The sequence below is a fragment of the Arsenophonus sp. PmNCSU2021_1 genome, from assembly GCF_036919435.1.
GTDB classification, from domain to species: domain Bacteria; phylum Pseudomonadota; class Gammaproteobacteria; order Enterobacterales; family Enterobacteriaceae; genus Arsenophonus; species Arsenophonus nilaparvatae.
Genome location: NZ_JAZHPL010000011.1, coordinates 1 through 57,671 on the forward strand (window position 1 = coordinate 1; position 57,671 = coordinate 57,671).

Consider the following 57,671-nt stretch of genomic DNA (forward strand, 5'->3'; position numbering starts at 1 on the left):
AATGAATTTGTATTGAACCCCAGTCAGGTTGGTTAGTAATTAAGCAATTAGATTTTAGCAGATGGCTAACTAATGTTTCCTCTGCCTTTATATTCGTGGTTGCGTTGTTAAGATAATCACGATTAAATTCATAATCAGTAATTTCTATCTCTTGCTCATCAATACATTCACCAGACAGATTATGAATAGTTTGATTAGCGAACATGGTGAGTGGCTGTAATTTTTACTGTCACTTCTCCTGCAGCGCATGCAGTCAAATCTTGGGTTAGTTGTTTTTCAACTTCTTGCCAGCTAATAAATTGGGTTTGATTGAAACTATTTAGATAGAGTTTAAAACTTTTAGATTCAATCAGATTTATGCTATTAGCATTAATGGTAACATGGCCGATAGCAACTTGAGGAACTCCTCGATTGTTTAGCCACGAAAGCTCATAGAGTGTCCAAATATCTGCGCCATGGAAAGGCAATCTGTCTGATGATAACCCTAAAGGTTGTCGATTTAGGCGACGAGAAACCGCTTGTAGTAGATGAGGTGCATAGTTATCATGATATTCGGTTTTTTTCCGAGCGTTAGGTGTTGTAGCTCACCATTATCTTGATCAAGTGGCATGGAGTTCCTTCCTAAAATAGAAAATCGGTAAGATAGTTGCTAGCATAATCAATATATTAGAGTAAGTTTGTTGTTTAATGTATAGCTTAACAACAAATTGAGCAGATAGATAATAATACCTAATGATACTTTTATATATTAGAATGATTTATTCCTATAATTAGTCACCAATAAGAATAATTTACCATGGAAGTAACGATTTCTCAGATATTAATGGAACTCACACAGCGTTATATTGCTTATTGGCAACAGCAGACGGGTGATTTACCGGCGAGTGATGCTTTTTACAGTATTCCTTCACCTTGCATTGAATATAGCAAAGATGATGTCGTTTATTGGTTACCTAAACCGTTTCCGCTGCCAAATGAAAAGTTAGAATCTGTTGAAAAAGCGTTAGAAATCCATTTTTATCCTAATATTCACCAATTTTATACAACACAATTAGCCGCTGATATGCGAGTAAAATTTCAAGATCAACAACTTGATTTAATTCAAGTATGGAATATGACCGATTTTACTCGTTTACAAGAAAACTTAATTGGGCATTTAATTACGCAAAAAAGACGTAGACTGACCCCCAACTCTCTTTATTGCAAGTTTAGATTCTGAATTTGAAATTATTTCCGTAGATAATATTAATGGCCATTATATTAGAAACATTTGGTCAAACAACACGTCGCGTCTTAGCTGGTAGTCTGATTGAATTTTTACAACAACTTACTCTGTAATTAAAAAGCAATGTGATTAAGATATTTACTTATTTTTTTGTGAGATATAACTTACAAATTATGTAAGTTATATCTGCGTTTATTGCTTTTTAAACCATGAAACGAGATGAAATATTTTTTTATTTCAGTAGGATAAAAAAAATATTCTGTTATTATCGGAAAAAAATGATTAAAAACTATTTTTTCTATCTTGTGTTCCTCAGATAAATCCGACATTCTTATGCCCGCCGATAAGTTAGCATTTATCAAATGTGCCCATAAATCGAAATAAGAAATGGAAATGATTTAACGGGCGTTTATTGCGCGAAATAAATTTAGTCATTGTTACTAATAATAAATGGTGAATGTTAGTTTATTTTTTAACTTTGAAATTATTAAATGTTTAATAATATAGAGGAATAAGAAAGGTAGTGTTAGGGATAACGAATGATAAGTATTAGTGCTTACAAATTACTACCTCGTAAATAGTAGGAAGATACATTCAGCAGGAAGCTGATAATGCAGGATGCATAAATATTCTATTTAATAGCGTTACATATTATATAACCAGTCGATTTTATAGACTGGTTTTTTTATGGTTCTATGGCTTTGCAAAAAAATTCACGAGTTTCGCACAAAACTAATTTGGGTACGCTAATAAAACAGGGATTTGCTCAGTAATAGCACTTTTGATTACGTCCCAATTTTGTTGATAAAGGGTTATTTTTTCAGATATACGACGTTTATGTTGTTCAAAACCACGCAGAAATAGCGAGAAAAATATGATTTCTTTGCGCTCGGCTCGTGCGAGCCTGACAGCGTTCAATACCACAGTTTTGTTTAACTTCTCGATGATAAACTTCAACAGACCAACGGGCATCCATGATAGATTTGAGGTATTGACGGGTGGGATTCTCTTTGTTTGTTACTATGTAATCAATACGGCCGTTTTTGGCTGTAAATTTGAAAACGGTTACCCAACCATATCCTCGCAAGTGTATTGACGTTCCTTCTTCTGAGATGTCTAACTTGTTCAGTTTGTTTGTTATGGTTAACAATCCTATTTTTCCTCAGCGTGGTTACCCAGATCCAACATGAGAGCGAATTGATTTCAGGTTATCCAGGCTAGAATACCAAGCATCCATCACTACGGCTTCTGGCATGATCCCTCTTTTTTTAGCAAGAGTGAGCATTTCGGAAAAGTGCGTGTTTTTTGTTTTTCCATCAGAATCTTTATCATAAATAAGATAATTGATAGGAATTGATTCAACCTTTGTCAGATCATGCCAAAGCAAATTAACTAAACCTATGCCAGCAATAACATCATGTTCATTACCTGAATATTGATAATGGACCATCTCTATTTTTTTACTACGTGTTTTGGCAATCAATGTATCATCGGCAATTAGTACGCAAGGGGCTTTTTTTGTCTATAGAAGGTTCAACTAATCGCCATAGGTCTTTAGGTCTAAAACATCTACTTTTTAGCCATCGGCTAACAGTGTCATGAGATAAAGGCGATGGGCTTACTTCTGATAACGCTAAACCAGAGTATCTTAAACTGCTTACTTGTAAGAATGTTTTTATAGATATCTTTAATACACGAGTTTCGCACAGGCATATAAAGTTCTAGAAATGGCTTAAAAGCAATGGTTAATCTGCAAGTTACTAAAACACATAAATTTTATTAAATTACAATAATTTGTATTTAATTTGTAAGGTTTTGTCTATTTATATATCATGCTGAATTAAACTTAAAAATAGCGCGTTTTTTTATTGGTGCGAAATTCGTGTAATACATGGATAACCCGACAAAATATGAACACCCTGATTTTTTCTTGTTTTTAAATTTATACTTCTTTTTTGGAGATTGCGAAACTCGTGAAATTGTTTTTAGCTGCAGTCGCGGATAGTAATATAACCCTATAAGTCAGTGATGTTGTGTATAATTAGTAAGTTTATTTAAATGATTATAATTTAGATAGATTGAATATTTTATATAGATTTACTAATGAGTAATAAAATTAATATCACGCGCTGCTTTTTTGTTTGATAACTAATAATGTTATGATTCATTTGTTTTTACTTATGATACTAGTGTAGGAAATGAATATTAATCTTATCGTTGCTGAAAAACTTCGTCTCATTGAAGTTGAAATGAAAAACCTTAATCTTTGGAGTAATACCCCACCGCCAGAGGAAGCTTTTGCTAGTGATTTGCCTTTTGCTGTAGACACCATGGCGGCACACGAATGGTTGCAATGGGTACTATTGCCAAAACTATATAAGCTTATTGAACAACATATTGATTTGCCAAAGGCATTCGCTATTACTCCCTATTTTGAAGAAATCTATCAAGAAGAACGAGAAAGTCGCTATTACCAATTATTGGAATATTTACGTGCGTTAGATGAAGTTTTTTCACAAGGTAACTCAACAAATGCTTGAAGTGATTTATCAGGATCAACATTTGATTGCAATAAATAAGCCTGCTGGATGGCTTGTACATCGTAGTTGGCTTGATCGTCATGAAACGCGTTTTGTTATGCAAACAGTGCGTGACCAAATTGGTCAGCATGTATTTCCTGTTCATCGTTTAGATAAACCGACTTCAGGGGCGTTATTGATGGCGCTTTCGAGTGAAGTTGCTTGTCTTTTAGCGTAGCAATTTGAACACCATACAATCGAAAAAAAGTATCATGCGATTGTGCGAGGTTATGTTAATCAAGCTGATATTATTAATTATGCACTGACGGAGGAAAAAGATAAGATTGCTGATAAATACGCCAGCAAAATAAGTCAACCTCAACCGAGCATTACTCATTATTCACCGTTGGCTAAGGTTGAATGTCCGATCGAGATAGGTCGTTATCCTACTTCACGTTTCTCTGCTAGCTCTAAGACCAATAACCGGCCGCAAGCATCAATTAAGACGTCATATGGCACATATCCGTCATCCCATAATTGGTGATACTACCCATGGTGATCTGCGCCAGAATCGCGGTGTTTCACACCATTTTGCCAGCAGCCGGTTGATGTTACATGCGAGTTATTTATCTTTTAAGCACCCAATGACAGGCGATAAATTGCAGCTAATTGCAAAGTGGGATGATGCTTGGATGCATTTGCTATCACAGTTTGGTTGGTTAGGTATAGTGCCTGAACTCGAGCGTCAACATTTATCGATGGTATGAATTATATTGTTAAACGGTTATGCGAGTTTATCTGCTTTAAAATACAAATTTGGCCTACCGGCCAGTTGGTATTAGCATAAATACGCAGCAGTGAGTTATTCAGGAAAGTTTTTTTAAATCTGATTTAATTTCCGCAATTTTGCTGATTACGACAGATTCTAAATGGCACAAATCATTTAATATTTTACTTTTTAAATCATGGTTGGTTTGGTCATGTTGACAAATTTGATTTAATTCTTCGATCACATCCCGTAGGTGGAGATTAATTTCATTGATCTCTTTGAGATTGTTATCTAGATTAACCAGCTTTCGTTGCAGCGGATATTTGAATTTTACACTTTTAGCATAGTGTTCATCTTTATCTTTGCGAAAATAAATCTTTAAAATGTCATGATTTGCTTCTTGGCGAAGGGTGTAGTGATCGATATCTTCAGGTTGAGTGATCCCTAAGCTTTTTAAGTTATCATACATATTAATACCTAACGGAATAAGGTTATCTAACAATTGTTACAGATTAGCATAATAATAAGGCTAAGCGGATATTCAATTGATAATCCGCTATGATAAATTTTAGTCTATTGTTCTTAGTAACTCATTAATGCCAACTTTCTTTCTAGTCTTGTCATCGACTTTTTTGACAATCACTGCGCAATATAGGCTGTAGTTGCCATTTTTGGCCGGTAAATTACCCGCGACGACGACCGAGCCGGCTGGAATTCGGCCATAGAGAATTTCACCGCTTTCCCTATCATAAATTTTGGTGCTCTGGCCAATATAGACGCCCATTGAGATAACCGCGCCTTCTTCAACAATGACCCCTTCAACAATTTCAGAGCGAGCACCAATAAAACAGTTATCTTCGATAATAGTTGGATTAGCTTGCAAGGGTTCTAGCACACCACCAATACCAACACCACCCGATAAGTGAACATTTTTACCAATTTGCGCACAAGAGCCAACTGTTGCCCAGGTATCTATCATCGATCCTTCGTCAATATAGGCACCAATATTAACGTAAGATGGCATTAAGACGGTATTTCGGGCGATAAACGCACCTTTTCGAGCCGTTGCTGGTGGAACAACTCTAAATCCTTCTTGTTGAAAACGAGCATGATCATACTCAGCAAATTTCATGGCTACTTTGTCAAAATAGCGGCTTTCTGCACCTTCGATTAATCGATTATCATTGATACGAAAAGAGAGTAGCACGGCTTTTTTAAGCCATTGATGTGTTGTCCATTGCCCATCTATCTTTTCAGCGACTCTTAACTGGCCTTTGTCAAGTTGAGTGATCACCTGATTGATTGCATCACTTAGTTGAACATTGGTCGTCGCGGGTGTGATTTCTGCGCGATGTTCAAAAGCATTTTCAATAATGGTTTTAAGTTGCTCCATAAAATTACTCATCCTCTGGGTTGTAATTATTTAACATGTTTACTATTTTCTTTATCTATTGCAGTCAGGGCTTGGGTCAATTTTTCTGCCAGGTTATGTTGTCTATTTTGATCGAGTGCCTGGTTGTTTTGATCAGTAAGTACAAACAAATCCTCAACTCTTTCTCCAATCGTTGTGATCCTAGCTCCGTGTAAGAGCACGGCCATTTCAGTAAATATATTACCGATCTGTGCCAATAATCCGGGTTGATCGAGGGCGACAAGCTCCATATAAGTCCGCCTGCCATTAAAATTGGGCAAAAAGTGTACTTTAGTTGGTACGTTAAAATGGCGAAATCTATGACGGGCGTTACGTGTTTTCAAGGTTTTGCTATTTGGGGTCTTAATAACTTTTAATAAGGCTTGGCGAATATTTTCATAGCGATCATGAGCCAACGGTTGTCCTTTAGGATCTAATACCACAAAAGTATCCATCGTCATATTATCTTTGTTAGTAAAGATTTGGGCGCTATGGATATTAAGATTTCGTCTATCAAGTTCTCCAGCAACCGCGGCAAATAGAGATGGTCGATCTGGACACCAGATAAAAATTTCAGTACCACCATGCACAGATACGGTACTGATCAGTATTAATGGTTCATTTAAATTGTGTTTTAATAAAGCGCTAGCGTGCCAGGCAAGTTGCTGGGGAGTATGTCGTAAAAAATAATCAGCATGGCAGCGTGACCATAATTTTTTTAGCTCACCTTGATCAATATTTTTTTCGCCTAGCTGGGTTAACGCTTGCAAGCGATTGGATTGGATCCGTTGACGTAAAGTGGGTATTGCTTGCGTATCTTGATTTAATTGATTTTTAGTTAATAGATACAGCTCTTTTAATAGACTCTGTTTCCAGCTATTCCATAAGCTATTATTGGTTGCACATATATCGGCAACAGTCAGACACAAAAGATAATCCAGCCGGTTTATTGATTTCACTTCACTGGCAAATTGTTTAATAACAATCGGATCTTGAATATCACGCCGTTGGGCGGTCACTGACATCAAAAGATGTTGACGTACAAGCCAGGCAATTAAGGATGAATCATGTTCAGATAGGCCGTGTGCTAGGGCAAATTGTTTTGCATCTTCCGCGCCCAGTTCAGAGTGATCACCTTTTCTGCCTTTAGCGATATCATGAAACATAGCCGCCAGACGTAAAATTTCAGGCTGAGCAAGCTTGGTATAAATGGCAACGCACAAAGGATGTTGGTGACTATTATTTTGGTCAGCAAATTGATCAAGTTTTTGTAATACGCGAATAGTATGTTCATCGACGGTGTAAGTATGAAAAAGATCAAATTGCATTTGGCCAACAATATTTTGCCAAACTGGCGTATAAGCACTAAGTACATCGTGTGAGTGCATGGGTATAATGGCACCTTTTACCGCTCTGGGGTGGCGCAAAATAGTAATAAAAATTTCACGAGCAATTGGGATTTCACACAGAGGTTTAGTCAGTTTTTGACAAGCAAAACGCAATTGACGCAGTGTAGCTGAGTATATTCCATGAATATTTTCCTGTTCGGCCATTTGATAAAATAGCTGCAATATGGCTGCGGGTTGACGATCGAAAAGAGTGCTATCAATCAGATCGATGAGATCTCCTCTAAGTTGAAATTGATTATCAAGTTTATGTGGCGCGGCTAGGTTTTTTTCGCTAAGGATGGCTTCATCAAACAGTTGTAGCAGCATGCTATTGAGTTCTCGCACACGTTGTGTGACACGATAATAGTCTTTCATCATTTGCTCAACAGGCTGATTGTCTTTACCTTTATAACCAAGTAAGCGGGCAACATTTAATTGATGTTCAAATAGTAGGCGATTGTCATAACGTTTTATCATTAAATGCAGCGCAAATCGAATACGAAGCAAAAAATTTAAACATATTTTTAATTCTCGATATTCTGCTTGACTTAGAAAGTCGAAATGAACTGTCTGCTCAATGGTGGTTGCACCAAAATGTCGGCGTGCTACCCATAACAGTATGTGAATATCACGTAAACCGCCGGGACTACTTTTGATATTTGGCTCAAGGTTGTAACTGGTACTATGATAACGTTGGTGACGCAACTGTTGTTCACTACGTTTGGCAGCAAAAAATTTATCAGACGGCCAAAAATTATCGCTATATATTGCTTGCTGTAATGATAGAAACAGAGTTTGATCGCCACAAATTAACCTTGATTCAAATAGATTAGTTGCGATAGACAGATCTGTTTGTCCTGCCTGTAAACATTCTTCTAATGTGCGCACACTATGGCCAACTTGAAAACCCAAGTCCCATAGTAGAGTAATAAATTGACCAATCTTAGTGGTGATAGCGGTAGCTAAAGGATGTTGACTTAAAATTAATAAATCTATATCTGACAGTGGATGTAATTCTTGTCGGCCATAACCACCCACGGCAATTAATGATAATTGGGGAATTAGCTCGAAACGATTAATTTGCCAAACACGCTGGAGCAACTTATCAAGATAATTGCTACGGACGGCAATAAGTTCAGCGGCGGTAACTCCCTCCTTAAAAGATTGTTCTAACCATTTTTGCAAGCGCTCTACCTGTTGTTTTAGTAAAGGTAAAGTAAAATCCTCTTGAGATAATTTATCAAGCGCAAGGAGGAGGGGGACAGGCTGATTACTTTTCATCATGGTATTATAACCGCGAAATTGCTGGAGGAGATCTGATTATGCGATCACTAGTAAATGGTATGAATAGACAATAAAAAGCAGTAAAACAATATCATTAAGGTAAAAGCCTCCAAAATTATGGAGGCCAATCTGAAAATTATCTATTCACTAATATAGCCGAAATAAATGGCTCTTCTTCTTTCCGTAAGGTAAAAATTTCACACCCATCGTCGGTGACAGCTAAAGTATGTTCATATTGCGCCGACCAACCTCGAGCTTTTGTTTTTACTGTCCAGCCATCTTTCATTGTTCTAATACGATGATCGCCGGTATTTACCATTGGTTCGATAGTAAAAGTCATGCCTTTTTGCAGTATCACACCACCGTCATCAGCATCGTAATGTAATACTTGAGGTTCTTCATGAAAGACTCGACCAATACCATGGCCACAATATTCGCGCACGACAGAAAAATGATGCTGTTGAACAAATTGCTGAATTGCCTGACCTATCGTCCGTAAACGAATACCAGGTTTGACCATTTTTAAAGCAAGATAAAGGCTTTCTTGTGTTACCTTACACAACCGTTCGCCTTGAATGGTTGGTTTGCCCACAATAAACATTTTGGAGGTGTCGCCGTGGAAGCCATTTTTAATAACGGTGACATCAATATTAATGATATCACCTTCTTTTAAGATTTTTTCATCACTCGGAATACCATGACAAATAACATCATTAAGGGATGTACAGATAGATTTAGGAAAGCCATGATAATTTAAACAGGCTGGGATAGCTTGCTGTTTTTCGACGATATGTGAGTGACAGATGCGATCAAGTTCACCGGTGGAAATGCCCGGTTTTATGTAAGGTTCAATAATTTCTAACACTTCCGCCGCCAAATGTCCGGCGATACGCATTTTCTGAATATCTTCTTCCGTTTTAATTGAGATAGCCATGAATTCTGCCTATTTATGCTGATTTAAATGAGTAAAAATGCACTTATCAGACAATTATGTTGATTAAATATAAATACTGTATGTTGACGGTTATGTTAGCAGCGAAGCGCAGTTATGCCAACTAACGACTTAACATATCAATTTTTTTTAAAATATGAAAATAACCAAAAAGTAATGTTTGGTTATTTTAAATTGAATTATTACTAGTAAACTGTAAAAAAATCATAAAAATTAAGATATTAGCAATAGAACACAATAAAATATTTTTAAAGTAAATTTTATTCAGAAATGAATATTATTTATTTCTGAATAAGCAATACTAATTGTCGGTGTTATTTTTTTAACACGAGTTTCGCACAAAACTAATTTGGGTACGCTAATAAAACACGGATTTGCTCAGTAATAGCACTTTTGATTACGTCCCAATTTTGTTGATAAAGGGTTATTTTTTCAGATATACGACGTTTATGTTGTTCAAACCACGCAGAAATAGCGAGAAAAATATGATTTCTTTGCGCTCGGCTCGTGCGAGCCTGACAGCGTTCAATACCACAGTTTTGTTTAACTTCTCGATGATAAACTTCAACAGACCAATGGGCATCCATGATAGATTTGAGGTATTGACGGGTGTGATTCTCTTTGTTTGTTACTATGTAATCAATACGGCCGTTTTTGGCTGTAAATTTGAAAACGGTTACCCAACCATATCCTCGCAAGTGTATTGACGTTCCTTCTTCTGAGATGTCTAACTTGTTCAGTTGTTTGTTATGGTTAACAATCCTATTTTTCCTCAGCGTGGTTACCCAGATCCAACCATGAGAGCGAATTGATTTCAGGTTATCCAGGCTAGAATACCAAGCATCCATCACTACGGCTTCTGGCATGATCCCTCTTTTTTTAGCAAGAGTGAGCATTTCGGAAAAGTGCGTGTTTTTTGTTTTTCCATCAGAATCTTTATCATAAATAAGATAATTGATAGGAATTGATTCAACCTTCGTCAGATCATGCCAAAGCAAATTAACTAAACCTATGCCAGCAATAACCTCATGTTCATTACCTGAATATTGATAATGGACCATCTCTATTTTTTTACTACGTGTTTTGGCAATCAATGTATCATCGGCAATTAGTACGCAAGGGCTTTTTTTGTCTATAGAAGGTTCAACTAATTGCCATAGGTCTTTAGGTCTAAAACATCTACTTTTTAGCCATCGGCTAACAGTGTCATGAGATAAAGGCGATGGGCTTACTTCTGATAACGCTAAACCAGAGTATCTTAAACTGCTTACTTGTAAGAATGTTTTATATAGATATCTTTAATACATGGATAACCCGACAAAATATGAACACCCTGATTTTTTCTTGTTTTTAAATTTATACTTCTTTTTTGGAGATTGCGAAACTCGTGTTTAATTAAGCTAAATCACGAGTTTCGCACAGGCCTATAAAATTCTAGAAATGGCTTAAAAGTAATGATTAATCTGCAAGTTACTGAAATGCATAAATTTACTTAATTTACAATAAGTTATATTTAATTTATAAGGTTTTATCTATTTACATATTATGCTGAATTAAACTTAAAAATAGAGCGTTTTTTTATTGGTGCGAAACTCGTGAGATATCTTTAATACATGGATAACCCGACAAAATATGAACACCCTGATTTTTTCTTGTTTTTAAATTTATACTTCTTTTTTGGAGATTGCGAAACTCGTGTAAATGACTTAAGCGTAGAAAAATATAACTATAGCTGGTGTTTTTGGTTATTTTATGATATAAAGCGCCCCGGCATTCTATGTATTGTTATAATAGAAAAACATAGATTAGCTCTAACATAAACTTAACTGTGTTATAACACACACAGATCGGCACATTTTCCGGGGTGCTCTTATATAGAAAATCTACAGCTAATGAGTCGGGGAATGGGATCTGTGGAGGCATAACCCCAATTTACTAAATTATAGAGGTTTAAATGGCAACTGTTTCCATGCGCGATATGCTTCAGGCGGGCGTTCACTTTGGTCACCAAACTCGTTACTGGAATCCAAAGATGAAAACTTACATCTTTGGTGCGCGCAACAAAGTGCATATCATTAATTTGGAAAAAACTGTTCCAATGTTCAATGAAGCATTAGCTGAATTGACTAAAATTGCTTCACGAAAAGGCAAAATTCTGTTTGTTGGCACTAAGCGCGCAGCAAGCGAATCGATAAAAGAAGCGGCTAATAGTTGTGATCAGTATTTTGTTAACCACCGCTGGTTAGGTGGTATGCTGACTAACTGGAAAACCGTTCGTCAGTCTATTAAGCGCCTGAAAGATTTAGAAGCACAATCTCAGGATGGTACTTTTGATAAGTTGACCAAAAAAGAAGCGTTGATGCGTACCCGTGAGCTTAGCAAGTTAGAAAATAGTTTGGGTGGTATTAAAGAGATGGGCGGTTTGCCTGACGCTTTATTTGTTGTTGATGCGGAACATGAGCATATTGCTATAAAAGAAGCAAACAACTTAGGTATCCCTGTATTTGCGGTTGTTGATACTAACTCTGATCCAGATGGTGTTGATTATATCATCCCTGGTAATGATGATGCGATCCGTGCAGTTAAACTGTATCTGGATGCAGTTGCGAAAGCTGTCCATGAAGGTCGTTCTAAAGATCAGGCGATTAAACCAGAAGAAAACTTGATAGAGACTGAATAATAAGGCCAGCTATTCGTTAGTATAGAAGAGCCCTTATGGACCAGGTATTACAATATATTGGTTATAGGGGCCTAACTGGCTCCTTTTTACTTATCAGAATGAGAATTGTCTGCATGGGATGATTTCCCATCAGATAGATTGAGGAATAAATCACATGTCTGGAATTACCGCTGCTTTGGTAAAAGAACTGCGCGAACGTACTGGTGCAGGTATGATGGAATGTAAAAAAGCATTGGTTGAAGCTGATGGAAATATTGAATTAGCTATCGATAATATGCGTAAATCAGGTCAAGCAAAAGCGGCTAAGAAAGCCGGTCGAGTGGCTGCCGAAGGTGTAGTAATGGCGGAAATTTCTGCCGATGGCAAATTTGGTGCATTGCTTGAGTTGAATTGTGAAACGGATTTTGTGGCTAAGGATGCGAATTTTGTAGCATTTGGTAATGAAGTACTAAAATTCGTTGTGGCAAATAAATTGTCAAATATTGAAGAATTAAAGGCAAAATTTGAAGAACAACGTACAGCAATCGTTGCCAAGATTGGTGAAAATATTAATATTCGCCGAGTCGAGATCCTAGAAGGTGAAAAAATCGGCTGTTATTTACATGGTGCTCGTATTGGCGTTCTTGTGTCTGCAAACGGTGCGGATGATGAGCTTATTAAACATATTGCTATGCATATTGCGGCGAGCAAACCCGAATATGTTACACCAGCAGATGTACCAGCCGATGTTGTCGCTCATGAGCATCAAATTCAATTAGATATAGCAATGCAATCTGGTAAACCTCGTGAAATTGCGGAAAAAATGGTAACTGGCCGCATGAACAAATTTACCGGTGAGATCTCTTTAACTGGCCAACAATTTGTTATGGATCCAAGTAAAGCAGTTGGTACGTTGCTAAAAGAGAAAAATGCAACAGTGACTAACTTTATCCGTTTTGAAGTTGGTGAAGGTATCGAAAAAGTAGAAACTGATTTTGCTGCTGAAGTCGCGGCAATGAGTAAATAATGATACCAATTGTTAAATAGAGCCGCCAGTAGGCGGTTCTGTTTTATCTAATATCGATAATTTATTTTTATCTGTCTGATAATACATTATCAATGATAATTTATATGTAAATATGCCACTAAATTATTTAATTCAGCATATGCTTAATTCAACGGATTAGGGTTAGTATTTAGACTAAATTATCTTTTTCTAAAGTAATGAAGAAAAGTAATTAATCAAGTATTTTACATTCAGACTTTGAACTAAGAATTTTAAACCTTCAATAATTTATCTGGTCAGGACGAAACACCATGGCAACTAATGCAAAACCAGTATATCAACGTATCTTGCTTAAGCTTAGTGGCGAAGCTCTACAAGGTTCAGAAGGTTTTGGTATTGATGCGAGCGTTTTAGATCGTATGGCACAAGAAATTAAGGAACTGGTAGAGTTAGCTATACAAGTTGGTGTCGTTATTGGTGGTGGCAACTTATTTCGTGGTGCAGGGCTAGCCGATGCTGGGATGAATCGTGTAGTTGGTGATCATATGGGAATGCTAGCGACAGTAATGAATGGATTAGCCATGCGTGATGCTTTACATCGTGCATATGTTAATGCCAGACTGATGTCTGCAATACCATTAAATGGTGTGTGTGACAATTATAGTTGGGCTGAGGCGATTAGTTTGCTTCGTAATGGCAAAGTTGTTATTTTCTCGGCCGGAACGGGCAACCCTTTCTTTACAACAGATTCAGCGGCTTGTTTACGAGGGATAGAAATTGAGGCGGATGTTGTTTTAAAAGCAACCAAAGTTGATGGCGTCTATTCTGCTGATCCATCGAAGAGTTCAGATGCGGTTTTTTATAATAAATTAACGTATCAGGACGTATTAGAACGCGAATTAAAAGTGATGGATTTGGCAGCATTTACGCTGGCTCGTGATCATAATTTACCTATTCGCGTTTTTAACATGAATAAACCCGGTGCGTTACGTCGAATTGTGATGGGTGAAAATGAAGGCACGTTAATCTCGTGTGATTAATCTCCTGAGAGACATGGATGATTTTTGGCGGTATGATATTATCAGCATCGTTAAAATAATTGAATTGGGTTATCGGTTATAGCCTAATATTTATAACCAGTTGCTAAGGGTTTAAATGTGATTAATGAAATCAAAAAAGATGCTCAAGAGCGTATGGAAAAAAGTGTCGAAGCATTGAAAAGTCAAATTAATAAAGTTCGTACCGGCCGTGCATCGCCAAGTTTATTGGATGGTATCATGGTTGAATATTATGGTGCTGCAACGCCGTTACGTCAGTTAGCGAATATTACCGCTGAGGATTCACGTACACTCGCCATTACTGTGTTTGATCGTACGTTAGCACCAGCAGTGGAAAAGGCCATTATGGCATCAGATCTAGGTCTTAATCCTTCTTCAGCAGGAACCATAATACGGGTGCCTTTACCACCGTTGACGGAAGAACGACGTAAGGATTTGATTAAAGTTGTCCGTAATGATGCTGAGCAGGGACGTGTATCTGTTCGTAATGCACGACGTGATGCGAATGATAAAATCAAGGCATTACTAAAAGATAAAGAAATTAGTGAGGATGATGAACGTCGAGCAGAAGATGAAATCCAGAAGTTGACCGATAATTTTATCAAAAAAGTTGATGAAGCTCTGGAACAAAAAGAAAAAGAATTGATGGAATTTTAAACATTCTTATAATAAAGCCATAAGCTATATAAAAGTAAGTATGGCTTTATTATATCTTTAAATTTATTGCTCCATTTTATGTTATGCTATATGGCTGAGTTAAGAATAATTCTTTTTAATTAAATAGTAGAGCATATATATCACAATGATACGTCTGACAATTTTAGGCTCGACGGGTTCAATTGGTAAAACGACACTATCAGTAGTCAAAAAAAATCCAGCGAAATTTGAAATTATCGCATTAGTTGCACATAAAAATGTGGCTACTATGGTTCAGCAATGCTTAGAATTCCAGCCACAATATGCTGCTATGTCAGACGAAAAATTAGCCAATAATCTAAGAAGCATACTAAATAAACACGGATGTAAAACTGAAGTCTTAGCAGGCCAAAAGGGAGTTTGTGAACTAGCGGCGCTTGATAATGTTGATCAAGTGATGTCCGCAATTACCGGAATTGCTGGATTAATGCCAACATTAGCTGCGATTCGTCAAGGTAAGCGTATTTTATTAGCCAATAAAGAGTCATTAATTACTAGTGGGCACCTGTTTTTCGACGCAATTAAAAAATATGGTGCTCAGGTCCTGCCTATTGATAGTGAACATAATGCGATATTTCAAAGTTTACCGACTGAAATTCAGCGTAATTTAGGTTTTGCTAATCTTGAACAACATGGAATAACGCGCATAGTATTAACTGGCTCGGGTGGCCCTTTTCGTGAAATTCCGCTCGCTTCTCTTAAGAATATGACGGCTAATGAGGCTTGCAATCACCCTAATTGGTCTATGGGGCGTAAGATCTCGGTTGATTCTGCAACGATGATGAATAAAGGGCTTGAGTATATTGAAGCTCGGTATTTTTTTAATGCTTCAGCCGAACAAATTGAAGTTATTATTCATCCACAATCTGTTATTCATTCCATGGTACGCTATCAGGATGGAAGTGTGATCGCTCAATTAGGTACGCCTGATATGAGAACACCGATTTCCTATAGTATGGCTTATCCAGATCGTATCCCTTCAGGTGCAGCGGCACTTGATTTTAAACAATTATCTTCATTAACTTTTATTGCTCCAGATTACCAACGTTACCCCTGTTTGAAATTAGCGATTTATGCTTGTCATCATGGGCAAGCAGCAACCACAATTTTAAATGCTGCGAATGAAGTTTCTGTTGCTGCATTTTTGGCCGGAAAGCTTCGATTTACTGATATTGCGCAAGTTAATTTGGATACAGTAGAAAGGTTAAGTTTGGCCGAACCTGATAGCATTGATGCAGTGTTAGCGATTGATAGCGAAGCGCGTCAAATGGCAATTAATTATATTGAAACATTAGCAATATCCTATTAATAAAGAATTTAAGTTGCTCAAATGTTTTTATATTTATCTCAGATTAAACTTTTATAAAATTATAATGGGTTAAGGATATCAAAAATGAATAAAGAGCTAACTATTAACTTATTAGTAAATATGGAAATTTTTTGATTCATCTTAAGTAATTTTATTTTTATTATCCAAAATAATTAAGCGCAATAGTTATGTAAGCTTATAGTAAAGGAACTTTTTTGGCATGAAACTTATGTATGATAATGATAGCTCACAGCAACGAATTCCGAGGCATGTTGCTATTATTATGGATGGTAATGGACGCTGGGCGAAGCAACATGGAAAGTTAAGAATTAAAGGGCATCTAGCAGGAACAGAAGCGGTACAAAAAGCGGTTAAATTTGCTGTTAAAAATGAGATTCAGTCTTTAACGCTCTATGCTTTTAGTAGTGAAAATTGGAATCGACCAGAAACTGAGGTTAGTGCTCTGATGGAACTTTTTACTTGGTTCCTGGATGATGAAGTTAAAAATTTAAATATTCATAATGTTAAATTAACGATTATTGGCGATATCATCCGATTTAAAACTAAATTACAAAATCGTATCAAACACGCGGTTGACTTAACCGCAAATAATACCGGATTACAACTCAATATTGCCGCTAATTATGGTGGTCGTTGGGATATTACCCATGCAATGGGACTTATTGCAGAGAAAATTAAAGCGGGTTCATTATTACCAGAAAATATTAACGAAGATACGGTAAATGAATTTATTAGTCTACATGATCAACCAACCGTTGATTTAGTTATTAGAACTGGGAGAGAATATCGCATCAGCAATTTTCTTTTATGGCAGATTGCTTATGCTGAATTTTATTTTACCGATGTGCTCTGGCCGGATTTTGATGAGGAAGCTTTCAAAAGTGCAATTGTGGCTTTTAATCAGCGTGAACGACGTTTTGGTAACACTGAGCCTGATGATATTAATGAAGAATAGGGGACTCTTTTGCTAAACTTAAATGCTCGTATCATAACAGCTATCATACTTATTCCATTAGTTATCGCGGCACTTTTTTTCTTACCTCCTAACTTGTTTGGTTATGTTATCATTGTTATTTGCTCGTTAGCTGCTTGGGAATGGAGCCAATTTATTGGCTGGACAGTACAGATTAAACGAATTATATCTGTTGTTTTATTTGGTATTTGTTTATTGGGTTTACAATTGTCATTTCAGGATCTCAGTCAATTAACAACAGAGCCTTTGATTTTTTATATTTTATCGGCTGGGTTAGTTTGGTGGTTAGTTGCGATAATATTGGTTGTCACTTTTCCTACTTCTGCTCGATTCTGGTCTCAGTCAGTAATATTAAAAATTTTGTTTGGTGTTTTAACCATTTTACCTTTTTATTGTGGCATGTTGGTGTTAAAAAGCGTCGATTATCATATTGACAATTTTATCGGTGCTTGGTGGGTGCTTTATGTCATGCTATTAGTTTGGAGTGCAGATAGTGGCGCTTATTTTTTTGGACATTTATTTGGTAAACATAAATTGGCGGCGAAGGTTTCTCCTGGTAAAACCTTGGAAGGTATGCTTGGTGGAATGCTGACAGCAGGTATTATAGCCTGGCTATTTAGTTTATTTGTTCCTGTTTTATTAATATCCAAGAATTTACTATTTTGTTCTGTTATTGTTGTAATTATTTCTGTTTTTGGTGATTTAACGGAAAGTATGTTTAAACGTCAGGCTGGCATCAAAGATAGTAGTCATTTAATTCCAGGACATGGTGGCGTATTAGATAGAATCGATAGTTTGACCTCGGCTATACCTGTTTTTGCAGGATTGACATTGTTATTTTTTTAGTTTTTAAGGTATATCATGGGATTTGTTTGGAGTTTAGCGGCATTTATTATTGCATTAGGTGTGCTAATTATCGTACATGAATTTGGCCATTTCTGTGTGGCTAGGCGCTGTGGTATTTATGTTGAGCGTTTCTCCATTGGTTTTGGAAAAGCCTTATGGCGTAAAGTCGATCGTCATGGTACAGAATTTGTTATCGCCCTGATCCCGTTAGGTGGCTATGTTAAAATGCTAGATGAGCGAGTAGCTGCTGTAGCACCAGAGCGTCGCCACTTTGCTTTTAATAATAAAACAGTAGGACAACGTGCTGCAGTGATTAGTGCGGGGCCAATAGCCAATTTTTTATTGGCAATATTTGTTTATTGGTTAGTTTTCATTATTGGTATCCCTTCCGTGCGCCCAGTCATTGAAGATATTCAGTCAAACTCGATTGCTGAGCAAGCAAATATTTCACCAGGTATGGAACTAAAATCAATAGATGGTATCGAAACCCCTGACTGGAACGCAGTTCGTCTCGCCTTAATTAGTAAAATTGGTGATGAAGAATTAAGCATGAAGGTTTTACCTATTGGAAATTCAACGCCGATAAAAAAAGTGATTGATTTGCGGGAATGGCATTTTGATCCAGAAACTCAGGATCCGGTTTTATCTTTAGGAATTATGCCAGTTAGTGCCAGGCAAGATCCCATTGTGCGTAATATTCAACCTGGCTCAGCGGCGGCATTATCAGGCTTACAAGTAGGAGACAGAATTGTAAAAGTGGGTGATCAGATAATAGATGTTTGGCATCCATTCACCTATTTTGTTCGGCAAAGTCCTAATATTCCATTGTTATTGACGATCGAAAGACAAGGTGAACAGCAGCAATTAACGTTAACACCAGAAGTAAAAACGATAGCTAAAGGGCGGCAAATTGGATTTGCCGGGCTTGAATTATCAGTAATACCACTTGCAGATGAGTATAAAATCACTCAGCAATATGGTCCGTTTTATGCGTTGTACCAGGCAACGGATAAAACTTGGCAGTTGATGAAGTTGACAGTTAGCATGATAGGTAAATTGGTCACTGGTGATATTAAACTCAATAATCTTAGTGGGCCTGTTTCTATTGCAAAAGGAGCCGGCATTTCCGCTGAGTCTGGGTTAGTGTATTATCTGATCTTTATTGCATTAATTAGTGTCAATTTAGGGCTCATTAACCTGTTTCCTTTGCCTGTATTAGATGGTGGGCACTTACTTTTCTTGTTAATCGAAAAGATTAAAGGAAAACCAGTGTCTGAGCGTGTACAAGACTTCAGCTATCGTATTGGTGCTATTGCATTGATATTATTAATGGGGCTTGTACTTTTCAATGATTTCTCTCGTCTTTAAGAGAGAGACTAGTTAGGAATACTCATAACAACAATGGCGATGAAAAAGTTGCTCATAGCATCGCTGCTATTTGGCAGCGCCACTGCATACGGTTCAGACGGGTTTGTAGTTCAAGATATTCATTTTGAAGGTCTTCAACGCGTCGCCGTTGGTGCAGCACTATTGAATATGCCTGTTCGGGTAGGAGATACGATTAATAATGACGATATAGGTCGTACTATTCGAGCGCTATTTTCAACGGGTAATTTCGAAGATGTTAGAGTTTTGCGTGATGGAAATACGCTTATAGTTCAAGTAAAAGAGCGGCCAACTATTGCAAGCATTACATTCTCTGGTAATAAGTCGGTTAAAGACGATTTATTAAAGCAAAATCTTGAGGCTTCCAATATTCGCGTTGGTGAAGCCCTCGATCGCACAAAACTGGCGAATATCGAAAAGGGTCTGGAAGATTTTTATTACAGTGTTGGTAAGTATAATGCGACAGTTAAAGCAGTAGTCACACCGCTACCGCGTAATCGTGTTGACTTAAAATTAATCTTTTCTGAAGGCGTTTCAGCTAAGATCCAACAGATTAATATCGTCGGTAATAAAGCATTTACCACGGGTGAATTGGTAAATCGTTTTCAATTACGTGATGATGTACCCTGGTGGAATTTTATTGCTGATCAAAAATATCAGAAACAAAAACTGGCAGGTGATTTAGAAACCCTACGCAGTTTTTATCTCGACCGAGGTTATGCCAAATTTAATATCGACTCAACTAATGTCAGTCTGACACCTGATAAGAAAGGTATTTATGTCACTATCAATGTGACAGAAGGCGATAAATATACCATATCCGGCGTTGAATTAAATGGCGAAACTGCTGGCCATTATGATGAAATCAACCAATTAATCACCATCAAACCTTCTTCGCTTTATAATGGTACTGAAGTTACTAACATGGAGAACAAAATTAAGGATCTCCTGGGTCGTTATGGTTATGCTTATCCTCGTGTTATTACCCAACCTGAAATCAATGATGAAGATAAAACCGTTAAACTGCATGTGAATGTTGATGCAGGTAGCCGTTTCTATGTTCGCCAAATCCGTTTTGTCGGCAATGATGTTAGTAAAGATTCTGTTTTACGTCGTGAGATGCGTCAGATGGAAGGCGCTTGGTTAGGCAATGATTTGGTTAACCTAGGCAAAGAACGATTAAATCGGACCGGTTTTTTCGAAATCGTTGATGTTGAAACGCAACGTGTACCTGGTACACCTGATCAAGTTGATGTGGTCTATAAAGTTAAAGAACGTAATACTGGCTCGATGAACTTCGGCATTGGTTTTGGTACTGAAAGTGGTATCAGTTTCCAAGTCGGTGTTCAACAAGAAAACTGGCTTGGTACTGGTAATGCTGTTGGTATTAGTGCAAGCAAGAATGATTATTCGACTTATGCGGAATTATCATTAACCGATCCTTATTTTACCGTTAATGGTGTCAGCTTGGGTGGCCGATTATTCTATAATGATTTTAGTGCCAAGGATGCTGATCTTTCACGCTATAATAATAAAACTTATGGTGTTGATAGTACCTTGAGTTTTCCTTTTAATGAAAATAATGCGTTTCGAATTGGGGCAGGTTTTGTTCATAACTCCCTGTCTGATATGAAAGCTCAAGTTGGAATGTGGCGTTATTTACAAAGTATGGGCGAAAATCCTAATTTTGATGATAAAGCGCGCTATAATGCTAATGATTTTACCCTTAATTTAGGTTGGACTTATAATAACCTAGATCGTGGTTTCTTCCCGACAGCGGGCAATAAAACTTCATTAAATAGTAAAATCACCATTCCTGGTTCTAATAATCAATACTATAAGATTCGGTTTGATACATCGCAATATTATCCCATTGATGAGGATAACAAATGGGTATTATTAGGCCGGGCACAGTTAGGTTATGGTAATGGTTTTGGTGGAAAAGAATTACCATTTTATGAAAACTTTTATGCTGGTGGTGCTGGTACGGTAGGTGGTTTTCGTTCCAATAATATCGGCCCTAAAGCAATTTATCTTGAAGAAAAAAATGGTGTAGTAAGTCCAAAATCCGGTAGTCCCTCAACGGATGCTGTTGGCGGCAATGCAATGGTAACAGCGTCATTAGAGTTAATTACGCCAACCCCGTTTATTGATGAAAAGTATGCTAATTCGATCAGAACTTCTTTCTTTATTGATGCGGGTACTGTTTGGGATTCGAATTGGAGTAACACCCCCGCAAGCTGGAGAGCAGGAATGCCTGACTATGGTAAGGCATCCAATATTCGAGTTTCGACAGGGATTGCATTACAATGGATGTCACCACTTGGTCCGCTGGTCTTTTCTTATGCCAAGCCAATAAAAGATTATGAAGGTGACAAATCTGAAGAGTTTCAGTTTAATATTGGTAGGACGTGGTAAAACGTCAATTCAATTCATCGATTCGCTTGTGGTCAGATCATAAGAGATAAGGAGTTTAGTGTGAAAAAATTGTTGTGTGCAGCAGGTTTAGGTTTGATTTTATCTGTATCTGCCAGTGCTTATGCAGAGAAAGTTGCCGTTATTAACGTCGGTGAAGTTTTTAAGAACATAGCAACCAGTAAAGCGGTAACTAAGCAACTTGAAAAAGAGTTCAAAGGACGCGCTAATGAGTTGCAAAATATGGAAAAAGATTTACAGGCTCGGGCAGAAAAATTGCAAAAAAGCGCCGCTAAGCCTAATGAAAAAGATCTTCAAGCGTTTGAGGCTAAGCGGAAAGATTTTCTTCAAAAAGCACAGCAATTTGAAAAAGATAACCAACGTCGTCAGCAAGAAGAGCGCAATAAAATATTGCAAACGATAAAGACCGCAACTAAAGCGGTTGCAGAAAAAGAGCGTTACGACGTGGTTGTTGACGTAAATGCGGTTCTCTATCCGGAAAACAGTTCTAGCCTGAAAAATATTACCGATCTGGTTATTAAAAAGGTTAAATAATAGATGGTTTCTATTCGATTAGCTGATTTAGCCCAGCAATTGGACGCGCAGCTACATGGTGATGGTAATATTACCATTACCGCTATTGCGCCTATGCATTTAGCGAAGGAAGGGCAAATTACTTTTTTATCGGATAGCCGTTACCTAACGCAATTGGCAAAATGCAAAGCTGCTGCTGTGGTATTAAAGCAAGAGGATCTAGCCGAGAGTAAAATAGCCGCATTAGTGGTTAAAGATCCTTATCTTGCCTATGCTCGATTAGCTCAAATTTTGGATACCACGCCAAAACCTGCACAAAATATCCATCCTTCAGCGGTTATTGCGGAAGATGTTAAGCTCGGCGAAGATGTTGCCATTGGTGCTAATGCCGTTATTGAGTCAGGGGCGACATTAGGTAATCAGGTTATTATTGGTGCAGGTTGCTTTATTGGTAAAAATGTCAAGATCGGTCAGTCTACGCGTTTATGGGCAAATGTTTCTGTCTATCATAGTGTCGAGATAGGTGAACAGTGTCTTATCCAATCTGGAACAGTTATTGGTTCAGATGGTTTTGGCTATGCAAATGAAAAAGGCCAATGGATAAAAATACCTCAATTAGGTACAGTTATTATTGGAAATAATGTTGAAATTGGTGCTTGTACCACCATTGACCGCGGTGCACTAGAGAATACAATAATTGGTAATGGGGTTATCATTGATAACCAATGTCAGATTGCTCACAATGTGATTATCGGTGATTATAGTGCTATTGCCGGTGGTGTTATTATGGCCGGTAGCCTGAAAATAGGCCAATATTGTATGATTGGTGGTGCCAGCGTGATCAATGGACATATGGAAATTTGTGATAAAGTTACTATAACCGGAATGGGAATGGTAATGCGTCCAATTAGTGAGCCGGGAATTTACTCTTCTGGCATTCCATTACTGCCAAATAAGGTTTGGCGAAAAACAGCCGCTTTAGTCATGAATATTAATGAAATGGCCAAGCGTATGAAGGCACTAGAACGTAAGGTATTTAGTAAAGATAACTAAATACTGCTGTGTAGATTTGTTAATTGCGGCCTGCAGATTACCTTATTGAGGGTTAAAGCAGGCCGCATTATTAATATATAATTTTTTAAATTTAAACAAGAAGAGTCTTTTCTATGAGTGATAAACATACTCTGGATATAGAAGAAATTTTAGGTTTGTTACCCCATCGCTATCCTTTTTTGTTAGTTGATCGTGTATTGGATTTTGAAGAAGGTAAATTTTTACGAGCAGTAAAAAATGTCTCTTTCAATGAACCTTTCTTTCAAGGTCATTTTCCGGGTAAACCAATATTTCCGGGGGTATTAATTCTTGAGGCAATGGCTCAGGCGGCTGGTATTTTAGCTTTCAAGAGTGTGGGAAAATTAGAGCCTGGCGAACTTTATTATTTTGCTGGTATTGACGAAGCAAGATTTAAACATCCGGTGCAACCTGGTGATCAGATGATTTTTGAGGTAACGTTTGTTAAAACTAAGCGTGGCTTGACGCGTTTTAAAGGTATTGCAAAAGTGGATGAAAAAGTTGTTTGTGAAGCGACAATGATGTGTGCTCGCAGCCAAGAAGCGTAAAAATGAGGGCTGATATGATTAATAAAACAGCGATTATTCATCCCTCTTCTATTATTGAAGGCGCGATTATCGGTGCAAATGTCCACATAGGCCCGTTTTGCTATATTGGTTCTCAGGTTGAAATTGGTGCAGATACCACACTGAAATCTCATGTGGTTGTCAATGGCAATACCAAAATTGGTTGTAATAACCAGATATTTCAGTTTGTCACGATAGGTGAAATTAATCAGGATCTAAAATACCAAGGAGAACCAACTCGAGTTGAGATTGGTGATCGCAATCGTATTAGGGAGAGTTGTACCATTCACCGTGGAACCCTACAAGGCGGAGGTTTAACCAAAATAGGTCATGATAATCTATTGATGGTAAATACCCATATAGCCCATGATTGTTTGCTAGGCAATTATTGTATAATTGCTAATAACGGTACGCTTGGTGGACATGTTAAACTAGATGATTATGCCATCATTGGTGGTATGAGTGCGGTGCATCAATTTTGCCAAATTGGTGCTCATGTTATGGTTGGTGGCTGCTCTGGTGTTGCCCAAGATGTTCCGCCTTATGTTATTGCGCAAGGTAATCATGCGACTCCTTATGGTGTGAATATTGAAGGTTTAAAACGTCGTGGCTTTGATAAAGAATCACTACATGCGATTAGGAATGCGTATAAAATCCTTTACCGATGTGGTAAAACGCTAGATGAAGCCAGACAAGAATTGGTCGTTCTAGGTGAAAAGAATCAACAGGTAAAAATACTGAGTGATTTTTTAGAAAATTCAGCGCAATCTAACCGCGGGATTATTCGTTAACAAGCAACCTGAATAGGAGAAATCTTTGGCGAATAGTCATCAAGTTGCAATTCAACAACGACCTTTGACTATTGGTCTCGTTGCAGGAGAAACATCAGGCGACATACTTGGTGCAGGTCTTATTCGTGCGCTAAAACAGCAAGTCCCTAATGCGCGTTTTGTTGGTGTCGCAGGCCCATTAATGCAAGCTGAGGGCTGTGAAGCCTGGTATGAAATGGAAGAGCTTGCTGTGATGGGGATTGTTGAAGTTTTGGGTCGACTAGCGCGATTATTAAAAATTCGAGCTGACCTAACTAAACGTTTCACTAAATTGCGACCTGATGTATTTGTTGGCATAGATGCGCCTGACTTTAATATTACCCTTGAGCGAAAATTAAAGCAAACAGGGGTCAAAACCATTCATTACGTCAGTCCTTCTGTTTGGGCGTGGAGACAAGATCGTGTTTTCAAGATAGGGGAGGCGACCGACCTGGTGCTTGCTTTGTTATCCTTCGAAAAAAGGTTTTATGACCGTTACAACATTCCCTGCCGTTTTATCGGCCATACGATGGCTGATATCATACCGCTACAGCCTGATAAACAGGCTGCCAGAGCACAACTAAATATAGCCCATGATGCTAAGTGTTTGGCCATTTTGCCGGGTAGCCGTCGGGCCGAAGTTGAAATGTTAAGTGCAGACTTTTTGCACGCAGCCCAAATTTTGCTAAAAGACTTTCCTCATTTGCAAATCTTAGTTCCTATCGTCAATCAACAGCGCCGGCAGCAGTTTGAGGCGATTTATCGTGAGATTTCTCCAACCTTACCACTGAAAATTTTAGATGGCCAAGCGCGGATAGCTATGATCGCAGCCGATGTAACTTTATTAGCTTCGGGAACAGCTTCATTAGAATGTATGTTAGCAAAATGTCCGATGGTAGTTGGATATCGAATGAAATCAGTGACTTATTGGCTAGCTAAACGTTTGGTTAAAACCCCTTTTATTTCATTGCCTAATTTATTGGCGGGCGAAGAATTGGTTAAAGAATATATTCAGCAAGATTGTCAACCAGAACAATTAGCTGGCTCACTTAAGTCTTTACTAATCGACGAAAAAAAGGTTGAGCAGCTAAAACAAACCTTCTTGCAACTACATGAAAGTATCCGTTGTCATGCTGATCAACAAGCGGCAGAGGCTGTCTTGGAGCTAAGTATAAAATGAATAATTTTATTTATCCTAAAGCAAAATTTATTGCGGGTGTTGATGAGGTTGGTCGAGGACCTTTAGTTGGAGCAGTAGTGACAGCCGCCGTGATTTTAGATCCCAAACAGCCAATAATAGGATTGGCGGATTCAAAAAAATTAACCGAAAAGCGGCGTAATGCACTTTATATTGAAATTCAAAACAAAGCATTGTGTTGGAGCATTGGGCGTGCAGAGCCTGAAGAGATTGATAAAATCAACATATTGCAGGCAACTTTTTTAGCCATGCGTAGGGCAGTGGCGGCACTTACCACTATGCCTGATTTTGTTTTGGTCGATGGCAATAAGAGCCCAGGCTTTGCTGTACCTTCTCAGGCGATTATTAAAGGTGATAGTTTGGTGCAGGAAATTAGTGCCGCGTCAATATTAGCGAAAGTGACCCGAGATAGGGAAATGCGCGAGTTAGATATCCTTTATCCAGAATATGGTTTTGCTCAACATAAAGGCTACCCAACAGCATTTCATTTAGAAAAACTGGCTCAGCATGGTGCAACACAGTTTCATCGCAAAAGTTTTGCGCCTGTTGGCCGAGTACTGAGTTGCAAAGAGTATAGCTAAGAAAATGGCCGAACCACGTTTTATACACTTACGCGTACATAGTGACTATTCCATTATTGATGGATTAGCAAAAATTAATCCACTCGTTAATCGAGTGGCAGAATTAGGTATGCCTGCAATGGCAATAACCGATTTTACCAATCTTTATGGTTTAATAAAATTTTATGGTGCGGCACATTCTGCCGGAGTGAAGCCAATTATTGGTGCAGATTTTTATCTAGAGAGTGAATTACTCGGCGATGAAGTTGCCCATTTGACTATCCTGGCCAGGGATAATAAAGGTTACCATAATCTAACCCTGCTTATTTCCGCAGCCTATCAAAAAGGCTATGGCGCGATCGGACCAACTATCAAACGAGACTGGCTAGTAACCCATAAAGAGGGACTATTATTACTCTCTGGTGGCTGCATGGGAGATGTGGGTAAATTTTTGTTGCGCGGAAATCAGCAACTAGTTGAACAATGTTTGGATTTTTATCAAACCCATTTCCCAGATAACTATTATCTAGAAATTGCCAGAACTGGACGGCCTGATGAAGAGAGTTATTTACATGCCGCTGTCCAATTGGCTGCACAAAAAGGTGTGCCAGTCGTTGCCACGAATAATGTACGCTTTATTAATAGCGATGATTTTGCTGCCCATGAAATACGGGTCGCGATCCATGATGGTTTTACACTCGCTGATCCGAAAAAACCAAAAAATTATAGTCCTCAGCAATATCTACGCAGTGAACAGGAAATGGTTGAGTTATTTGCCGACATTCCTGAGGCGTTGGAAAATAGTGTCGAAATTGCTAAGCGCTGTAATGTCATGATGCGTTTAGGCGAATATTTTTTGCCGCAATTCCCGACCGGCGATATGGTAACGGAAGATTTCCTGATCAAATGTGCAAAAGCCGGGTTAGAAGAGCGTTTACAATTTCTTTATCCCGACGAGAAGGAGAGAGCTGAGCGACGGGTTGAATATGATCAACGTTTAGATATCGAGTTACGAGTGATTAATCAGATGGGATTTCCTGGTTATTTTCTGATCGTAATGGAATTTATTCAATGGTCAAAAGATAACGCTATTCCGGTAGGCCCGGGACGAGGATCAGGCGCAGGCTCATTAGTCGCTTATGCATTAAAAATTACGGACTTGGATCCGCTTCAATTTGATCTGCTATTTGAGCGTTTTCTTAATCCTGAGCGTGTTTCCATGCCTGACTTTGATGTTGATTTTTGTATGGAAAAACGCGATCAGGTCATTGAACATGTGGCGCAAATGTATGGTCGTGATGCTGTCTCACAAATTATTACTTTTGGTACCATGGCCGCAAAAGCGGTTATTCGAGATGTTGGTCGGGTACTGGGGCATCCGTATGGATTTGTTGATCGTATCGCCAAATTAGTTCCGCCGGATCCCGGTATGACGCTTGAAAAAGCATTCGTTGTAGAACCACAATTGCAAGAAATTTATGATGCTGATGAAGAAGTTAAAGCATTAATAGACATGGCGCGCAAACTTGAAGGGGTGACACGTAATGCAGGTAAACATGCGGGTGGCGTAGTTATTGCGCCGACCAAAATAACAGATTTTGCCCCCCTTTATTGTGATCCTGAAGGACAAAATCCGCTTACCCAATTTGATAAAAATGATGTTGAATACGCCGGGCTGGTAAAATTTGATTTTCTTGGTCTAAGGACTTTGACAATTATTAGTTGGGCGTTAAATATGATTAATCAACGTCGGGCAAAACAAAATTTAGCGCCCATTGATATCGCGACCATCCCTCTCGATGATCAAAAATGTTTTGAACTATTACAACGGGCCGAAACGACAGCGGTATTCCAACTAGAATCTCGGGGTATGAAAGACTTGATTAAGCGATTACGCCCTGATTGCTTTGAAGATATGATTGCTCTGGTTGCACTTTTTCGTCCCGGCCCATTACAGTCAGGGATGGTGGATAATTTTATTGATCGTAAGCATGGACGAGAAGCCATCTCTTATCCTGATGTTGAATGGCAGCATGAATCATTACAACCGGTTTTAGAGCCTACCTACGGTATCATTCTTTATCAAGAACAAGTTATGCAGATTGCTCAGGTGCTTGCTGGTTATACGCTAGGGGGAGCAGATATGCTCCGTCGGGCGATGGGTAAGAAAAAGCCTGAAGAAATGGCACAACAGCGCTCAGTTTTTGAGGCAGGGGCGGTTAAAAATGGTATTGACGGTGAGTTAGGCATGAAAATCTTTGACCTGGTAGAAAAATTTGCCGGTTACGGATTTAATAAATCACATTCTGCTGCTTATGCCTTAGTTTCATACCAGACCCTTTGGTTAAAAACACATTATCCGGCTGAGTTTATGGCAGCAGTGATGACAGCGGATATGGATAATACCGAGAAAGTGGTTGGTTTAGTTGATGAATGTTGGCGTATGGAGTTGAAAGTATTGCCACCGGATATCAACAGTGGATTATATCATTTTCATGTCAATGATAGCGGTGAAATTGTTTATGGCATTGGCGCCATAAAAGGTGTTGGTGAAGGCCCAATAGAAGCTATTATTGAATCACGTCAAAAAGGTGGTTATTTTAAAGAAATTTTTGATCTTTGTGCACGGGTTGATACTAAAAAGCTTAATCGTCGCGTAATGGAAAAATTGATTATGTCCGGTGCTTTTGATCATTTAGGTCCGCACCGTGCTGCATTAATGTCTTCATTAGAAGATGCCTTAAAAGCGGCAGATCAACACGCTAAAGCTGAAGCAATTGGACAAACTGATATGTTTGGCGTATTAGCTGAAGCGACTGAGCAGGTTGAACAATCTTATGCTAGTGTAGCTAAATGGCCTGAACAGCTTATATTAGAAGGTGAACGCGAAACATTGGGTCTCTATTTAACGGGACATCCTATTACCGCTTATTTGTCTGAAATTGAACGTTATACTAGTGGATTAAGATTAAAGGATGTGAATCCAACGCCTCGAGGACAGATGTCAACGGTGGTTGGTTTAGCGCTGACCGCTAAAGTAGTAACCACTAAACGTGGCAACAGAATAGGTATATGTACTTTGGATGATCGCTCTGGACGCTTGGATATAATGTTATTTTCAGATGCGTTAGAAAAGTATCAGCATCTACTTGAGAAAGATAAAATATTAATTGCCACAGGTCAGGTCAGCTTTGATGATTTCAATGGTGGTAATAAAATGTCTGTTCGTGAACTGATGGATCTTAGTGAAGCTCGTGAGAAATATGCTAGAGGTATTGCTATTTCATTGACAGATAGACAAATTGATGACCAATTATTAAACCGTCTTCGTAGCACATTGGAACCTTATCGTTCAGGAACAATACCGGTTCATCTTTATTATCAGAAGAAAGACGCTCGCGCTAAATTAAAATTAGGCGTCACTTGGCGGGTTACTCCGACCGATAATCTTTTGACTGAGCTGCGAACTCTGCTAGGTAATCAGCAGGTAGAATTAGAATTTGACTAAATAGGAATATTATGAGCCTTAATTTTCTGGATTTTGAACAGCCGATTGCGCAGTTGGAAGCAAAAATAGACTCGTTAACGGCAGTAAATCGTCAGGATACCAAGCTAGATATTGACCTAGATGAAGAGGTCGCTAGACTTCGCGAAAAGAGTTTAGAGTTAACACGCAAAATTTTTTCTGACTTAGGTGCTTGGCAAATAGCACAACTTGCTCGTCACCCGATGCGACCTTACACTCTGGATTATGCTGGACGTATATTCACGCATTTCCAAGAGCTAGCGGGTGATCGTGCTTATGCTGATGATAAAGCCATTGTTGGTGGATTGGCTCGATTGGATGGGCGTCCAGTAATGATTATTGGTCATCAGAAAGGACGTGAAACTAAAGAAAAAATTCGGCGTAATTTTGGCATGCCAGCACCGGAAGGATACCGTAAGGCTTTACGATTAATGGAAATTGCTGAGCGTTTTAAGTTACCGATTATTACCTTTATCGATACACCGGGAGCTTATCCAGGAGTTGGAGCGGAAGAGCGCGGTCAGTCCGAATCGATTGCCCGTAATTTACGTGAAATGTCCCGACTCTCTGTTCCTATTATCTGTACTGTAATTGGTGAGGGCGGCTCTGGAGGGGCATTAGCGATTGGCGTTGGTGATAAAGTTAATATGCTGCAGTACAGTACTTATTCTGTCATTTCACCTGAGGGTTGTGCTTCTATTCTTTGGAAAAGTGCGGATAAAGCCCCATTAGCTGCAGAAGCGATGGGGATCACTGCTTCACGTTTAAAATCACTTAATCTGATTGACAACATTGTTGAAGAGCCGTTGGGTGGCGCGCATCGTAATTATGAACAAATTGCGCATAATCTTAAACAGCGTATTTTAAATGATTTGAGTGATATCGATGTATTTAGTCCTGAAGAGTTGAGAAACCGCCGTTATCAACGTTTAATGGAATTTGGTTATTGCTAATTTTACGCTAGCTAAGGTATAAAAATGGAAATAACTATCAATGGTTATTTCCATTTTTTAATATTTAAAATTTTTTCATCTTTGATCATCATCAGATATCATGATTAAAAAATTTATCCCTCAATTTATTTTTTAAATAAATTTTACTTAATACAATAAATTATATTAATACTAGTAATATAATAAGTAGAAAATAGAGCAATAAATAATTACGACAGAGGTAGTTATAATAATTATGAATGTTGATGAGGCTGCATTACTGAACCAAATTATAAAAACCATCGGCTCAACACGCCGAATATTGGTAGGCTTCAGTGGTGGACTAGATTCAACAGTTTTATTACATGCCTTAGTGTCATTACGTCAAATCACGGTGCTAAACCTTAATATCCGTGCGGTTTATATTCATCATGGACTTAATGATAAAGCTGATGATTGGGCTATCCATTGCCAGAAAGTTTGTTTCGACTGGCAGGTAGAGTTTTCTTCACAGCATGTTTATATCGACCCAACTAAAAAAGGGATAGAAGCAGCGGCGCGGGATGCACGATATCAAGTGTTTCGTGAAATACTATTACCTGAAGAAATTATTGTTACTGCCCAACATTTAGATGATCAAGCAGAAACTTTTTTATTAGCATTAAAACGGGGCAGTGGGCCAGCAGGTTTATCTGCGATGCCAATTTCTATTCCGTTTGCTGATACCAATTTAATTAGACCACTATTATCATTCAGCCGTCAGCAATTGGTTGTTTATGCTGAAAAAAAATCGCTTTCTTGGATAGAAGATGATAGTAATCAAGATCAGCGCTATGATCGTAATTTTTTACGTTTAGCTATAATGCCGCATTTTAACCGGCGTTGGCCGCATTTTTCACAAGCAGTGGCCAGAAGCGCCAGTTTGTGTGCAGAACAAGAAGCTTTACTCAATGAATTACTACAAGATTATTTATCTCAGCTAGTAACGGCAGAAGGAGCCTTGCAGCTTGATACTTTAGCAAGTTATTCTGAAATGAAACGTAACGCAATATTACGTCGTTGGTTGAGTTTACATCGAATTTTGATGCCTTCTCGTGTTCAATTAAAACAAATTTGGCAAGACGTGATCTGCGCGCGTCCAGATGCAGAGCCGCAATTTATATTAGCTAACAACAATGTTATTCGGCGCTTTAAACAACAGCTTTGGTTGCTGCCACAATTTAACGATCTCACTAAAATTTGTTTAGCGTGGCAGCTGCCTGCCGCGGTTAAATTGCCTGATAACTTAGGCACGCTAATAGTCACAGATAAGGGAACCGGATTCCGGGCGCCGTTACCAAATGAGCAGGTTACTATTCGATTTGGATTAAAAGGAAATATTAAAATTATTGGTCGTCAGCACGCCAGACCGAGTAAAAAGCTTTGGCAGGAGTTAGGTGTAGCGCCTTGGTTAAGGGAAAGAACGCCTTTAATTTATTATAATGATGAACTTATTGCGGCCGTTGGTGTATTTATTACTCAATCAGGACAATCTATTCAAGGCCAGTCTGAATTGAAAATAAAATGGATAACGGATAAAAAACCCTTACTTTTCAAGTAAGGGGTATTATTGTGCAAGTATAATCAAGATTTCTTTTATGAACCAGAATGATCAATAATGATGTCGCCAATTTCCGGATGACTAAAACTAACAATATGATCTAATCGCAGTTGTTTTTTTTCACTAGCAACATCAACAACCAGATATTCAACCTGTTTTTTTAACAGCAAATCAATTGCTTTGCCTTCAATAATTTCTCCATTATCCAGTTTTATGGTTAACTGAAGACTATGCTGACAAGCGAGTTCTAAATAATCATAGTCATCGCAGTTAATTGGTTTGTATTCAGTATCTTTAGACATAATCCCTCACCACTATTGTTAAGTGGCGGTTATTGCCGCCTTTGAATATTTGTAATTATAAGCATTTACTGATTAAAGTGCATAATAGCACCATACTTTTTTCAACCGAAGAGAGAAAAATTAGCATGACGCTTGCTAATATTTATTGTTCGTAATGAAAATCAATAAATGGTTTTAAATATTGTGTAACTAGGTAAAATGATTTAGCGAAAATAACCAAATGTTATTGTAATAGATCTATTTTATCGAATGGATTTTGGAGCGGATAATGAAGCGAAAAGTATTGAATATATTGCTCACAATGAGTGCGATGATCCTTGCTGGCTGTCAGCATAAATTGCCACAATCACAAAGCCAAACAATGGATAAAATTTATACTGGCGTACTCCCTTGTGCAGATTGTTCAGGTATTGAAACAACAGTTCTTTTCAATCCGAATGGTAAATTTATTGAGCAATTAACCTATTTGGGTAAGGAAGAACAAAAAAATACTTTTTTTACTACAGGAAATTGGACTAAAAAAGGCACTAAATTCTTTTTGATTGATTCTGATGAGCAAAAAACCTATTTTCAACCTAGCGTTGATGGTAAAAAAATAGAATATCTCGATCAGGAAGGAAATCGAATAGAAAGTAATTTAAATTATACCTTAGAGCAAGTAAAGCCAGATAAAAAGAGCGGGGAATATAGTTATATCGCTGACGCGGCATTATTTAAAGAGTGTAAAAGTGGACGTACTTACAGTGTGAGTAATATCGATTTAGAAAAAGGATATCTGGCAACCGGTATTGAAGCGGGTAAACCTGTTTATGTTGAAGTTGAGGGCTATTACACCATCCGCCCATCAATGGAAGATGGATTGTTTGGAGCCTGTACATAAATTTGTGTAATTGCCTGATTTTGATATGTTCAATCCAGCATCAAATGAAGGTTAATTTATGGACGAAAAACAATTGCAGGCTCTGGCTAATGAATTGGCCAAAAATCTCAAAACCCCTGACGATCTCAGCCAGTTCGATCGTCTGCTGAAGAAAATCAGCGTTGAGGCGGCTCTCAACGCCGAAATGTCCCACCATCTGGGCTACGATAAAAATCAGCCCAAACCGGGTGCCAACTCCCGCAACGGCTATTCCACAAAGACCGTTACCACCGGCGATGGTCCTCTGGAACTACGCACTCCGCGCGATCGTGACGGTTCTTTCGAACCGCAACTGGTGAAGAAAAACCAGACCCGGATCACCGGGATGGATAACCAGATTTTATCGTTGTACGCCAAAGGGATGACCACCCGCGAGATAGCGGCTGCGTTCAAAGAACTGTATGACGCGGATGTCTCACCGGCGCTGGTCTCGAAGGTCACCGATTCCGTGATGGAGCAGGTTACCGAATGGCAAAATCGCCCACTGGATGCAGTCTATCCTATTGTTTATCTTGACTGTATCGTCCTGAAGGTCCGGCAGGACAGTCGCGTCATCAATAAATCCGTGTTTCTGGCCCTGGGTGTCAATGCCAACTGAATTCTGATCCACTTTGCTAAAGTAAAACTGATCCACCCCCTTTAATTTACTCGCTAAGTTCCGGTTTCAATTTTTTATGTAGCTGACCGCTTTTTAGCTTGTCTTTTAACCGATAACTTTGTCCACTAATCTGTACAATATGTGCATGGTGCAGCAATCTATCCAGCATAGCCGCTGTTAGCGTCTCATCGTCACCAAATGTACTTGACCACTGAGCAAAAGACAGATTACTAGTTAAGAGCACACTACCCGCTTCATATCGCTTTGCCACCACCTGGAAGAACAGGTTTGCTTCTTCCTTGCCAAAAGGTAAATTGTCAACGATCACCGAAAACTGATCCACTTTTTAGCTAAATCCGATCAATCAAAATTGATCCACTTTTACTCAGTCATTGCTCCTGAGCGCCGCTTATCTTTCAATCGATAGCTTTCACCGCTTAATTGCAGTACATGCGAATGATGAAGTAAACGATCAAGCATAGCGGCAGTTAATGTTGCGTCATCAGCAAAAGCATTTGGCCATTGCCCAAATGATAAGTTACTCGTCAATATGACACTGCCATGCTCATAACGCTTGGCAATCACATTGAAAAACAGGTTTGCTTCTTCTCGCCCAAACGGCAGGTATCCAATCTCATCGATAATCAACAATTTCGGGGCATCACCGAACGTGATAGATATTGTTTGAGCTTATTTTGTCGTTTGGCAGTTGAGAGTTGCAACATCAGTTCAGCTGCCGTGGTAAAGCGGGTTTTCTTCTTGGCCTGTACTGCTTTTAATCCTAACCCAATAGCTAAATGCGTTTTGCCTACACCGCTTGGGCCAAGCAACACGACATTTTCATTACGTTCAATAAACGTTAATGCGCTTAATTCCTGTATGTGTTGTTTGGGGATCCCCGTTGCAAACTTAAAATCGAACGTATTAAGTTCTTTATGTGCTGGGAATCCTGCCATCCGACTCAAAAGATTACGGGTTCGTTCATCTCGTTGTTGTTGCTCACATTTTAATAGGGACAGTAAAAACTCTCCGTAGCTTTTGTCTTGGGCAATGCATTGTTCGGCAAGTGATGACCAATGAGTCGGAATAGAATTTAATTTCAATGACTCACACAGGTGTTCAATTTGTTCATGCAATAACATGTTCACCTCCCAGCAATGCTTCGTATACGCTGATTGAGTGTTGCAAACTGACAGATTCAAGGGGCGGTACGATACGGATATTAAGCGTATCAGTCTGCGGGATAGATTGGCAAACCCTTGCTGGTAAGGGTAGAAGATACTTAACTTCCTTAGCTAGTCTATCTGCTGGCTTCTCTAACGTTTCTCCATGAATCCGCTGATGGGCAACGCGTTGTAACCAGGGCCCCACTCTTGCATTAGCTATCTCAATATCCAGTTCAAGATTATGAGCACGAAGGTCGGTATTTAATGGTACGATAAAGCTGTTTTTTAAATAGTGGTTAAAGCGCTCTACTTTCCCTTTAGTTTTTGCCCTGTAGGGCTTGCAAGCACACAATTTAAACCCGTAATCTTTCGACATGTAATTTATGTTCACCTTCTGCATAAGCATCCCGTTCGATGATGAGGGATTTTGCGTTATCACACAATATTTCCTGTGGTACACCACCAAAATAGTCGAAAGCTTCTCGTAAACCTTGTTGCCAGGATTCTGCTCGTTCATTATCAAAGAACTTTACATAACTCGTACGCGAATAGCCTAGCGTTGCACCAAACGCTTTTAGTGATTTTTTACCTCGCCGGATGCTGGTGAAGTCGATTTGCATTTGTTGACCTGGCTGTGTTTCAAAACGGACGACAGCTTCGGGAACAATGCTTGGTTTAAATTGACAAACAAATCGGCGTAATTGAGCAATACCGCCTTGATAGCCGCTTTCAACTACTTCATCAAATAAGACTGTTGCAGGGATCCAATCAGGTTTAGCCAGTTCAATTCGATGAAGCAAATAAGGTTTAAAGGGTGCTAATTTAGTCGGTTGTTGACTTCTTTTAGCATAAGTTGGCATTGTCTGTTGTTGTAAATGATGTTTTACGGTGTTACGGGATATGCCCAATTCACGGGCAATTTTTCGAAGGCTTTGTCCTTGTGCAAAGCGAACATGAATATCCACAAATATCTCCTTGGTTAACATAAATTATCCGTACAAAAATGTGCGAATAATACCAAGTGGATCAGTTTTGCATGATCGGTGACAAATAGCCAACTTCATCGATAATCAATAGTCTAGGTTTACTGATAACTCGGGTAAGATATCCTTTAAGGTCACCTTGTCGATGAGAGGTAAGCAGCTGCAACATCATGTCCGCCGCAGTTAGAAAACGGATGCTTAATCCCTGCATCGCAGCCCTATAGCTGATGGCAGTAGCAAGGTGGGTCTTACCGACACCAGACGGACCTAGCAACACGATATTCTCCTGGTGCTCAATAAAAGCCAGTCCAGCCAGTTCCTGTATTTGGTTACGGGGAACACCGCTGGCATATTTGTAATCAAACTGCTCCAACGTCTTTATCACTGGCAGCCCAGATAAACGGAGTATCGTTTGACGCCGACGTTCAGTAAGTCCTTCATACTGGAGTCGAAAAACAGACTCTAGAAAGTCAGCGTGTGTACCGTTCTTGTCGACAGTTCCTTGCGCTACAGCTGGCCACTCTGTGCTTAGTCTGTCCAGTTTAAGCTGCTGGCAGAATTTTTCGATGCGTTCATACTGAAGACTCATATCGGCATCTCCAGAATCGACTGATAGACGGACAAAGGATGTTGTAGGCTCTCGATAGGAATGGGGCGAGTCTGATGTATCGGTAAAGGAAATGCTTGCATGACTTTGGGCAGCGGCAACAGTGCCAAGCGTTCTTGTAGCATGCGCTCTTCCGGCGATACACCCGTAGTGCCGTGTTTACGTACATTAGCTATTGTACTCAGCCAGTCTCCAATACGTGAGTTGGCGGCGGTAGCATCCAAAGTAAGCCCTGCCTGACGAAATGACGCGGTTAGTGGAACAATGAAACTGTTCTTAAGATAGTGATTAAAAGGTTCAACCTTACCTTTAGTCTTCGCCCTGTATGGACGGCAGACTTTCGGACTGAAAGCATATTTTTCGGCAAGCTTGATAAGCTGTGGGTTCCAGCGGTGTTTACCAGGACCATAAACATCACGCTCAATGATAATGGTCTTCGCATTATCAAATAGCAGCTGACGAGGGGTACCGCCAAAATACTGTAGGGCTGACTCAATCCCGTCGCCCCAGGCTGCTGAATTTTGACAGGTGTAAAACCTAACAAAACACGAGTTTCGCAATCTCCAAAAAAGAAGTATAAATTTAAAAACAAGAAAAAATCAGGGTGTTCATATTTTGTCGGGTTATCCATGTATTAAAGATATCTATAAAACATTCTTACAAGTAAGCAGTTTAAGATACTCTGGTTTAGCGTTATCAGAAGTAAGCCCATCGCCTTTATCTCATGACACTGTTAGCCGATGGCTAAAAAGTAGATGTTTTAGACCTAAAGACCTATGGCGATTAGTTGAACCTTCTATAGACAAAAAAAGCCCTTGCGTACTAATTGCCGATGATACATTGATTGCCAAAACACGTAGTAAAAAAATAGTGATGGTCCATTATCAATATTCAGGTAATGAACATGATGTTATTGCTGGCATAGGTTTAGTTAATTTGCTTTGGCATGATCTGACGAAGGTTGAATCAATTCCTATCAATTATCTTATTTATGATAAAGATTCTGATGGAAAAACAAAAAAGACGCACTTTTCCGAAATGCTCACTCTTGCTAAAAAAAGAGGGATCATGCCAGAAGCCGTAGTGATGGATGCTTGGTATTCTAGCCTGGATAACCTGAAATCAATTCGCTCTCATGGTTGGATCTGGGTAACCACGCTGAGGAAAAATAGGATTGTTAACCATAACAAACAACTGAACAAGTTAGACATCTCAGAAGAAGGAACGTCAATACACTTGCGAGGATATGGTTGGGTAACCGTTTTCAAATTTACAGCCAAAAACGGCCGTATTGATTACATAGTAACAAACAAAGAGAATCCCACCCGTCAATACGTCAAATCTATCATGGATGCCCGTTGGTCTGTTGAAGTTTATCATCGAGAAGTTAAACAAAACTGTGGTATTGAACGCTGTCAGGCTCGCACGAGCCGAGCGCAAAGAAATCATATTTTTCTCGCTATTTCTGCGTGGTTTGAACAACATAAACGTCGTATATCTGAAAAAATAACCCTTTATCAACAAAATTGGGACGTAATCAAAAGTGCTATTACTGAGCAAATCCGTGTTTTATTAGCGTACCCAAATTAGTTTTGTGCGAAACTCGTGCAAAAGTGGAGCGACTCCAGCCTAACGTGGCAACGAATGCCATCAAAGGATTCTTCCCCTGTCTGATAATCGTGAAGTCAACCTGCATCTGTTCACCGGGTTCAGTCTCAAAGCGGACAACATCTTCAATAACGGTTTTTTTCATAGGATGAAGAAAAGCGGTCAGCAAGCTATAGCTGCCTGTGTAGCCTCGTTCACGGATCTCCCGTAGCAATACGCAGGCCGGTATCCAATCAGGTCTGGCCGCCTCTACGCGTTTGAGAATATATACCTTGAAGGGATCCAACTTACCGGGTCTAGGCGCTCTCGATTTATAACGCATATTCGCCGCCGCTTCAGTGCTACGAAGATATCGCCTCCCGGTTACTCTTGAGCATGAAAGCCGTCGCGCAATCGCACGTATAGACATACCCTGGCGATGTAAAACAGAAATTTCCACTCTGATCTCCAATGTTATCATCGGCAGTACCTTAAAACTGCCATATTTACTCTTAGTGGATCAGTTTTACATTAGCAAGTGGATCATTTTTACATTGGTAGCGACACCTGGGTATCAACATCGAAGGTCAGAAAGAACTGTTGGGATTTGGCTGGCCGAAAACGAGGGCGCGAAGTTCTGGCTCAGTGTGCTGACAGAACTAAAAAACCGTGGTCTGAACGATATCCTCATCGCCTGTGTCGACGGTCTGAAAGGCTTTCCGGACGCCATCAACACCGTGTATCCGGAAGCCCGCATTCAGCTGTGCATCGTGCATATGGTGCGTAACAGCCTGCGGTTCGTTTCCTGGAAGGACTACAAAGCCGTCACTCGCGACCTGAAAGCCATCTATCAGGCTTCCACGGAAGAAGCAGGCCAGCAGGCGCTGGAAGCGTTCGCCAGCGCATGGGACAGCCGCTACCCGCAGATAAGCCGGAGCTGGCAGACAAACTGGGCCAACCTGGCGACGTTCTTCGCTTACCCGGCAGACATCCGCAAGGTGATCTACACAACGAATGCCATAGAGTCGCTGAACAGCGTGATCCGGCATGCCATCAAAAAGCGTAAGGTGTTCCCGACGGATGACGCAGTGAAAAAGGTGGTGTGGCTGGCAATCCAGGCGGCGTCACAGAAATGGACAATGCCGCTTAGGGACTGGCGTATGGCGATGAGCCGCTTTATTATCGAGTTCGGTGACCGCCTGGACGGTCACTACTGAGAAAAGGCATTTACACAGAATCGTGTACAGGGTCATTGTTGCAACCTTGATCCAGACCGCCGAGATTAAATTTGATAAACTGCGTACTTGTCACTCTCACTAATTATCAGATATATCAAATGCCCAGCTATTTTTAGCAGGGCATTTTGCATCAATAAAGCTGATTAGTTAAGTTTTGTTTTTAGAAAATCAACTATCTCAACAAGATCAATAAATTCTTTCTCATTATCTCGCCGCTGTTTATATTCAACCTTGTTGTCATCTAAATTACGATCACCGATCACGATGGTATGAGGTATTCCAATAAGCTCCATATCAGCAAACATCACACCAGGCCGTTCTTTGCGATCATCAAAAATGACATCAATGCCATTGGCTTGCAAATCACAGTAAAGTTTTTCAGCAACTTCTTTAACGCGATAGGATTTATGCATATTCATAGGCAAAATAGCAACTTGGAAAGGTGCGATCGCATCAGACCAAATAATTCCTTTATCATCATGGCTCTGTTCAATTGCTGCTACTACAATCCGAGTGACACCGATACCATAACATCCCATCGTTACCGTTTGATTATGGCCATCTTCATTTTGAACGCTGGCCTTCATTGCTTCAGAATATTTGGTTCCTAGTTGAAAAATGTGGCCAACTTCAATTCCACGTTTAATTTGAACAGTTCCTTTACCATCGGGACTAGGATCGCCATCGACTACATTGCGTAGATCATAAACGTCGGGTAAAGGTAGATCCCGTTGCCAATTGATACCAAAATAGTGTTTATGATCAATATTGGCGCCGGCACTAAAATCACTCATCACGGCAACGCTGCGGTCGATAATTGCTGGTATTGGCAAGTTAACCGGGCCTAATGAACCGGGACCTGCATGCAGGATTGCACGTATTTCTTCTTCTGTTGCGAATTTCAGTGGACTTGCAACCAGAGGATGTTTTTCTGCTTTGATCTCATTTAATTCATGATCACCACGGATCAATAAGCCAACAAGCTGATGACCACTCTCTTTTGCTGCACTGACAATTAGGGTTTTAACTGTTTTTTCAATAGGTAAATTATGTTGATTAACTAGCTCGGCAATAGTTTTGGCGTCAGGGGTATCTATAAGACGCATATCTTCAGCCGGTGCTGCACGTTCTTCCGTAAGACAAATTGCCTCTGCCAGCTCAATATTAGCGGCATAATCTGAAGCGGTAGAAAAAACAATATTATCTTCACCACTATCAGCAAATACCTGAAATTCATGCGAAGCATTGCCACCAATAGAGCCAGTATCTGCTTGTACTGCCCTAAAATTGAAGCCAATACGGGTAAAGATTGTACTATATGCCTTGTACATTGCATCGTAAGTTTGTTGCAGAGAGTTTTGATCGGTATGAAAAGAATAAGCGTCTTTCATAATAAACTCACGGGAGCGCATCACACCAAAACGTGGCCTTACTTCATCACGAAATTTTGTTTGGATTTGGTAAAGGTTTAACGGCAGCTGCTTATAAGAAGTCACTTCATTACGAATAAGATCGGTAATTACCTCTTCATGAGTCGGGCCCAACACAAAAGGTCGTTCACCACGATCAACAAAACGAAGTAACTCTGGGCCATATTGCTCCCAACGCCCACTTTCTTGCCATAAATCTGCTGGCTGAACTATCGGCATGGAAATCTCAATTGCACCCGCGCGATTCATTTCTTCACGAATAATGTTCTCAACTTTGCGCAGCACACGAACACCGGTTGGTAGCCAGTCATATAGCCCTGAAGCAAGTTTACGGATCATACCTGCGCGAAGCATCAGCTTATGACTGATCACTTCTGCGTCGGCGGGAGTCTCTTTTAAAGTAGAGAGAAGATATTGGCTTGTACGCATTATTAGCTTCCATCAACAACGAATTACTTCCAGTTGGTATTAACCAACCATTAAAACAAAATTATCCTCTAGTCTACCAGCGAGTTGCTAATGTCTAAAGAGATAACTTAATTTTTTAGCGTATCTATATCGAGAACGGCAGTGATATTTGCTGAAACCTGCCATCTAACATTAAAATCAAGCAAATGGGCAGCGTAGATTTTTTCGTCAGCTTCGCTTTTTTTATAAGCTGGACGTGGATCTTGCGCTAAAACTTGATGAATAAAACGCTCAAGGAAAGGATAGCGGGTTTGTTGCTCAATCAACTGTTTTTGGGCAGCAGCTGAAAAAACACTTTCATTTCACTGGCCGGTGCAGCTTGGGCAAATCCAGCAACCGCTTTTGGTAAAGATTCCGCAAACGGCAGATAGGGTTTTATATCAATCACAGGGGTGTCATCAACTAAATCCAGACTACCTAAAGCTAAACCTACTTCGTTATCACGGATAATTAAATTTTTCAATTCTATTAATGATATACCTATTGGATTAGGACGAAATGGAGAACGAGTGGCGAAAACACCCATTTTGGTATTACCGCCTAAACGGGGAGGCCTTACTAATGGACGCCAACCTTCAGTCATGGTTTGATGAAAAATGAAAATAAGCCAAATATGACTAAATTGTTCTAATCCACGAACAGCATCAGGATGATTATAAGGCGGAAATAGGCGCAAATAACCCTGTCCATCATCAATTAAGCCTGGTTGTCTCGGGATGGCAAATTTTTCTTTATAAGGTGATTCTATCACCCCAATCATGTTAAATTGAAAATTATCCATTAATAATATTCAGCGCAGAGCCTTCACAAATAGCAGTTTGATCACAATCTGGTGTACTAATTATTTCACAACGGTGCAATAACACGCTATTCGGGCCGAGAGAAGAGGCCTTTTTCAGCATGTTTTTTTCGCTACGGGAATACTTACACTTGGATCTTGTCGATTAGGTTGGCATGAAATACCGGAAACAATGCCCAGATCGGTTTACCCAGTAATGCTTCTGTTTTATCAATAATTTTTACCACAGAGCGCTTTTGTGGTGATTTTTTTTGATAATATTTTTTGGATTTTTTAGCGAGTTATCTGGTTTATTATATTCAGCTGGAGAAAGTACATTACAGCCTGAGATACAGAGTGTAAGACAACAGAGTAATAGGCGCATATAAATTCCTTATTAAAGAAATCAAATAGAACTACAAATCAGTTTTAGCCATAATAATAGAAACAATTGACTGTATAAAATTTATAATAAAACCAGCGAATATAATCCGCTGGTTTTATTATAATGTTATTTTTTTTGAAAAAGCGATCACCAGCCTGGAATAGCACCACCGTCAAAAATTTTATTGGCTGTTTCAGCTACTTCTTCGGATTGATAGGCTTTAACAAACTTTTTCACATTTTCGTTATCTTTATTATCTTCACGACTCACAATGAGATTTACATAAGGTGAATTTTTGTCCTCAACGAACAATCCATCTTTTGCAGGCGTTAATTTAGGTTCGGCGCTACTAGCCCAAGTTGAATTAATAATCGCTAGTGCAATTTTCGGATCATCTAAACTACGGGGTAATTGCGGTGCTTCAAGTTCAATAAAGTTTAGCTTTTTTGGATTTTCGGTGATATCCAATATAGTGGGTTGTAAACCGGCACTGGCATTTACTTTGATTAACCCTTGTTTTTGTAGCAACAATAGTGAACGTCCTAAATTGGTAGGATCATTCGGGATCGCGATTTGGGCTCCATCAGGTAGTTGTTCAACAGATTTAATTTTTTTAGAATAAGCCGCAATAGGATAAATAAAGGTGTTTCCAACAGCGACTAATTTATAATTGCGATCTTTAATTTGTTGCTCTAAATAAGGTTTATGTTGAAATACATTGAGATCAATATCGCCTTTGTCCAGAGATTCATTTGGCAATACAAAATCATTAAAGGTAACTAATTCAACATCTAACTGATATTTTTCTTTGGCAACTTTTTGTGCGACTTCAGCCACTGCTAACTCTTTCCCCATAGTGACACCCACTTTGATGTGATTAGGTTTTTCTGTTTTTTCACCACAGCCACTAAAAACTAATATGCTTAATAGCACTGCAACAGCGGTGATAGTTTTTATTTTGATAGACATAATTACCTCTATAAGACTAAATCTTAGTGTTTTTAAGCAAAAATTTTATTTACGGGTTTTTTTCATTACGTGATTACCAACAAATTGAATAGCAAAAACCAAAATAATCAGTAAAGCAAGAACCGTATTCATAACAGTTGGGTTATAGGTATAATAGCCGTATTGCATAGCAATCTGACCCAGTCCCCCAGAACCCACTGCGCCGCTCATTGCAGAGTAACCTACTAACATAATTAAAGTAATGGTCGCTGCATTGACTAAACCGGGTAAAGATTCAGGTAACAGAATTTTACCAATGATTTGTAGCGGCGTTGCACCCATTGAACGAGCAGCTTCAATTAAGCTATTAGGGATCTCTAACAGCGTATTTTCAACCATACGGGCAATGAAAGGTGCTGCACCAATAGTTAACGGAACGATCGCGGCCTGAATACCGATAGATGTGCCGACAATTAATTTAGTTAATGGAATAATCCAAACCAATAAAATAATAAATGGAATGGAACGAAACACATTAACCAATGCAGACACTATTCGATAAAGGGTAAGATTTTCCATAACTTGCCCGGGGCGGGTCACATAAAGTAATATGCCAATAGGAAGCCCCAATAAAAACCCCAAAAATCCCGACACAAAAGTCATGATAAGTGTATCTAACGTACCATTTAGTAGCAGAATGATCATTTTTTCAAACATAACCTAAGATCTCCACTTTTACATGGTGCTCTTCTAAAAAAGTAATTGATTTTTCAATACCTTCGTCAAGACCATGAAATTCAGCAAGCATAAAACCAAATTTAACACCACCGGCGTAATCTATTTGTGAGCTCAATATATTGATGTCGATATTAAATTTTCTAACAACCATTGAAATTAATGGTGCATCTACTGACTTACCGGTAAATTCCAATTTCAATAATGGCGATAAATCTGGCGCTGGCATCATCTGCAAACGCGTTTGATAATCTTCTGGAATATCTAATACGAATGTTGATTTAATAAAATTTTGCGCAATTGGTGTCTTAGGATGAGAAAATACCTCACTGACGCTATCTTGTTCTATTAAAAGCCCTTCACTGATAATCGCGACTTGATCGCATATACGTTTTACAACATCCATCTCGTGAGTAATAAGCAAGATGGTTAAACCTAAACGTCGATTAATATCTTTTAATAGCTCAAGAATAGAACGGGTTGTTGCTGGATCTAATGCACTTGTCGCTTCATCACATAATAATATTTTAGGCGAATTGGCTAAAGCGCGAGCTATAGCAACGCGTTGCTTCTGTCCTCCAGATAGACTGGTTGGATAGGCATCTTTTTTATTTACTAAACCGACTAGCTTTAATAACTCTGTTACGCGTTGATGGATCTCGGCTTTTGGCGTGTTATCTAGTTCTAGAGGTAAGGCAATATTATCGAAAACATTGCGTGATGAAAGTAGATTGAAATGTTGGAAAATCATGCCGATAGTACGACGCGTTAAGATTAATTGTTTTTCAGAAAGATCTGTCAACGCTTGCCCATCAATCAATACTTCACCTGTCGTTGGGCGTTCAAGCATATTGACACAACGAATTAGCGTACTTTTTCCGGCACCGGAAGCACCGATAACTCCGTAAATTTGGCCTTGAGGAACATGCAGATTAATATTGGTTAATGCGTGAATTGCATGTGCTCCTTGGTGAAAAATTTTATTAATGTTAGAAAGTCTTATCATTATTGTGATCTACTAAATAATGGAAATAGAGTGGTAAGAAAATTCGACTATATTTAACACGGATGTTAAGGTGTCTAGACGTCTGAGTCAACAAAAATATAAATACGACTCTTGTTCTTATTTAGCTGCTTTTCATATAATGAACAAAGTTAAATTTAATGGAGTAATGTGGTGAGTCAAAGTATTCCGGCAATTTTCCTCGATCGTGATGGTACTATTAACCTCGATCATGGTTATGTTTATGAAATAGATAATTTTCAGTTTATCGAAGGCGCAATTGAAGCAATGCTTGAATTAAAAAAAATGGGCTATGCATTGATTCTTGTTACTAATCAATCAGGTATTGCAAGAGGATTCTTCACCGAAGCACAATTTCTTGAACTGACAGAATGGATGGATTGGTCTCTTATTGATCGTGGCGTTGAGCTTGATGGTATTTATTATTGTCCTCATCATCCTGATGCAATTGAACAAAAATATAAACAAATATGCGATTGCCGTAAGCCGAAAGCTGGTATGCTATTGGCAGCGCGAAAACAAATTAATATTAATATGAAGGCCTCTTACATGGTGGGCGATAAGCTTTCTGATATGCAAGCCGGTAAAGAAGCACATATTGGTACTAATGTATTGGTAACTAAAGGAAAATCTGTCACTGAAGATGATAAAAAGTCTGCTGATTGGATTATAAATAGCCTGGCAGATTTACCTAATAAAATAAAAAATCGGCAATAAAAAAATAACAGTATTGTTCATAAATAAAGCAAATTTATTTTTTTCAAAAAAGTACTTGTACAAAGCTAAAATCAAACTATAATGCCATCCCGTTAACGCAATTTACCCATCAATTGATGAATAAAAGCGAAAAGGAAAATTAAGGTGAAAAGCGTAATATACGCCACCTCGCGGCTCAGGTCGGACGCTCTTTAACAATTAATCAGACAATCTGTGTGGGCACTCGCAAGACATCATCAAAAAATATTTGATTTTAAAGTCTTGAAGAGTGACAAACAGTTAATTCATATATGAACTAATATGCAGTAACGTTATTTTGGACGGCAGCGGCGAAGGTGGTCAAACATCGGCAAAGCGGGTTGAACAAAAGGGCGTTACGGTCAGTAAAACATTCTTTGAGCATCAAGCTTTTAATTGAAGAGTTTGATCATGGCTCAGATTGAACGCTGGCGGCAGGCCTAACACATGCAAGTCGAGCGGCAGCGGAAGGAAGCTTGCTTCCTTGCCGGCGAGCGGCGGACGGGTGAGTAAGGTATGGGGATCTGGCCGAAGGCGGGGGATAACCACTGGAAACGGTGGCTAATACCGCATAATCTCTAAGGAGCAAAGTGGGGGACCGTTCTGGCCTCACACCTTCGGATGAACCCATATGAGATTAGCTAGTAGGTGGGGTAATGGCTCACCTAGGCGACGATCTCTAGCTGGTCTGAGAGGATGATCAGCCACACTGGGACTGAGACACGGCCCAGACTCCTACGGGAGGCAGCAGTGGGGAATATTGCACAATGGGCGCAAGCCTGATGCAGCCATGCCGCGTGTATGAAGAAGGCCTTCGGGTTGTAAAGTACTTTCAGTCGTGAGGAAGGTGTTAAGGTTAATAACCTTAGCAATTGACGTTAGCGACAGAAGAAGCACCGGCTAACTCCGTGCCAGCAGCCGCGGTAATACGGAGGGTGCGAGCGTTAGTCGGAATTACTGGGCGTAAAGGGCACGCAGGCGGCTAATTAAGTTGGATGTGAAATCCCCGGGCTTAACCTGGGAATGGCATTCAAGACTGGTTAGCTAGAGTCTTGTAGAGGGGGGTAGAATTCCATGTGTAGCGGTGAAATGCGTAGAGATGTGGAGGAATACCGGTGGCGAAGGCGGCCCCCTGGACAAAGACTGACGCTCATGTGCGAAAGCGTGGGGAGCAAACAGGATTAGATACCCTGGTAGTCCACGCTGTAAACGATGTCGATTTGGAGGTTGTGGTCATGAACTGTGGCCTCCGGAGCTAACGCGTTAAATCGACCGCCTGGGGAGTACGGCCGCAAGGTTAAAACTCAAATGAATTGACGGGGGCCCGCACAAGCGGTGGAGCATGTGGTTTAATTCGATGCAACGCGAAGAACCTTACCTACTCTTGACATCCAGCGAATCCTTTAGAGATAGAGGAGTGCCTTCGGGAGCGCTGAGACAGGTGCTGCATGGCTGTCGTCAGCTCGTGTTGTGAAATGTTGGGTTAAGTCCCACAACGAGCGCAACCCTTATCCTTTGTTGCCAGCGAATAGTGTCGGGAACTCAAAGGAGACTGCCGGTGATAAACCGGAGGAAGGTGGGGATGACGTCAAGTCATCATGGCCCTTACGAGTAGGGCTACACACGTGCTACAATGGCGTATACAGAGAGAGGCGAGCCAGCGATGGGAAGCGGAACTCAGAAAGTACGTCGAAGTCCGGATTGGAGTCTGCAACTCGACTCCATGAAGTCGGAATCGCTAGTAATCGCGGATCAGCATGTCGCGGTGAATACGTTCCCGGGCCTTGTACACACCGCCCGTCACACCATGGGAGTGGGTTGCAAAAGAAGTAGGTAGCTTAACCTTTTTGGATGGCGCTTACCACTTTGTGATTCATGACTGGGGTGAAGTCGTAACAAGGTAACCGTAGGGGAACCTGCGGTTGGATCACCTCCTTACCTAGATAGATGGAATGTGAGTGTTCACACAGATTGTCTGATGAAATAACGCGTAAAGCCAATTTAAGATTGACTGAAGAGCTTGAAGTCCCCTTCGTCTAGAGGCCTAGGACATCGCCCTTTCACGGCGGTAACAGGGGTTCGAATCCCCTAGGGGACGCCACTTTAGTGATTTAGAAAGGCGGTGCATCACGCTTTTAGTGTTGTGCACTGTTTGTGCTTTACGCAATAATGATTAAACCAATTTAGTGAGTTGGTTTACCAATTATGCTCTTTAACAATCTGGAACAAGCTGAAAATTGAAACACACATTATTGAAAAAATAATGTGGAGAACTCTCAAACTCCAATTTGAAGTGTTATTCAAATAGGCAGACGAGTGGAATGGCGAGCAGGGTGAAATTTGCGGCGTAGGCGCGCAGTCAGCGCAGCGTACATAAGTACGTGAGCATGACGAGCACCGCACAACAAAAAATTTCGCACGGCGCAGCCATGACGCCTGTGTATTATTTGATAAGAGACACCTTCGGGTTGTGAGGTTAAGCGAATGAAGCGTACACGGTGGATGCCTAGGCAGTCAGAGGCGATGAAGGACGTGCTAATCTGCGAAAAGCGTCGGTAAGCTGATATGAAGCGTACTAGCCGGCGATGTCCGAATGGGGAAACCCAGTGCATTAATGCACTATCGTTTGATGAATTCATAGTCAAACGAGGCGAACCGGGGGAACTGAAACATCTCAGTACCCCGAGGAAAAGAAATCAACCGAGATTCCCCCAGTAGCGGCGAGCGAACGGGGAGCAGCCCAGAGTCAACATCAATATTTACCGCAGGAGAAGGGTCTGGAAAGGCCAGCAATAAAGGGTGATAGCCCCGTATCTGAAACGGTAAGTGTTGTGAACTCGAAGAGTAGGGCGGGACACGTGTTATCCTGTCTGAATATGGGGGGACCATCCTCCAAGGCTAAATACTCCTGACTGACCGATAGTGAACCAGTACCGTGAGGGAAAGGCGAAAAGAACCCCGGCGAGGGGAGTGAAATAGAACCTGAAACCGTGTACGTACAAGCAGTGGGAGCACCTGAAAGGGTGTGACTGCGTACCTTTTGTATAATGGGTCAGCGACTTATATTCTGTAGCAAGGTTAACCGCATAGGGGAGCCGTAGGGAAACCGAGTCTTAACTGGGCGTTAAGTTGCAGGGTATAGACCCGAAACCCGGTGATCTAGCCATGGGCAGGTTGAAGGTTGGGTAACACTAACTGGAGGACCGAACCGACTAATGTTGAAAAATTAGCGGATGACTTGTGGCTGGGGGTGAAAGGCCAATCAAACCGGGAGATAGCTGGTTCTCCCCGAAAGCTATTTAGGTAGCGCCTCGTGAATTCATCTTCGGGGGTAGAGCACTGTTTCGGCTAGGGGGTCATCCCGACTTACCAACCCGATGCAAACTACGAATACCGAAGAATGTTATCACGGGAGACACACGGCGGGTGCTAACGTCCGTCGTGAAGAGGGAAACAACCCAGACCGCCAGCTAAGGTCCCGAAGTCATGGTTAAGTGGGAAACGAAGTGGGAAGGCTTAGACAGCCAGGATGTTGGCTTAGAAGCAGCCATCATTTAAAGAAAGCGTAATAGCTCACTGGTCGAGTCGGCCTGCGCGGAAGATGTAACGGGGCTAAACCATGCACCGAAGCTGCGGCAGCGACATTTAGATGTTGTTGGGTAGGGGAGCGTTCTGTAAGCCGTAGAAGGTGCACTGAGAGGTCTGCTGGAGGTATCAGAAGTGCGAATGCTGACATAAGTAACGATAAAGCGGGTGAAAAACCCGCTCGCCGAAAGACCAAGGTTTCCTGTCCAACGTTAATCGGGGCAGGGTAAGTCGACCCCTAAGGCGAGGCTGAAAAGCGTAGTTGATGGGAAACGGGTTAATATTCCCGTACTAAGGGTTACTGCGAAGGGGGGACGGAGAAGGCTAGGCTATCCGGGCGACGGTTGTCCCGGTTTAAGCGAGTAGGTGGGTAGTGTAGGCAAATCCGCACTGCTACAACACTGAGACGTGATGACGAGCCACCAAGGTGGTGAAGTAGTTGATGCCCAGCTTCCAGGAAAAGCCTCTAAGCGATAGGTAATCATTAATCGTACCCCAAACCAACACAGGTGGTTAGGTAGAGAATACTCAGGCGCTTGAGAGAACTCGGGTGAAGGAACTAGGCAAAATGGTGCCGTAACTTCGGGAGAAGGCACGCTGGCATTAGGTGAAGGGTCTAGCATCCGGAGCTGAAGCCAGTCGAAGATACCAGCTGGCTGCAACTGTTTATTAAAAACACAGCACTGTGCAAACACGAAAGTGGACGTATACGGTGTGACGCCTGCCCGGTGCTGGAAGGTTAATTGATGGGGTAAGCCGTAAGGCGAAGCTCTTGATCGAAGCCCCAGTAAACGGCGGCCGTAACTATAACGGTCCTAAGGTAGCGAAATTCCTTGTCGGGTAAGTTCCGACCTGCACGAATGGCGTAATGATGGCCAGGCTGTCTCCACCCGAGACTCAGTGAAATTGAACTCGCTGTGAAGATGCAGTGTACCCGCGGCAAGACGGAAAGACCCCGTGAACCTTTACTATAGCTTGACACTGAACATTGAGCCTTGATGTGTAGGATAGGTGGGAGGCTTTGAAGTGTAGACGCCAGTCTGCATGGAGCCAACGTTGAAATACCACCCTTTAATGTTTGATGTTCTAACTTGGGTCCGTAATCCGGGCTGAGGACAGTGTCTGGTGGGTAGTTTGACTGGGGCGGTCTCCTCCCAAAGCGTAACGGAGGAGCACAAAGGTTGGCTAATCACGGTCGGACATCGTGAGGTTAGTGCAAAGGCATAAGCCAGCTTGACTGCGAGCGTGACGGCGCGAGCAGGTACGAAAGTAGGTCTTAGTGATCCGGTGGTTCTGAATGGAAGGGCCATCGCTCAACGGATAAAAGGTACTCCGGGGATAACAGGCTGATACCGCCCAAGAGTTCATATCGACGGCGGTGTTTGGCACCTCGATGTCGGCTCATCACATCCTGGGGCTGAAGTAGGTCCCAAGGGTATGGCTGTTCGCCATTTAAAGTGGTACGCGAGCTGGGTTTAGAACGTCGTGAGACAGTTCGGTCCCTATCTGTCGTGGGCGAAGGAAGATTGAGGGGGGCTGCTCCTAGTACGAGAGGACCGGAGTGGACGCACCACTGGTGTACAGGTTGTCATGCCAATGGCATCGCCTGGTAGCTAAGTGCGGAAGAGATAACCGCTGAAAGCATCTAAGCGGGAAACTTGCCTCAAGATGAGTCTTCCCTGACAGTAATGTCCTATAAGGGGTGTTCGAGACGAGGACGTAGATAGGCTGGGTGTGTAAGCGTAGCGATACGTTGAGCTAACCAGTACTAATGACCCGAGAGGCTTAACCTGACAACACCGAAGGTGTTTTGAGAGAGAGAATTTTAGCTTGTTTTGAGACTGAATCTGGTCGGATTTTGCTGAAGGCCGAGGTGTGTTCGCTACTGAGGTAGGTGAGCAGACTGTAAGGCAGCGAAATAAGACGGGATAAATAGAAAAGAATTTGTCTGGCGGTAATAGCGCGGTGGTCCCACCTGACCCCATGCCGAACTCAGAAGTGAAATGCCGTAGCGCCGATGGTAGTGTGGGGTCTCCCCATGTGAGAGTAGGGAGCTGCCAGACTTTAATTTAATACTAATGGGAAACACCGTTAGTGAAATGAATCGGGTGGTGCGGTAGTTCAGTTGGTTAGAATACCGGCCTGTCACGCCGGGGGTCGCGGGTTCGAGCCCCGTCCGCACCGCCAATAATATCGAAAGTAAGCCCTGTGAAGATATCACAGGGCTTTTTATTGTGTATTAAAAAACTTGTTAAATATATAAATATTTTTTATAAAGTTCACGAGTTTCGCACCAATAAAAAAACGCTCTATTTTTAAGTTTAATTCAGCATAATATATAAATAGAAAAAATCTCATAAATTAAAAATAACTTATTGTAATTTAAGTAAATTTATACGTCTTAGCAAGTTACAGATTAATTATTGTTCTGAAGCCATTTCTAGAATTTTATATGCCCGTGCGAAACTCGTGAAGTTGTTTTATTTTCATTTTTCTTGAACTTTAAGATGCAACTATGCTTCTAAATGATGAGTTTTATCTATTATCTATGTATTGGATAGATTAATAAATATTCGATTTTTAAGGGTTATTTGAGGTGGCAAAGAAAATTTATTCAGTGCGTTATATTGCTGGCCAGCCAGCAAAGCGTATTTTACCTGTATCTGAATATACGCTTGATGATTATTTACCTATAGGGATGCCATTATTCTCAGAAAGTGATGAATTAAGCATTGTTTCATGGAATATTTATAAGCAGCAACGCCCAAACTGGTATTCAGTTTTAAATAAATTAGTTATAGATAAACATTTGATTCTGTTACAAGAAGCTCAAACTTCACCTCAACTTATTGATTTTGTCGTATCTCAACATTTAGTTGCTGATCAAGTGCCAGCAATTGTTTTCCCTCAACACGCTTCTGGAGTAATGACGTTAGCAAGATCTCATCCAATTTATTGTTGTCCATTGCGGGAAAAAGAGCCATTACTTCGGTTACCGAAATCAGCGTTAATTACCGTTTATCCATTACATAATGGCCGAAATTTAATGATTATTAATATTCATGCGGTTAATTTTAGTTTTGGGGTGGATATTTATAGTCGGCAACTACACAATATAGGGGAGCATATTAAAAGACATCAAGGGCCAGTGATTTTTGCTGGGGATTTTAATACCTGGAGTCGACAACGTATAAATGCACTTAAACGTTTTACGCGCAGTTTACGGATGAAAGAAGTCAATTTTGGCACTGATGAACGCACTATCATCTTTGGTTACCCATTAGATTATGTTTTCTATCGTAATTTGACCCTTCTGGATGCAGAAGTGATTAAAACGCAATCTTCTGATCATAATCCCATTTCTGCCAAGTTTAGTATCAAATAGTTTTAATCAGAGAATAAAAAAATAGAAATGCTGATTTAGCATTTCTATTTTAAATATTAGGTTTGCACTCAGATAATGATGTTAGTTATCAATGCTATTTTATTGATATATTTTCTTTTTTAATAAATAAGTAGTAAGTAATTGACAAGCAGACGATCCAAATCATTCCTACGATCAGCGCAACGCGTGTATCTTTGAAAAAGCCTAACAGCATGATGACAAACACCATAAATAAGATGGTGATGAATGGACCAATCTGCCAAAATGGTACTTTAAATTTCAGTTTGCTTGCCGTTTCAGCGCTCATTTTACGGCGCATAGCAACTTGAGAAAGCAAGATCATTAACCAAACCCAAACGGTTGCGAATGTGGCTAAAGAGGCAATTATTACAAAAATATCTTTTGGAATAATATAATTGAGATAAACGCCGATCAGCATAATTACCGACATAACAACTACTGTCATCCAGGGAACACCAGTGCGGCTAACTTTCATAAATGAACGAGGTGCTTGCCCTTCCTGGGCCATACCATACATCATACGGCCAGCTCCAAAGATATCACTGTTAATAGCAGATATAGCAGCTGTAATGACAACAATATTTAAGATATTAGCGGCAGAAGTGATATTTAAATTGGCAAAAATTTGTACAAATGGACTGCCATTTTGTCCAATTTGATTCCAAGGAAAAATGCACATTAAGACAAATAGCGTTAAACCATAAAACAGTAATATACGCAATGGCACAGCATTAATGGCTTTAGGGATAGTTTTTTCTGGTTCTTTAGCTTCACTTGCAGTAATGCCGATCACTTCAATACCACCAAAGGCGAACATAACGATTGCTAGTGAGGCAATAATTCCTTCTACACCATTAGGCATAAAGCCACCATGTTGCCAAAGGTTAAATAAACCAGTTGCATGATGTTCAGTTCCTTGACCAAAACCAAATAACATGATTGCACCACCACCAATGATCATCGCAATAATGGCAATCACTTTAATAATTGATAACCAGAATTCCATTTCACCGAAAATTTTCACATGACACAAGTTCAATGCGCCAATAAATAAGACAATACTTAATACCCATATCCATTGTTCAACTTGAGGAAACCAAAAGCGCATATAAGTGCCAAAGGCAGTTACATCGGCCAGACAGACAATTAACATCTCAAAGATATAATTCCATCCAGTAAGAAAACCGGCTAATGGCCCCATATAGTGGCTAGCATACTGAGAAAAAGAACCTGGCACTGGGTGGTGGACGGCCATTTCACCCAGTGCTCGCATAACCATAAAAACTGCTGCTCCACCAATCATATAGGCAAGCAGTACCGCTGGGCCGGCCGCCTGTATTGCTGAAGCTGAACCATAAAAAAGCCCTGTACCAATTGCAGAGCCTAGCGCCATGAAGCGAATATGCCTGCCAGTCAATCCCCGTTTAAGTTGATTTGTATTGTTCATGTGTTGCCTTTCCATCTTTCTTTTTAATGTGCTGGATATGCTCCCAGTTCACAACCTAAATGGTTTTGATAACTACAAAGCACAAGTTGTTAACCATAACATAAAGAAAGGTGTTCTAGGGATAGATATCTGCAATAATAGGCAAATTATTAAGTTATTTTAGAGAACGTCATGGATTATCCAATTAATCAAATTTTTCAAACAATACAGGGAGAGGGTTATTTTACCGGAGTAGCAGCAATTTTTATTCGTTTACAGGGTTGTCCGGTCGGGTGTAGTTGGTGTGATACTAAACATCTTTGGGCTAAAAATAAGCAACAACAACGGCCATTATCGATAATCTTAGCTAAAAAGATCGAAAGTGACGAGTGGGCAGCGTGTAGTTCAGAACAAATTATTGATCTATTTGAACAGAATAATTATACCGCTCGTCATATTGTCATTACAGGGGGAGAACCTTGTTTATATGATCTAACCGAATTAACTGATAATTTAGAAAAAAATGGTTATCAATGCCAAATCGAGACGAGTGGGACACATAATATTTATTGCTCTGAAAAAACTTGGGTAACTGTATCACCAAAAGTGGCGATGCGTGGTGGTTTTAGTATATTGCCGGCAGCGTTAAATCGAGGACCCTGTACACGATTCTGTGTAAATGCCTTTTCTCAGTAGTGACCGTCCAGGCGGTCACCGAACTCGATAATAAAGCGGCTCATCGCCGTACGCGAGTCCCTCAGCGGCATTGTCCATTTCTGTGACGCCGCCTGGATTGCCAGCCACACCACCTTTTTCACTGCGTCATCCGTCGGGAACACCTTACGCTTTTTGATGGCATGCCGGATCACGCTGTTCAGCGACTCTATGGCATTCGTTGTGTAGATCACCTTGCGGATGTCTGCCGGGTAAGCGAAGAACGTCGCCAGGTTGGCCCAGTTTGTCTGCCAGCTCCGGCTTATCTGCGGGTAGCGGCTGTCCCATGCGCTGGCGAACGCTTCCAGCGCCTGCTGGCCTGCTTCTTCCGTGGAAGCCTGATAGATGGCTTTCAGGTCGCGTGTGACGGCTTTGTAGTCCTTCCAGGAGACGAACCGCAGGCTGTTACGCACCATATGCACGATGCACAGCTGAATGCGGGCTTCCGGATACACGGTGTTGATGGCGTCCGGAAAGCCTTTCAGACCGTCGACACAGGCGATGAGGATATCGTTCAGACCACGGTTTTTTAGTTCTGTCAGCACACTGAGCCAGAACTTCGCGCCCTCGTTTTCGGCCAGCCACATCCCAACAGTTCTTTCTGACCTTCGATGTTGATACCCAAGGCCAGAAACACGGATTTATTGATGACGCGACTGTCCTGCCGGATCTTCAGGACGATACAGTCAAGATAAACAATAGGATAGACTGCATCCAGTGGGCGATTTTGCCATTCGGTAACCTGCTCCATCACGGAATCGGTGACCTTCGAGACCAGCGCCGGTGAGACATCCGCGTCATACAGTTCTTTGAACGCAGCCGCTATCTCGCGGGTGGTCATCCCTTTGGCGTACAACGATAAAATCTGGTTATCCATCCCGGTGATCCGGGTCTGGTTTTTCTTCACCAGTTGCGGTTCGAAAGAACCGTCACGATCGCGCGGAGTGCGTAGTTCCAGAGGACCATCGCCGGTGGTAACGGTCTTTGTGGAATAGCCGTTGCGGGAGTTGGCACCCGGTTTGGGCTGATTTTTATCGTAGCCCAGATGGTGGGACATTTCGGCGTTGAGAGCCGCCTCAACGCTGATTTTCTTCAGCAGACGATCGAACTGGCTGAGATCGTCAGGGGTTTTGAGATTTTTGGCCAATTCATTAGCCAGAGCCTGCAATTGTTTTTCGTCCATAAATTAACCTTCATTTGATGCTGGATTGAACATATCAAAATCAGGCAATTACACAAATTTATGTACAGGCTCAAATCGAGCAAATGAAATTAAGCATCCCGGACGTCAAAAAGATATTGATGCATTAGAATCTTTGATTAATCAGCTTGAGCCCAATCATCCTGCACCACATATTTGTTTGCAACCGATTAGTCAAAATGCTAATGCGACTCAGCTTTGTATTGAAACCTGTATTAAACGTAATTGGCGGTTATCGGTTCAAATGCATAAATATCTAGATATCGCTTAATAGTACTCAGCACCAATCGGTGCTGAAAATAAAGGACGGGGTTTATTCACCGCGATAAATACAACCTACATTACAAGTTTCTTTAATCATTATCGAACTTAATTGTGGCAAAATGGGTTTCATTTTATGCCAAATCCAACGTGAAATAACTTCACTAGTAGGATTTTCTAATCCTTCTATGTCATTAAGATAATGATGATCTAATTGTTGCCTAAAGGTTTAAAAGCTTTAGAAATATTGCTAAAGTCAACGATCCAGCCTGTTTGTTGATCAATTTCACCGGTTAATTCTAATCTGAACATAAATGAGTGCCCATGTAAACGTCCACATTTATGCCCTACGGGAACATGGGGTAGTCGATGGGCAGCCTTAAACTGAAAGTCTTTAAAAATTGTTGCGCTCATTGTGGCACCTATCAATTATATTAATGCAAACATTTTATCTGAATGAGT

37 protein-coding genes, 2 tRNA genes, 3 rRNA genes and 15 pseudogenes are annotated in these 57,671 nt (G+C 40.2%); 34 read left to right on the top strand and 23 right to left on the bottom strand.

The features are described 5' to 3' along the window. Positions 1–610: pseudogene (queF, locus tag V3224_RS25440) on the bottom strand (NADPH-dependent 7-cyano-7-deazaguanine reductase QueF); the annotation flags it as partial. A 186-nt stretch (positions 611–796) separates the two neighbouring features. Here queF and syd point away from each other — a divergent pair. Further along, positions 797–1,338 (top strand): annotated as a pseudogene (gene syd, locus V3224_RS25445) (SecY-interacting protein). A gap of 619 nt (positions 1,339–1,957) precedes the next feature. Here the strand turns inward: syd and V3224_RS30350 are convergent. Continuing rightward, a pseudogene (locus V3224_RS30350) lies at positions 1,958–2,938 on the bottom strand (IS701 family transposase). A gap of 485 nt (positions 2,939–3,423) precedes the next feature. On the opposite strand from V3224_RS30350, the gene V3224_RS25465 reads away from it, so the two are divergent. Both V3224_RS25465 and truC read left to right on the top strand, forming a co-directional pair. Then, positions 3,424–3,765 (top strand): YqcC family protein, encoded by a 342-nt coding sequence (locus V3224_RS25465; protein WP_334473253.1) that lies wholly within the window; start codon positions 3,424–3,426, stop codon positions 3,763–3,765. Further along, positions 3,758–4,511 (top strand): annotated as a pseudogene (gene truC, locus V3224_RS25470) (tRNA pseudouridine(65) synthase TruC). The gene V3224_RS25465 and the pseudogene truC overlap by 8 nt, the downstream one beginning before the upstream one ends. Before the next feature lie 99 nt (positions 4,512–4,610). Here truC and V3224_RS25475 read toward each other — a convergent pair. From V3224_RS25475 to V3224_RS25495, 5 genes and pseudogenes are all read right to left on the bottom strand, one after another. Further along, positions 4,611–4,982 (bottom strand): DUF3461 family protein, encoded by a 372-nt coding sequence (locus tag V3224_RS25475; RefSeq protein WP_310511270.1) that lies wholly within the window; start codon positions 4,980–4,982, stop codon positions 4,611–4,613. A 99-nt stretch (positions 4,983–5,081) separates the two neighbouring features. Next, on the bottom strand, positions 5,082–5,906 hold the full coding sequence (gene dapD / locus V3224_RS25480) for a 2,3,4,5-tetrahydropyridine-2,6-dicarboxylate N-succinyltransferase (protein ID WP_334473255.1): 825 nt from the start codon (positions 5,904–5,906) through the stop codon (positions 5,082–5,084). A 26-nt stretch (positions 5,907–5,932) separates the two neighbouring features. Next, positions 5,933–8,593, bottom strand: coding sequence for a bifunctional uridylyltransferase/uridylyl-removing protein GlnD (gene glnD / locus V3224_RS25485; RefSeq protein ID WP_442891181.1), 2,661 nt, complete (start codon positions 8,591–8,593; stop codon positions 5,933–5,935). 139 nt (positions 8,594–8,732) lie between these two features. Further along, the gene (gene map / locus V3224_RS25490) at positions 8,733–9,530 is read right to left on the bottom strand and encodes a type I methionyl aminopeptidase (protein ID WP_334473258.1); all 798 of its coding nucleotides are present in this window, start codon (positions 9,528–9,530) and stop codon (positions 8,733–8,735) included. Between the two features lie 362 nt (positions 9,531–9,892). Beyond that, positions 9,893–10,869: pseudogene (locus tag V3224_RS25495) on the bottom strand (IS701 family transposase). Between the two features lie 633 nt (positions 10,870–11,502). Here V3224_RS25495 and rpsB point away from each other — a divergent pair. The 18 genes from rpsB (at position 11,503) to tilS (ending at position 32,713) form a co-directional block, all read left to right on the top strand. After that, positions 11,503–12,228, top strand: coding sequence for a 30S ribosomal protein S2 (rpsB, locus tag V3224_RS25500; protein ID WP_032115721.1), 726 nt, complete (start codon positions 11,503–11,505; stop codon positions 12,226–12,228). A gap of 154 nt (positions 12,229–12,382) precedes the next feature. Then, positions 12,383–13,234: a translation elongation factor Ts gene (gene tsf, locus V3224_RS25505; protein ID WP_334473260.1), complete on the top strand. Its 852-nt coding sequence runs from the start codon at positions 12,383–12,385 to the stop codon at positions 13,232–13,234. A 290-nt stretch (positions 13,235–13,524) separates the two neighbouring features. After that, positions 13,525–14,253, top strand: coding sequence for a UMP kinase (gene pyrH, locus V3224_RS25510; protein WP_310509598.1), 729 nt, complete (start codon positions 13,525–13,527; stop codon positions 14,251–14,253). Between the two features lie 117 nt (positions 14,254–14,370). Then, positions 14,371–14,928 carry a ribosome recycling factor gene (gene frr, locus V3224_RS25515; protein WP_334473262.1) on the top strand — a complete coding sequence of 186 codons (558 nt, stop codon included), beginning with the start codon at positions 14,371–14,373 and terminating at the stop codon, positions 14,926–14,928. Between the two features lie 145 nt (positions 14,929–15,073). Next, on the top strand, positions 15,074–16,276 hold the full coding sequence (gene ispC / locus V3224_RS25520) for a 1-deoxy-D-xylulose-5-phosphate reductoisomerase (protein WP_334473263.1): 1,203 nt from the start codon (positions 15,074–15,076) through the stop codon (positions 16,274–16,276). A gap of 220 nt (positions 16,277–16,496) precedes the next feature. Beyond that, positions 16,497–17,252, top strand: a complete 756-nt coding sequence (uppS, locus tag V3224_RS25525) for a polyprenyl diphosphate synthase (RefSeq protein ID WP_334473264.1) — start codon at positions 16,497–16,499, stop codon at positions 17,250–17,252. Positions 17,253–17,261: 9 nt separating this feature from the next. Then, complete coding sequence (gene cdsA, locus V3224_RS25530; protein ID WP_334473265.1) at positions 17,262–18,116, top strand: phosphatidate cytidylyltransferase; 855 nt, start codon at positions 17,262–17,264, stop codon at positions 18,114–18,116. Between the two features lie 12 nt (positions 18,117–18,128). After that, complete coding sequence (gene rseP, locus V3224_RS25535) at positions 18,129–19,484, top strand: sigma E protease regulator RseP (protein ID WP_334473872.1); 1,356 nt, start codon at positions 18,129–18,131, stop codon at positions 19,482–19,484. Between the two features lie 33 nt (positions 19,485–19,517). Beyond that, positions 19,518–21,920: an outer membrane protein assembly factor BamA gene (gene bamA / locus V3224_RS25540; RefSeq protein ID WP_334473267.1), complete on the top strand. Its 2,403-nt coding sequence runs from the start codon at positions 19,518–19,520 to the stop codon at positions 21,918–21,920. A gap of 60 nt (positions 21,921–21,980) precedes the next feature. Next, positions 21,981–22,472, top strand: a complete 492-nt coding sequence (locus V3224_RS25545) for an OmpH family outer membrane protein (protein WP_334473269.1) — start codon at positions 21,981–21,983, stop codon at positions 22,470–22,472. Positions 22,473–22,475: 3 nt separating this feature from the next. Continuing rightward, the gene (gene lpxD, locus V3224_RS25550; RefSeq protein ID WP_334473271.1) at positions 22,476–23,504 is read left to right on the top strand and encodes a UDP-3-O-(3-hydroxymyristoyl)glucosamine N-acyltransferase; all 1,029 of its coding nucleotides are present in this window, start codon (positions 22,476–22,478) and stop codon (positions 23,502–23,504) included. A gap of 113 nt (positions 23,505–23,617) precedes the next feature. After that, complete coding sequence (gene fabZ, locus V3224_RS25555) at positions 23,618–24,070, top strand: 3-hydroxyacyl-ACP dehydratase FabZ (protein WP_032115732.1); 453 nt, start codon at positions 23,618–23,620, stop codon at positions 24,068–24,070. 14 nt (positions 24,071–24,084) lie between these two features. After that, positions 24,085–24,879 carry an acyl-ACP--UDP-N-acetylglucosamine O-acyltransferase gene (gene lpxA, locus V3224_RS25560; RefSeq protein WP_334473273.1) on the top strand — a complete coding sequence of 265 codons (795 nt, stop codon included), beginning with the start codon at positions 24,085–24,087 and terminating at the stop codon, positions 24,877–24,879. A gap of 49 nt (positions 24,880–24,928) precedes the next feature. Further along, the gene (gene lpxB, locus V3224_RS25565; RefSeq protein WP_334473874.1) at positions 24,929–26,077 is read left to right on the top strand and encodes a lipid-A-disaccharide synthase; all 1,149 of its coding nucleotides are present in this window, start codon (positions 24,929–24,931) and stop codon (positions 26,075–26,077) included. Next, positions 26,074–26,676 carry a ribonuclease HII gene (gene rnhB / locus V3224_RS25570; RefSeq protein WP_334473275.1) on the top strand — a complete coding sequence of 201 codons (603 nt, stop codon included), beginning with the start codon at positions 26,074–26,076 and terminating at the stop codon, positions 26,674–26,676. The genes lpxB and rnhB overlap by 4 nt, the downstream gene beginning before the upstream one ends. 4 nt (positions 26,677–26,680) lie before the next feature. Beyond that, positions 26,681–30,163, top strand: a complete 3,483-nt coding sequence (gene dnaE, locus V3224_RS25575) for a DNA polymerase III subunit alpha (RefSeq protein ID WP_334473277.1) — start codon at positions 26,681–26,683, stop codon at positions 30,161–30,163. A gap of 11 nt (positions 30,164–30,174) precedes the next feature. Then, positions 30,175–31,134 carry an acetyl-CoA carboxylase carboxyl transferase subunit alpha gene (accA, locus tag V3224_RS25580; protein WP_334473278.1) on the top strand — a complete coding sequence of 320 codons (960 nt, stop codon included), beginning with the start codon at positions 30,175–30,177 and terminating at the stop codon, positions 31,132–31,134. Positions 31,135–31,369: 235 nt separating this feature from the next. Then, positions 31,370–32,713, top strand: coding sequence for a tRNA lysidine(34) synthetase TilS (tilS, locus tag V3224_RS25585; RefSeq protein ID WP_334473280.1), 1,344 nt, complete (start codon positions 31,370–31,372; stop codon positions 32,711–32,713). Between the two features lie 35 nt (positions 32,714–32,748). Here tilS and rof read toward each other — a convergent pair whose 3' ends face one another. Beyond that, on the bottom strand, positions 32,749–33,015 hold the full coding sequence (gene rof / locus V3224_RS25590; protein ID WP_334473281.1) for a Rho-binding antiterminator: 267 nt from the start codon (positions 33,013–33,015) through the stop codon (positions 32,749–32,751). Between the two features lie 268 nt (positions 33,016–33,283). Here rof and V3224_RS25595 point away from each other — a divergent pair, with 268 nt between their 5' ends. Both V3224_RS25595 and V3224_RS25600 read left to right on the top strand, forming a co-directional pair. Then, entirely contained in the window at positions 33,284–33,895 is a 612-nt protein-coding gene (locus tag V3224_RS25595; RefSeq protein WP_334473283.1) for a copper resistance protein NlpE N-terminal domain-containing protein, read from the top strand. Between the two features lie 58 nt (positions 33,896–33,953). Further along, positions 33,954–34,523: pseudogene (locus V3224_RS25600) on the top strand (IS256-like element ISEic2 family transposase); the annotation flags it as partial. Between the two features lie 55 nt (positions 34,524–34,578). Here V3224_RS25600 and V3224_RS25605 read toward each other — a convergent pair. The 5 genes and pseudogenes from V3224_RS25605 to V3224_RS25625 form a co-directional block, all read right to left on the bottom strand. Further along, positions 34,579–34,845, bottom strand: a pseudogene (locus tag V3224_RS25605) (ATP-binding protein); the annotation flags it as partial. A 68-nt stretch (positions 34,846–34,913) separates the two neighbouring features. After that, positions 34,914–35,674 (bottom strand): annotated as a pseudogene (istB, locus tag V3224_RS25610) (IS21-like element helper ATPase IstB). Then, positions 35,661–36,684 (bottom strand): annotated as a pseudogene (gene istA, locus V3224_RS25615) (IS21 family transposase). Before istA ends, istB begins: the two co-directional pseudogenes overlap by 14 nt. Before the next feature lie 40 nt (positions 36,685–36,724). After that, positions 36,725–37,270, bottom strand: coding sequence for an ATP-binding protein (locus V3224_RS25620; RefSeq protein WP_334473285.1), 546 nt, complete (start codon positions 37,268–37,270; stop codon positions 36,725–36,727). Further along, entirely contained in the window at positions 37,267–37,848 is a 582-nt protein-coding gene (locus tag V3224_RS25625; RefSeq protein ID WP_442891019.1) for a hypothetical protein, read from the bottom strand. The genes V3224_RS25620 and V3224_RS25625 overlap by 4 nt, the downstream gene beginning before the upstream one ends. 55 nt (positions 37,849–37,903) lie before the next feature. Between V3224_RS25625 and V3224_RS25630 the strand changes: the two genes are divergently transcribed. After that, positions 37,904–38,878 (top strand): IS701 family transposase, encoded by a 975-nt coding sequence (locus V3224_RS25630; protein WP_334473287.1) that lies wholly within the window; start codon positions 37,904–37,906, stop codon positions 38,876–38,878. Here V3224_RS25630 and V3224_RS25635 read toward each other — a convergent pair. Next, positions 38,874–39,356, bottom strand: a pseudogene (locus tag V3224_RS25635) (helix-turn-helix domain-containing protein); the annotation flags it as partial. The gene V3224_RS25630 and the pseudogene V3224_RS25635 sit on opposite strands and share 5 nt — an antisense overlap. Positions 39,357–39,390: 34 nt before the next feature. Here V3224_RS25635 and V3224_RS25640 point away from each other — a divergent pair. Further along, a complete protein-coding gene (locus V3224_RS25640) occupies positions 39,391–40,092 on the top strand; it encodes an IS256 family transposase (RefSeq protein ID WP_442891021.1) in 702 nt (233 codons plus the stop codon). 164 nt (positions 40,093–40,256) lie between these two features. On the opposite strand, the gene proS is transcribed toward V3224_RS25640, so the two are convergent. The 6 genes and pseudogenes from proS to metN all read right to left on the bottom strand — a co-directional run bounded on the left by proS (position 40,257) and on the right by metN (position 45,863). Continuing rightward, positions 40,257–41,972 (bottom strand): proline--tRNA ligase, encoded by a 1,716-nt coding sequence (proS, locus tag V3224_RS25645; protein WP_334473291.1) that lies wholly within the window; start codon positions 41,970–41,972, stop codon positions 40,257–40,259. A 107-nt stretch (positions 41,973–42,079) separates the two neighbouring features. Then, a pseudogene (tsaA, locus tag V3224_RS25650) lies at positions 42,080–42,792 on the bottom strand (tRNA (N6-threonylcarbamoyladenosine(37)-N6)-methyltransferase TrmO). Next, a pseudogene (gene rcsF / locus V3224_RS30355) lies at positions 42,785–42,916 on the bottom strand (Rcs stress response system protein RcsF); the annotation flags it as partial. The pseudogenes tsaA and rcsF, both read right to left, overlap by 8 nt. A 405-nt stretch (positions 42,917–43,321) precedes the next feature. Continuing rightward, positions 43,322–44,143 carry a MetQ/NlpA family lipoprotein gene (locus V3224_RS25655; protein WP_334473294.1) on the bottom strand — a complete coding sequence of 274 codons (822 nt, stop codon included), beginning with the start codon at positions 44,141–44,143 and terminating at the stop codon, positions 43,322–43,324. Positions 44,144–44,188: 45 nt separating this feature from the next. Beyond that, a complete protein-coding gene (metI, locus tag V3224_RS25660) occupies positions 44,189–44,839 on the bottom strand; it encodes a methionine ABC transporter permease MetI (RefSeq protein WP_334473295.1) in 651 nt (216 codons plus the stop codon). Then, entirely contained in the window at positions 44,832–45,863 is a 1,032-nt protein-coding gene (gene metN / locus V3224_RS25665; protein ID WP_334473296.1) for a methionine ABC transporter ATP-binding protein MetN, read from the bottom strand. The genes metI and metN overlap by 8 nt, the downstream gene beginning before the upstream one ends. Positions 45,864–46,034: 171 nt before the next feature. Between metN and gmhB the strand changes: the two genes are divergently transcribed. The 7 genes from gmhB to V3224_RS25700 all read left to right on the top strand — a co-directional run bounded on the left by gmhB (position 46,035) and on the right by V3224_RS25700 (position 53,586). Next, positions 46,035–46,598 (top strand): D-glycero-beta-D-manno-heptose 1,7-bisphosphate 7-phosphatase, encoded by a 564-nt coding sequence (gene gmhB / locus V3224_RS25670; protein ID WP_334473298.1) that lies wholly within the window; start codon positions 46,035–46,037, stop codon positions 46,596–46,598. A 411-nt stretch (positions 46,599–47,009) separates the two neighbouring features. Continuing rightward, a 16S ribosomal RNA gene (locus tag V3224_RS25675) occupies positions 47,010–48,554 on the top strand. 87 nt (positions 48,555–48,641) lie between these two features. Then, a tRNA-Glu gene (locus V3224_RS25680) sits at positions 48,642–48,717 on the top strand. A 373-nt stretch (positions 48,718–49,090) separates the two neighbouring features. Next, positions 49,091–51,994: ribosomal RNA gene (locus tag V3224_RS25685) — 23S ribosomal RNA — on the top strand. 154 nt (positions 51,995–52,148) lie between these two features. Further along, positions 52,149–52,264, top strand: a 5S ribosomal RNA gene (gene rrf, locus V3224_RS25690). The 16S, 23S and 5S rRNA genes sit together here with 2 tRNA genes alongside, the layout of an rRNA operon. Before the next feature lie 47 nt (positions 52,265–52,311). Beyond that, a tRNA-Asp gene (locus V3224_RS25695) sits at positions 52,312–52,388 on the top strand. Positions 52,389–52,797: 409 nt separating this feature from the next. Further along, the gene (locus tag V3224_RS25700; RefSeq protein WP_334473299.1) at positions 52,798–53,586 is read left to right on the top strand and encodes an endonuclease/exonuclease/phosphatase family protein; all 789 of its coding nucleotides are present in this window, start codon (positions 52,798–52,800) and stop codon (positions 53,584–53,586) included. A gap of 94 nt (positions 53,587–53,680) precedes the next feature. On the opposite strand, the gene V3224_RS25705 is transcribed toward V3224_RS25700, so the two are convergent. Then, on the bottom strand, positions 53,681–55,054 hold the full coding sequence (locus V3224_RS25705; protein ID WP_334473300.1) for an amino acid permease: 1,374 nt from the start codon (positions 55,052–55,054) through the stop codon (positions 53,681–53,683). 171 nt (positions 55,055–55,225) lie between these two features. Between V3224_RS25705 and queE the strand changes: the two are divergent. Continuing rightward, a pseudogene (gene queE / locus V3224_RS25710) lies at positions 55,226–55,687 on the top strand (7-carboxy-7-deazaguanine synthase QueE); the annotation flags it as partial. Positions 55,688–55,722: 35 nt separating this feature from the next. Here queE and V3224_RS25715 read toward each other — a convergent pair. Next, a pseudogene (locus tag V3224_RS25715) lies at positions 55,723–56,930 on the bottom strand (IS256 family transposase). A 25-nt stretch (positions 56,931–56,955) separates the two neighbouring features. Here V3224_RS25715 and V3224_RS25720 point away from each other — a divergent pair. Further along, positions 56,956–57,219, top strand: a complete 264-nt coding sequence (locus V3224_RS25720; RefSeq protein ID WP_442891026.1) for a hypothetical protein — start codon at positions 56,956–56,958, stop codon at positions 57,217–57,219. Between the two features lie 42 nt (positions 57,220–57,261). Here V3224_RS25720 and queD read toward each other — a convergent pair. After that, positions 57,262–57,623 (bottom strand): annotated as a pseudogene (gene queD / locus V3224_RS25725) (6-carboxytetrahydropterin synthase QueD). Positions 57,624–57,671: the final 48 nt, after the last annotated feature.

Excerpts from the sequence above, each read along its gene's own strand:
- V3224_RS25465 (WP_334473253.1), top strand. The coding sequence starts at position 3,424 with ATGAATATTAATCTTATCGTTGCTGAAAAACTTCGTCTCATTGAAGTT.
- V3224_RS25475 (WP_310511270.1), bottom strand. The coding sequence starts at position 4,982 with ATGTATGATAACTTAAAAAGCTTAGGGATCACTCAACCTGAAGATATC.
- dapD (WP_334473255.1), bottom strand. The coding sequence starts at position 5,906 with ATGGAGCAACTTAAAACCATTATTGAAAATGCTTTTGAACATCGCGCA.
- glnD (WP_442891181.1), bottom strand. The coding sequence starts at position 8,593 with ATGAAAAGTAATCAGCCTGTCCCCCTCCTCCTTGCGCTTGATAAATTA.
- map (WP_334473258.1), bottom strand. The coding sequence starts at position 9,530 with ATGGCTATCTCAATTAAAACGGAAGAAGATATTCAGAAAATGCGTATC.
- rpsB (WP_032115721.1), top strand. The coding sequence starts at position 11,503 with ATGGCAACTGTTTCCATGCGCGATATGCTTCAGGCGGGCGTTCACTTT.
- tsf (WP_334473260.1), top strand. The coding sequence starts at position 12,383 with ATGTCTGGAATTACCGCTGCTTTGGTAAAAGAACTGCGCGAACGTACT.
- pyrH (WP_310509598.1), top strand. The coding sequence starts at position 13,525 with ATGGCAACTAATGCAAAACCAGTATATCAACGTATCTTGCTTAAGCTT.
- ispC (WP_334473263.1), top strand. The coding sequence starts at position 15,074 with ATGATACGTCTGACAATTTTAGGCTCGACGGGTTCAATTGGTAAAACG.
- uppS (WP_334473264.1), top strand. The coding sequence starts at position 16,497 with ATGAAACTTATGTATGATAATGATAGCTCACAGCAACGAATTCCGAGG.
- bamA (WP_334473267.1), top strand. The coding sequence starts at position 19,518 with ATGGCGATGAAAAAGTTGCTCATAGCATCGCTGCTATTTGGCAGCGCC.
- lpxD (WP_334473271.1), top strand. The coding sequence starts at position 22,476 with ATGGTTTCTATTCGATTAGCTGATTTAGCCCAGCAATTGGACGCGCAG.
- fabZ (WP_032115732.1), top strand. The coding sequence starts at position 23,618 with ATGAGTGATAAACATACTCTGGATATAGAAGAAATTTTAGGTTTGTTA.
- lpxA (WP_334473273.1), top strand. The coding sequence starts at position 24,085 with ATGATTAATAAAACAGCGATTATTCATCCCTCTTCTATTATTGAAGGC.
- rnhB (WP_334473275.1), top strand. The coding sequence starts at position 26,074 with ATGAATAATTTTATTTATCCTAAAGCAAAATTTATTGCGGGTGTTGAT.
- dnaE (WP_334473277.1), top strand. The coding sequence starts at position 26,681 with ATGGCCGAACCACGTTTTATACACTTACGCGTACATAGTGACTATTCC.
- accA (WP_334473278.1), top strand. The coding sequence starts at position 30,175 with ATGAGCCTTAATTTTCTGGATTTTGAACAGCCGATTGCGCAGTTGGAA.
- tilS (WP_334473280.1), top strand. The coding sequence starts at position 31,370 with ATGAATGTTGATGAGGCTGCATTACTGAACCAAATTATAAAAACCATC.
- rof (WP_334473281.1), bottom strand. The coding sequence starts at position 33,015 with ATGTCTAAAGATACTGAATACAAACCAATTAACTGCGATGACTATGAT.
- V3224_RS25595 (WP_334473283.1), top strand. The coding sequence starts at position 33,284 with ATGAAGCGAAAAGTATTGAATATATTGCTCACAATGAGTGCGATGATC.
- V3224_RS25620 (WP_334473285.1), bottom strand. The coding sequence starts at position 37,270 with ATGAGTCTTCAGTATGAACGCATCGAAAAATTCTGCCAGCAGCTTAAA.
- proS (WP_334473291.1), bottom strand. The coding sequence starts at position 41,972 with ATGCGTACAAGCCAATATCTTCTCTCTACTTTAAAAGAGACTCCCGCC.
- V3224_RS25655 (WP_334473294.1), bottom strand. The coding sequence starts at position 44,143 with ATGTCTATCAAAATAAAAACTATCACCGCTGTTGCAGTGCTATTAAGC.
- metI (WP_334473295.1), bottom strand. The coding sequence starts at position 44,839 with ATGTTTGAAAAAATGATCATTCTGCTACTAAATGGTACGTTAGATACA.
- metN (WP_334473296.1), bottom strand. The coding sequence starts at position 45,863 with ATGATAAGACTTTCTAACATTAATAAAATTTTTCACCAAGGAGCACAT.
- V3224_RS25705 (WP_334473300.1), bottom strand. The coding sequence starts at position 55,054 with ATGAACAATACAAATCAACTTAAACGGGGATTGACTGGCAGGCATATT.